We start from the raw sequence: 57,671 nt of genomic DNA on the forward strand, positions 1-57,671 counted from the left end.
AGTACCCCTCATTTACTCCTACTGCCCACTTTTGGCGGATTCAGGGGCACTAGTGCCCCTCATTTACTCATTTGACCCTCAGCCGGTGTAATCAAGGGCACTAATGCTCCTCATTTCCTCCTGCTGCCCACTTTCGGTGTATTCAGGGGCACTAATGCCCCTCCCTCTCTCCTGCCGCTCACTTTCGGCGAAATCAGAGGGATTTATCCCTTTAATTTTCTCATGTCGCCCACTTTTGGCGGATTCAGAGGGATTTTTCCCTTTAATTTCCCCATGTCGCCCACTTTCGGCGGATTCAGAGGGATTTTTCCCTTTAATTTCCACATGCCGCCTACTTTTGGCGGAACTAGAGGGATTTATCCCTTTAATTTTCTCATGCCGCTCACTTTCGGCGGAATCAGAGGGATTTTTCCCTTTAATTTCCCCATACCGCCTACTTTTGGCGGAACTAGAGGGATTTTTCCCTTTAATTTCCCCATGCCGCCTACTTTTGGCGGAATCAGAGGGATTTTTCCCTTTAATTTCCTCGTCCAGCCTACTTTTGGCGGATTCAAAGGGATTTATCCCTTTAATTTCCTCATGCCGCCTACTTTTGGCGGATTCAGAGGGATTTTTCCCTTTAATTTCCCCATGCCGCCTACTTTTGGCGGAATCAGAGGGATTTTTCCCTTTAATTTCCCCATGCCGCCTACTTTTGGCGGATTCAGGAGCACTTTTGCTCCCCATTGCCTCCTGCCGCCCACTTCAGGCGGATTCAGAGAGACCCCTGACACAGGACACATTCGTCCTTCAGACGAATCTGCTCCAATTCCAAAGAAACCTATCCTCTACAGACGGATACGGATACCATGATTCCCCAGAAATAGAAACTCCCCGCCGCTTCAAACTTCAAAGCACGCGGGGAGCATAAGTCTTCATTCGTGAGCCCAAGCCTGCGTTATCCGTCCGTCAGGGCAGACTGATGAGCAGGGCCTCACTTAATTTGTTATTCTCCTTGTTCATCTCGGCATACCGCCAGATATCATTCACAAAGAAGCTGATGGTGAAGCTGCCAATGGTCGGCACTGTCCAGCGGGGCGTTCCCTGGGCGCTGCTGTTTGCTGTTAATGTGATCTCTTCACCCGGCTGGATCACGCTGGTGTTCGTGTCCGTCCAGGATACTACCCCGCCATTTACCGAAAAGGCGCCGCCGGTAATCTGTCCGAGTCCGGTTGATGTGTTCAGCGGTGTAGGGCGGACGCCGATGTTCTTCACTTTGGCCCAGAAAATCAGCGAATCCCCCAGCTGCGGAGTGCTGTGCGCCGAAGGGCTGCCGTCGCTGTTCACGATATTCCAGCCGATATCCGTCACCGTCAGATCCGGCCCCGGAGCCGGCAATACAGCTTCATAGCTCTCGAACTCCAGTCCGCTGATCATGACTTTCCCCTCGGTGTCTGCAATTTCAATCCGGTGCAGCCCGTACTCCAGGCCCGTCAGTTCGTAGACGATTTTATGATCCCCCTCAAGTCCGGCCTGCGGAATCACTATCGTCTCCATATATTCGCCGTCGATATAGACGTCAGCACTGCCCATATCGCTTTTGATATCCGATCTCCAGCGGACGCCGGTGCCGTTAAAGCTAAACCCTGCCAAAGCATCCGGTCCATAGGTCACATGGGAGACTCCATTCGGCGCGGTCTCGAACCCGGTATAGTCGATGTAAGCATGATTATGCGCAACCGGGTACCACGCGGAGACCGGAACATACAGCCCCTCTTCCAGCCTGAAATAATCGATATTCGCCCCGTTGCCCGCCGAGGTGAAGCTGATTGTGTTATAGCCCGCCTGGAGCGTGATCCCATACTGCCGTGCGGTTATATTGGCAGTCCAGCTTCCTGTTGAGGGCAGCGTAACTGTGGACTGTTTCACTCCGTTAACGAGGATATTTTTCTTCGATTCCTGATTGGAAGCGTATGCAATAGTTAAGGTGTAGCTGCCCCCGTTCGTGGAATAGAAGCCCTGAATGGCCAGACCCCCGCCATGTGTCTGCTCGACCACCTTCCCTCCCGAGGCGCTGCTGTTATTGCTGGTCTTCAGCGGCAGGGCAAACGAGGTGGCCTCCGCCTCGAATTTAGCCGGATCTCCCGTCACATGCGGCGTAACCGGCATTACCGGTGTGGTTGCGGATACGGCTGCAGTCAAAGGTGATACATTGCCGGAGTCATCCACAGCCTGCACCTTGTAGCTGTAGGTAGTCTGGGGCGCTACGGTATAGTCACTCCAGAAGGTAAGGCGTCCAGGAACATTAATTACCGGAGCCGTCCCGTTGTCACGGTACACGTTGTAGCTGACGACCGCATCATTATCTGTGGAGGCATTCCAGGTCAGCCTGATGTGCTCATGGCTTACGGCCAGTGCTGCCGGACTGGCCGGAGCGGATGGCAGCATACTCTCCTGCTCATCCAGAATATACTGGACGGTCTCCCCGGCACCCAGCGAAACCGTAAGGGTAATATACGGTGTTGCTGTCAGCTGAACCCGGGAGTAGGCCGCAGCATAGGTATCTCCTGCACCGAAGCGTTCCCCGGTATACGTTCCGCTGGACGGCATCGCAACCCGTACCTGCATCGTTACCGGCGATTTCTCAAAGTTGACGAAGTTCAGCAGAATTTTATCGGACGAAGCGCCTATGGCCGTAACCCCCAGCGCCGAGGTATCCACTGCGCGGAAATATGCCTTTTGCCCGGTTAATGCAGCCGCATTGAGAACTTCGTAGCTGAGCGGGCTTCCATGGGTCGCATAAGCGGCGGCCAGTCTGCGGAACGTCTTCAGCCGGGTCTCCCCGGATTCGTTGATATTGGCCGGCACCGCAGCTGTATCCTCATAGCGGTGCGTATTCCAGTTAATCGCCGAATCGAACAGCCCAAACTCCGTCCCGTCATTGAAGAAGGCGGCGTGCTGCATAATATGATCTACATAGCCGATATCCCCCCGCAGCTCCCGGTCAAAAGCTGAGGCAAACCTATATGCATACGTGCCATATTTCGTATTGTCGGAATGATTGTCATTGCTGCCGGTCTCACTCATCGCCATTTCTTTGCCGAAGCCTTCATCCGCTTCGCTATAGACACGCAAATTCTCATACAGGCTTCCGCCCGGCAATGGCTGAACCCCGGTACCGCCATAGCTGTGGCCGTTGGTCACATCCGACAGCGCTTCAATCGCCTCCCGCTGGCTGGCATCCCGCTCCCAGCCGTCAGGTGTTCCGTTATACGGCCAGTACGCCCAGCCAGGGGCAACAATCTTCAGGTACGGCTGGCTATTGGTCTGCCTTTCCTCATCCATCAGCTCATGAAGCGCAAGCACCGCCTTCTGTGCCCAGCCGAATAATCCCGGCTCATTGCCCGTTTCCGCATACTGGTACAGATCACCGAATTTGCTGACGAACCCGGCATAGTAGCTCCGCAGCGCTGAGCTGATGGTTCCGGCGGCCAGCTCGGTATTGCTCTTCCAGTTGCCGCCGATGATATTGGCCATCGGCTCCAGATTAAGGTCGCGTAGCGTCTCCAGATAAGTCCGCCCCAGCGGGTCCCAGCCTGCGCTGGTATCGGACCAGAAGGAGGTGCGCATCCAGTTGCCGCTGTAAGCAATGCCCAGCCACTTGGTCATTGGCGCCAGATGGCGGATTGCATTCTCGTCATATCTGAAGGTGGATGCGGCAATTGTGCTTCCCAGATGAATATACCGCCCGTGTATAGGCTCGGCGGCCTGCTCCTCCAGCGCATCCAGCCTGAAGTAATCCCACTCAAACCACAGATACCTGTCCCCGTCATAACCGGGAGACTGCGAATCTGCGTATAAACCCCGGTCAACGGTGAGCTTAAGCTCATTCTGTCCTATCTTCAGCTGTTCTTTGGGAATGTAGAGCTTATAGGTCTGCTTCCATGTGCGCGTAAGCGGGGTCTCTCCATCATTCAGGCCGGTAATCTGAATAAGCCCGCTGAAGCTGCCGTTTGCGAATACGGCCAGCTGCGGAATAGCGGTGCTTGCATCTATAACTTTGAAGCTGAACTCCACGCCGTAGAGAGGGACTCCGGTTAAATTAAAGGTGAGATTCATGGTACCGTTGTGGTCTGCTTTCATGCCCTTGGAGAGGGTATTCCAGCTCATGGGATTTGCGGGGAGGGTGATATTTTCACTGTACACATCTTGAAATACCGTAAATTCTGCCGAGCTGTTATCCTGCTCCCCTACCTGCCAGAGCAGCGTAGACGGCTCATAGGTATCCTCTGTGACCGTCCTGCCATAGGAAGAATCAGCGGTAGTTAGCGGCAGCACCGCAGGTGACTTCATCATTTCTTGCACAGCAGTCAGTCCCGCTGGCGGTCCGGCGGACAGAATTCGCCCGCCAGGCGCCAGAACGGACATCAGCACCAGAACAGTAATGAGCAACTTGCCTGTTATCTTCTGTTTTCGCACATTAACACCCTCTTCTTGAGAATAAGATAAGGGCTCCCCAAATGCTGGTTCAGCGAATGAGAATACCCGGTATCCGGCAAGCGGCCGCTGGGACTGCCTGCTATGAATACCGGGCGTGCTATGGCCTCAGCTGCTTATTTGGCGGCCAGGAAAGCATCCAGTTGCGTTTGAATTTCTGTAATCACAGCATCCAGGCCTGCGGCCTTCAGCTTGCTGTTCATTTCCTTCAGGACCGGTTCAGGGTCCTTTTCCCCGGAGTACAGGGTGTTCTTATATTGCTTCGTAATATTGATCAGTGCGCCGATCTGCGACTGCACCTTGGTCGAATCGAAGACAAAGCCGATGACCGGCGAAACGGCAGAGTTCTTGTTCCAGTCGGTGTACAGCTGTACGCGGTTCGGATCTTCGTCTTTGTTCAGGTAGTTCAGCAGCACGTTGCCGATCATCCAGGAAGACACAGAGTTGTAGCCGCTGTCCGGGATGAACTCCACCGTGCTGTTCTCCAGCTTCTTGTAATGCTTGCCCTCAATGCCGAAGGTCAGCAGGTTGTAGAGCACCGGATCGGTATGGATCAGGTTCATGAACATCATGGCCCGTTCAGGGTTTTTGGAAGTTCTGGAGATGGCGAGCATGGATCCCTGCAGACTCTTGGTGCTGACGCCAACCGGCAGCAGCGTCTTGATAATCATCGGCTTCTCGGCGAGCCGGGTCCAGTCATTGGTGGAGGTCGGATTCATATTGCCGTAGACGAACCAGGCCTTGCCGCTTTTGACCGCATCCTTCAGCTCGGTCTTGTCTGTGGCACCGTTCTTGTTAATATAGCCCGCTTCATACCAGCTGCGGATCAGCTTCAGCCGTTCCACAATTTCCGGCGTATCATATTCGTTAAATACCTTCATCGTCTTGTAATCGAGCAGCGTCGGGATTTCATTGCTGCCGTCGAGGTCTTCACTTTCCGGATATGCGGTGAACCAGTTCAGACTGTCGGTATGGTTCATGAACAGCGGGGAAAGGGCGGGTTCTTTCTCCTTAATCGTCTTCAGCATCGGTTCAATATCCTCCAGCTTCTTGATGCTGTTCACATCGAAGCCGTATTTATCGACAATCGCTTTGTCAAAAGCAAACCCGACAGACTGGCCCAGCTCCTTCTCTGTGGGAATCGCATACAAATGTCCGTTAACAGTAGCCGCCTGCAAATAAGCAGAATTGATCTGTGCCTTCGTTTCCTTAGCGTATTCCTCAATCAGCTCTTCCAGCGGCAGATATGCCCCCTTGGCGGCATTGGTCATGAAGTTCCAGGTATAGACCATATCGAATACTTCGCCGGACTGGATCATCAGGTTGACCTTATCAGCCGGTTTATCCCAGCTCAGCTGGTTAATCTTGATCGTGGCATTTATTTTATCCTTCAGATACGCATTGATCTCCTGCTCTACAGAAGCCACATCCTTATCCGGCCCGCCGGGCAGATAGAGCGACAGCTCCACCGGTTCCAGCGCATCCGGCGCTTCCGTCCCGGCAGCTTCAGTTGCAGCAGCTTCCTTAGTGGCTGCCGGAGCCGTGGTGCTCTCCTCTGCCTTCTCCGTAGGAGCAGCGGTATTGTTGTTATTTCCGGAGCATCCGGCTAGGGTAAACCCAACCATAAGTACAAGCGACAGCAGTAGACCCGTGACTTTTTTACCTGCCATACTTTGTTTCCTCCCCTTGATTGAACAATATATGCTAATCGGTTGATTCCGAGGTTAGCCTTTAATCGAGCCAAGCGTCAAGCCTTTGATGAAATACCGCTGGAAGAACGGGTAGGCCAGCACGATCGGACCAATGCCAATCAGCGCCATCGCCATGCGGATCGTTTCCCCCGGTAATTTGGCCAGCTCGGTGGCCGAGCCCTGAATGAGCGCCCCGTTGCGGCTCAGGTAATCCGCCTGGGAGATCATTTTGTACATCAGATATTGCAGGGAATAGAGGTCTGTATCGGTGATGAAGATCATGCTGTTGAACCAGTCGTTCCAGTAATGCAGCGTATTGAACAGCCCAATCGTGGCGAATACCGGCAGGGACAGCGGAAAAACAATCTGGAAAAACGTCCGCAGCTCCCCGGCCCCGTCGATTGTAGAGGCTTCGATCAGCGCAGGCGGCACACTCATCTGGAAATACGTTTTCATGATCAGCACATTGAACGGTGACAGCAGCATCGGCACGATGAGCGCCCAGATGGAGTTCTTGAGGTCCAGCACTTGCGTATAGACCATATACCAGGGTACCAGCCCGCCGCCGAACAGCATGGTGAAGAAGATCAGGAAGGCGAAAAAGCCGCGGTATCTGAAATCGGTCCGTGAGATCGGATAAGCATACAGTGAAGAGATGAACACACTGACCAGCGTTCCGGTGATGGTGACGAAGAAGGATACGCCGTACGCTTTTAACACAACGCTGTAATCCTTGAAGATATACGCATAGGCTTCCAGGCTGAGCTTCTCCGGGATAAATTGATAGCCGTTCAGCACGATGTAATCATAGTCGGTAATGGAAATCATGAAGACGAGTACAATCGGCAGCAGGCAGGTAATGGACAGGATGATAAAAATAACATGGAGAATGATGTTGGTAAATCTGGATATTTCGTTATTAGCCACGGATTTCCACTCCTTTTTAGAATACCGCCTGATCCTTATCGACCTTGCGCACGATCCAGTTCGAGCCGAGGACCAGGAAGAAGCCGACCACCGATTGATACAATCCCGCTGCTGCGGACATGCCCAGGTTCCCCATATTGATCAGCGCGTTATAGACGTAGGTGTCGATGACCAGCGTTGTCGGGTACAGTGCTCCGGAATTCAGCGTGGTCTGGTAGAACAGCCCGAAGTCGGAGCGGAAGATCCCGCCGATGGCCAGAATCGTTGTGATGATAATGACCGGACGGATCAGCGGAATCGTGATATGCAGGATCTGCTTCCACTTGCTGGCACCGTCGATCAGGGCGGCTTCATAGTATTCGTTGTCAATGCCGATGATGGCCGCCAGATAGATGACACAGCCATAGCCCACCCCTTTCCAGAGGTTGATCAGCGGAAGAATGAACGGCCAATATTTCGGCTCGGAATACCAGTTCAGCTCATCCAGCCCAAACAGGGCGAAGATCCCTTTATTAATGAAACCGTATTCAACATTCAGAAAGGCGAACACCAGATAACTCACCACAACCATCGACAGGAAGTACGGGAAGAACATGATGCTCTGATAAAATTTGGCGGCCAGTTTATTCTTCAGCTCATTCAGGGCAATCGCGATGGACACGGCAATCACCAGGTTGAGAATAATAAACACAAAGTTGTAGAGCACCGTATTGCGGGTAATGATCCAGGCATCCGAGGTTGCGAACAGGAATCTGAAGTTATCCAGCCCCACCCACGGACTGCCGAGAATGCCGTCGACATAGTTAATATTCTTGAAGGCAATAATGATCCCGAACATCGGCAGATAATTATTGACCAGCAAAAAAAGCACACCCGGCAGCAGCATCAGCAGCAGAACTTTGTGCTTCAGCAGATGTCTCAGCATGGCTCCACGCTTCGTGCTCCTGTGTACCGGCAGGCTATCTCCTGCTTCGGCTACGCTTTTCTTCTCTTGAGTAATCATTCCTTCCGCCTCCTGATTCCTTCAGCAGTCTCTCTCTTCCATGACTTAAGTGTAGCCGGAGAACGGCTGATGCTAAATAAGGCCATCTATAATAAAAGTTCAAAATCCTACGGAGTTTAGGATTGTGGATTTGTAGTCATACCAAAAAGGGCGCTCCACAATGATAACTGCGGAGCGCCCTTTTGTATTTTAGAGGAAACCTGTAACTTCGTACAAATTCATTGTATTAAGTCAGTCTGTGCACAGACCACACAACGCCCGAGGAGGAACCGCCAAGATCCAGCGGAAGCGTTAATCCATCTGCTGCGTAGAACAGGCCGACTACGTCGCCTGCTGTCAGTTCAAACTCACCCGTTAATGTTACCGTACCGTTCCCTAATATCGTCCGGAGTGACAACAGCAGTGCGATGTTAACATTCAGCAGAGGGAAGAGGCCAGTTACCAGATCTGTTACCGTAGGGGACGTTCTCCGCACTACAAAAGCCGGATTCACTCCCGCACCCAACGCAACTGAAATCGCAGCCGTAGTACTGTAGTTAATAGTCGCCTCAAACGAATATCTGCCTGTGGCCGGGATCGTGTAGTTACCCGTTGTTTCGTTAAAAGTCGCGCTGTCGTAATAAGGCGTCGTCACCGTCCACCCTGTAAGCTGTGTGCTGGCTGCCGCCGAGAACGAAGGCAGGAATGCCGAGAAGCCTTCCGTTGAGATATTGGGGCCTGTCGCACCGGTGGTTCCGGTTATGCCCGTGGTTCCGGTGACTCCAGTCACGCCGGTCACACCGGTTGCACCTGTTACGCCTGTTGCTCCCGTAAGCCCAGTTACCCCAGTCGCTCCGGTTACGCCCACTCCCGTTGCTCCTGTAACCCCGGTCGCACCTGTCACTCCCACTCCCGTAGCTCCGGTAACCCCGGTTGCACCCGTCACGCCTGCGTCTCCTGTTGCTCCCGTTACCCCAGTCGCTCCAGTCACGCCAGCTCCCGTCGCACCCGTAACCCCGGTTGCACCTGTCACGCCTGCGTCTCCTGTTGCTCCCGTCACACCAGTGGCTCCAGTCACGCCAGCTCCCGTCGCTCCAGTAACCCCGGTTGCACCTGTCACTCCTGCGTCTCCTGTTGCTCCCGTAACTCCAGTCGCTCCGGTCACTCCCACTCCCGTCGCACCGGTAACCCCGGTTGCACCTGTAACGCCTGCGTCTCCTGTTGCTCCCGTCACACCAGTGGCTCCGGTTACTCCTGCTCCCGTCGCACCTGTAACCCCGGTTGCACCCGTCACGCCTACGTCTCCTGTTGCTCCCGTTACTCCAGTCGCTCCAGTCACGCCCGCTTCGCCCGTCGCTCCAGTTACGCCTGCTTCGCCCGTTGCCCCGGTCACGCCCGCTTCGCCCGTCGCTCCAGTCACTCCCGCTTCGCCCGTCGCTCCAGTAACTCCAGCTTCGCCTGTCGCTCCAGTCACGCCTGCTTCGCCCGTCGCCCCGGTCACTCCCGTTTCGCCCGTCGCTCCAGTCACTCCCGCTTCGCCCGTTGCTCCCGTCACCCCAGTCGCTCCAGTTACGCCCGCTTCGCCCGTCGCTCCAGTCACGCCTGCTTCGCCCGTCGCCCCGGTCACCCCAGCTTCGCCAGTCGCTCCAGTCACGCCAGCTTCGCCCGTCGCTCCAGTCACGCCTGCTTCGCCCGTAGCTCCAGTCACGCCTGCTTCGCCCGTTGCCCCAGTCACGCCTGCTTCGCCTGTCGCTCCAGTCACTCCAGCTTCGCCCGTCGCTCCAGTCACGCCTGCTTCGCCCGTCGCCCCAGTCACGCCCGCTTCACCCGTTGCCCCGGTCACGCCCGCTTCGCCCGTCGCCCCGGTCACCCCAGCTTCGCCAGTCGCTCCAGTCACGCCAGCTTCGCCCGTCGCTCCAGTCACGCCTGCTTCGCCCGTCGCTCCAGTCACGCCTGCTTCGCCCGTCGCTCCAGTCACGCCTGCTTCGCCCGTTGCTCCAGTCACCCCAGCTTCGCCCGTTGCCCCGGTCACGCCCGCTTCGCCCGTTGCCCCGGTCACGCCCGCTTCGCCTGTCGCTCCAGTCACTCCAGCTTCGCCCGTCGCTCCAGTCACGCCCGCTTCGCCCGTCGCACCAGTCACGCCCGCTTCGCCCGTCGCTCCAGTCACGCCCGCTTCGCCTGTCGCACCAGTCACGCCCGCTTCGCCCGTCGCTCCAGTTACCCCGGTTGCTCCCGTTACACCAGTGGCTCCGGTCACTCCTGCGTTACCTGTTGCTCCCGTTACACCAGTAGCTCCGGTTACTCCTGCTCCCGGCGCCCCAGTTACCCCGGTTGCACCTGTTACGCCTGTTGCGCCTGCGTCGCCTGTCGCCCCGGTCGCTCCGGTAATCCCCGTGGTTTCCCCAAGCAGCTCAGCAGATACCAGCCGGTGGGCTGTTACCAGCTGTCCGGTGCTGCTCTTGCCCCACAGTGAAATCTGGATAGGGTCATCCGTCATATCCGGGGTGACAAATAGAAATTCAAAAGCATCCAGATCCGCATAATAAGTGTTTGTTATCACTTCGTTTGCAGCCACATTCAGCGACTCGCTGACATACAGGTTTCTTATTCCCCCGAGCATGTAATAACCTTGTACTAATACCATCGAAGCTGAAGTGCTGCTGCGGTTATCGATTCTGACCGTAACCTGAGTGGTCGGTCTCACACCTCCAACCATATTATTTTCCAGCGGTCCCGTTGATAAGAAGCTCATTTCCCAGTCTCCTTTATTTGCCGATTTAATTGTCCCATACTCTACTTCCTACTCTGCTGAATCTATCTTTTCCCTTATAGAAGCTAGTACTGAAACTAGCAGTACAAAGATTGATTTATATAGTATTATTCCGGCACTCCCCATACGGTGTGGACGTTAACGCTCCAATCCGGTACACATCCAGCACAAAAGAATGAGCAGACAAAAAGGGACTTTCCCGAAGCCGCTACGGCCCGGATATGTCCCTAATCCACACTGGCTATTCTATTCCTGTCCCTTACTCAGCCGGCTCTCCAGGCTCTCTGCCTTTAGGGGATTATGCGGATCAAAGTCAGGATAGATATACTCCTCGCGCTGAAAAGAGTACCCCGTATCCGCAATGTCGAGCATCTGATTCAGCCGCTCCGTTTCGCTGCGCAGCCCCTCGTCAAGCGGCCTCTCTCCCGAGAGAATCTGCAGATACAGCTGCATCCTCGGACGGTCCCCGGAGTCACGCGGTTCCATAGATACCGAGCTTGGATCATATTGATCCATAATCTGCGGCGAGAGCGGATATATAGACTCAGCGGCAGCCGGAACAAATTCCTTGAAGTGCCCCAGCCCCGGTGCAAGACCCGGAACATCGAGAATACCGTCCACCACCGGCAGGGCCAGCGCCTGCTGGAACAGAATGGTCAGGAATTCCCCGGACTGCAGGAATTTCCACACTTTAACCGCCGCCTCCCGGCTTGGAGCTGAACTATTCACTACCAGCGGAGAGTGCGGGATCATCATGAGCGCTCCGCCGCCCTGCTTGGAGGAGTCCGCCACAGGAGGCATTGCAACTCCCCAATCGTCCTTCGGCATATATTCCTGCAGTTTTACATAATCTTTGCTGGTGGCGTACATCATGCCGATATTGCCGTCCGCGAACTGCCGCAGGGCGCTGTCACGCTTAAGCAGCGCCTCGCCCGGATACAGACTTCCCTCATGCTTCATGTCCAGCACCATTTGCAGCCACAATCTGTATACACTCAGCTCATAACGCCCGGTCTGGTAATTATAAAGATAGTAACCGCTGGAGGTATTGGAGATTTCAAGACCGGTCTGCAGGCTATCCTGGCTGTCTCCGGCGGGAAGCGCGAAGCCATATTTATTCACGCCCTCTCCTGCCTGGCTGATCCGGGCGGCAGCCTCTTTCACCGCTGCGAAGGTAAGCGGCGGGTGCTCCGGGTCAAGTCCTGCATCGCGGAACAGCTGCTTGTTATAGAGGAGACGCACGGTATCAACACTGGAGGGCATGAAGTAGATCCCCCCTCTGAACAAAGAGCTGTGTGCATAGTTCCTTGCCCATGCCGGGAATCTGCTTAAGTCAGCAGTGTTCAACTCTGCGGACAGATTAGCCAAATACCCCTTGTTCACATAGGTAGCCAGCCAGGTATTATCAACACTGAACACATCCGGACCCTGTCCCGAGGTCATCAGCATATTTAAGGTGTCATCGTAGACATCTGCAGCGATATCCATAACGTTAATCTCGATATGATCAGGATTGGTTTTGTTATATTGACTGATGGCATTCTTCACTTCCAGGTTCTCCGTCCAGTCATACAGGGCGATCTTTACCCGGATGGGCTGCACCGGCACCTCCGCAGAACCCGGACTGAAGTCCACCAGCAGCGGACGGTCATAAGCAATGGCATACGCTGCAGTCCCGCATAATAATAAGGCAAGGATATAGAACAGGAACCGTTTCATCTTGCACCTCCTGCGTTGACATCAAGACTTATTGCGTTTTACAATGTATACCAACTATTGATTGGTATTTTCCAACAATACCCGATAAATGGCAAGCCGCAAATATCGGATGCCGGGGAGGGCTCCAATGAGGAAGCTGTTTGATACGTTGTCGCGGACCCTCTTCTTGTATAATTTCAGCATCCGCAGCCGGCTGATTCTCTACTTCCTGTTCCTCGTCCTGCTTCCGACAACCATTATATCGGTGACGGTATATAACAAATCAGCCGATATTATCACCCGCAATGTTAATACATCCATTGAGAACAACTTCAATCTCGTTCAGGACAATCTGGCCCAGCGGTTCGAGGCCGCCAATAAATCCATGGTATCGCTCTATCTTAATTCGGAATTCGCTGACCTCATCTCCTCTAACCGGCCCACGGACAGCAGCGGAATCATTAATGAGCTGGCTGCCCTGAGCAAAATTCTCGAGAATTTCCCCGCGAACGGTACGTCTGGAAGCAGTTTTGTCCCTATGCTCTATATGCTGAACCGCCCGGAATATACCCAATATAACTTCTCCAGACGTGTATTCAATATCGATCTCATCTCCCTGAAGCCCTGGTATCTCGGCATTCCGGCCCAATCCGATTTCACTGTCGTCGGACTCAGCTCTCTGGATTCCAAGTACACCCTCAAATTCGCAAGGCGCCTGTTCGGCATCCGGCATGCACAGCTGCCCTATGTCGGACTGCTCACCATCGACATTCCTGTAGCTGAATTCGGCACACTGCTGGAGCATTACAAGCCTACGCCCGGCAGCAAGGTCTATATCGCAGACGGAACCGGTACGATCGCCATCAGTCCGGAGCCGGCCCTGATCGGGCAGAACATCAACACACAGGACTACTTCAGCAAGATGAACGCTCCGGCTGACGGTTCTGCGGGTCTGCATTCTTTTCACCAGATGATCGGCGGCGAGAATATGCTTGTCTCCTACCGGACCATTGACAACACCGGCTGGACCATTCTCTCCTTCTCGCCTGTCCGTGAGCTTAACGGAGAATTAGCCGCCTTCCGCCGGGTGATGTATATCGTGATCGGCATCTGTATGCTGGTCTCGCTCATGATGGCCCTGCTGCTGTCAGAGAATATCTCAGCGCCGATCCGCAAGTTCATCCAGTCGATGTCGCATGCCGAAAGCGGAAATTTCAACATTACCATCCGCTACAGGCGCAAGGATGAATTCGCCTACTTGTTCAACCGCTATAACAAGCTGCTCCAGCAGATTAAGGCGCTGATTGACAAGCTCTATGTGACCGAGCTGCGCAAGAAAGAAGCCGAGCTCCAGACCCTGCAGGCCCAGATCAACCCGCATTTTCTTTACAACACCCTGGATTCGATCAACTGGATCGCCATCAATCACGATATTCCCGAGATCAGCAACATGGTTACCTCCCTCTCGGATTTCTTCAGGTACAGCCTGAGCAAGGGTCGGAATATCATCCCGCTCCGCGATGAGCTGCGGCAGGTGGAGAGCTATCTGGAGATTCAGCGGTTCCGTTTTCGGGATAGGCTGGAATATGAACTGGAGGAGACGGACCCCAAGCTGCTGGAGGAATGCCTGGTGGTCAAGCTCAGCCTGCAGCCGCTGGTGGAGAATGCCCTGATTCATGGCATTCAGCAGCGCCGGGGTCAAGGCAGAATCCGCATCAGAGTCGAGACTTCACAGGGGATTCTCAGCGTTTCGGTGTTTGACGACGGCGTGGGGGCAGACCCGGAACGGCTGAACCTGCTGCTAACCCATCCGCAGCCGGGCAACCAGTCCTATGGTATCCGCAATGTGCATATGAGAATTCAGCAGTTTTTTGGAGCGTCTTACGGAATCCGCTATTACGCTAATACCGAGGATGGCTGCGGCCTGCTTGCGGTGATCCGGTTTCCGGTGGTGACTACATGGGATGAGGTGAGTGAAGATGTTAACGATGATCGTAGCGGATGATGAGCCGTTTATCCGCAGCAGCCTGATCCACGTGTTCAAATGGCAGGAGGAATTCGGAATTGAGATTATAGGGGAGGCGTCTGACGGGCTGGAGGCCTATGAATTATGCCTGAAGCTTGCGCCGGATATTCTGTTCACCGATATTATGATGCCGCTGATGGGCGGTCTGCAGGTGGCGGAGAAGCTGCGGGAAGCAGGCAGTCCTACCAAAATCATTATCATCAGCGGCGCCCAGGACTTCTCCTATGCCCGGGACGCGCTGAAGGTGAATGCCGAGGGATATATTCTGAAGCCGGTGAAATTACCCGAGGTCCGGGAGGTCTTCCATCAGGTTGTCGCTAAGCTTAAGGGGGAACGTGAGCATCAGATGGATGTAGAGCAGCTGAGGAAGCAGCTGCAGGACAGCATGCCGGTGATCCGCGACAAGTTCCTGCAGAATCTGATTGCCGGCCTATACCGGAACGAGGATGAAATTTGGCAGAAAATCGATTATTTCGCCCTTCCCTTCAAGCGGGGAACAGCTTTGACAGCCTGTGTACTGCAACTGGATGAATACCAGAGCGCAGTGGACAAATTCTCGGAGGAATACAAGCAGTTGCTCTATTTTTCCATTCAAAATATTATCAATGAGTGTCTGGTCAGCCACCCGTGCTCCATCAGCTTCGTCGCCAGCGAGAACGAGTTCATTATGCTTTTCTGCCCGGCAGACGATCTCTCGCCCTCTTCCATCTCAGAAGTATGCGGGCAGATTATCAGTAATATCCGCAAGTATCTGCGGCTGGATGCCTCGGCCGGCATTGGCAGAGCTTGTCCCCTGGCCAGCCAGCTGGAGGACTCGTACAAGGATGCGCTGGCCGCGCTAGTATACACATTCTATACCGGGCGCGGCTCTGTCCTCTACATTAAGGATATCCAGCCGGAAACGGAGACACTGGAGAGCACCTTCTTCTATAAATTCCAGGCCCGGCTCATGAATGAACTGAAGGCAGGCCATACGGGCACCGTCATGGAGCTGATGGAGCAGCTGTTCACCAGACTGGCCGGGCCCAAGCTGCAGATCGGATATGTGCAGAGTATTTGTGCCGAGATGATTTTCACGTCCGCCAGGGCCCTGTATGAGATTGATGAGGATACCCGGCTGGTACTGAGTGACCGGATTACAATTATGGATAAGCTGTACCTTCAGAAGAATATTACCGGCCTGAAGGCGTATATGCTGTCGCTTTTTCATGACTTAAGTGCGTATGTAGCAGGCAAGAACACCTCCAAGAACAGCCGGATCATCAGCAAAATCCATTCTATTATCCAGAAAGGCTACGCCTCTGAGCTCTCCATTTCCAGAATTGCCGAGGAGGTATTCCTGACGCCTAACTATATCAGTCTGATCTTCAAGAAGGAGACCGGTGAGACGATTACCGACTATATCACCCGGATCCGTATAGGCAAAGCGAAGGAGCTGCTGACAAGCACAGACCTCAAAGTAATGGAGATTTCCGAACTCGTGGGCTATGAGAATCCCCATTACTTCAGTACAGTTTTCAAAAAAACCGTTGGCCTGCACCCGCTTAAATACCGCTCTGAACAAAATCAGTGATGCTGATCTCTATCTGATGATATAGGATCTGACGCCTATTCTGGAGTAGATGGCCGTGCTGGCTCTGCGATTCCCGGATATCGGCAGGTTAGAGCGCGTAGTTAATGTAGCTATATAGGCAAAGTCAGGGTGAAGCCCCTCATCCGCCAGGTAAGCCGAAGTCCGGCTGCCCGGTACTCTTTCCCTGTTGAGTGAAGTGATCATCTCGGAGGCGCTCTTAATACCCAGCCCGTGCCCGTAGAAGCGGTCATTTGACAGCATAATCGCATTCTCCCCCTGCCACTCCGGCTTATCCGGATCATGATCGGGATTCTTGAAGTAGACTACATCCCCCGGCTGTAATTCCGACGGATTGAAGGTGGTGATCATCTTCAGATTGCTGTCATAGTTCCAGTCCCACAGGTACAGATCGGTGAAGTAGCGGTCGAAGGCATTCTCACCGATCATACTGATGGTCGCTCTATATAGAATCATTACCATCGCCATTGCGCATTCGAAGGCATACAGCTGTCCATTTACAAAAATATCATTGATTGCTGCAGAAGGGCTAACCCCTGCCTTCAATTCAAAACCGCCGCCCGCCGTACGATTCCAATATCTTGGATTGCAGCGGGAGTTCTTGAATGTCGAGAAGTCCGTCCCCCCGGCGTTCATCGCTCTGGCTGCAGCGATAATCTCCCCCCGCATTTTAATCTCGAATGCCGGATTCGCAGGAGCCGTGTATCCATACCCCATCCTGCTTCCCCCCTTCATCTTCTTGTCATGAAATATAGGTTATTGTACGTGTCGGGCCTCCTATTGGTGCGTGGGACTTTGCGCCCAGCACAAAATAACCCCACAGAGTGGGGTCTTATCTTCAATGATTATATTAATTCTTGCGCTTCTTGTGTAAGGTTACGCTAGGCTTCAAAGTAATTTCAAAAGCACGACCCCAAATATAACCGGGATCATGGTAATGAAGTGCCGCACTGGAATATTCCGCAAATGACCAGGCAGCTCCGCTAATCTGACGGATACTGCAGGCTGGTTCAGGACTCCCGATAAGGAATGCATTTGTCCCGGCAAGGGTGGCCGTATGTGTCTGCATCCGCTCTCTCAGCAGAGCTTGTAAATGAGAATAGTCTTCCGGACTATTAAACAAAAGCATATTTTGATCTGCAATCGCAGCGACATTCACATATAACGAATGGGCTCTTGAATATTCCCGGATTTCACCAATAGCCAGCCTTTTGTAATAGTAATCTTTCAAGAAGCGTTTGAATAAAAGCGACCCGTGAGCGTTAACAGCAGAGCTGAGCGCCGCCGCATCTGTCTCCGTAACCAACAATGCATACCGGGCCTGGCCCATGCCCAGCGCTATCCCGATTTTGTTACCCGGCGTATTCCAGCCGCTATATCCTAATATACTTCCGGTATGCCGGCTGCCCAGCAGGCTTTCAGTTACCGCAGCATCCGCTGCACCGCTGCCGACAAAATCAATCACTACAGACAGAACACCATTGGCGTGATTAGCCGCAAGGCGGTCAACCGCAGCCGGCGTCTGATCCGCAGCGGTAACCGCGATAATCTCCAAGGCAGCTGAACCGCCCACAGACTCAGACGCTGCACCCACAATGTCCACATGACGCAGAATATTCTGATGTACATCCATATATTCATACGGACTCGTAATGGTAGAGCCATGGGGTCCGAAGTATTGAACAGCACACTCCGTCTTCGCCCCGTTACGATAGAGCTGATTCGCCATACGTGCCAATAACGCCTGTCCCAGTCCGTCTGCATCCGGAAGAATGATTGCACGCTCCGGATTCTGACCATTCATGCCGCCGAGCCAGCCATTAATGCACTCTTCTACAAAGTGAATCTCGTTAATCTGCACTCCCTGAGTATTGGCATCATCCACACCTACCGCAAGAAAATCAATATATCCCTCCTGCGCCAGCTTCTCCAGAATGTAATGATTCGTTTTGAACTTATGCTGTCTCGTATTGTAATACTGCTCCTTATCAAAAGTGGCCGTGCTGCCATAGGCACCCGCTGGAGACAGGTTATATCCGCTGAGAATATCTTCAAACTGCGTAAAGCTTCTTCGCGGCTGAAGCATGAAATTGCGTGATTCTGTATAGGCTGCCAAGTCCAGACCTTCTGCAAAAGACGTTGTAGCCAGCCTCATAATCGTATCCAGCACATACACCGGCTTGTCCGGATAAGACTGCTTCACTAACCGGATTACATCCAGCAGGTTCGTGATCTCAGGATCATAGGCCGGATAAGCTCCCCCCGCGTCCGCCCGGAGACGGCGGCTTCCAATCAGGCCCCCGTAGGCGAGCATATCCGTAGAGATTATAAAGCCGTCTGCAGACGCTGCATGATGAAGAATAAATTTCCGGATGCGGGCGGTGTCTCCATATGCCGGTGAAGATGTCGTTAATAAGGTGGTCCCCGATGATGTCTTGTGTGAATCCAGACGATTTCTAAGATCAGCTACATGCGGGGTGATTACATGGATTCCTGCCGATTTCCCTTGAGTAATAACATCGTCCAGATTGACGGGTCTATCATCCAATGGTACGTATAGCACCTTCTTCATTTGTATCAAGCTCCCTCTGAGTAGCAGATAGGCCCGGGCAGAAGGGGAAGAGAAAAACAAAATGGACCTCTTCCCAAATCCATTTCGTTTTTCTTTGTTTAGTGCCTTCACTTATAAGGTAAATTAGGCAGCTAAAATACAACCTGAAAATAAAAAAATATTAAATTTCCCAATATTGGCATCCATCTATTCAACTATGATACAATAAAATGGAACATATGTTCCTATTTATTCATCGATAACCATCATACACGCCCATATATACATATTATTATTTTTATTTCCAGAAAGGGGTAATCCGCTTTGGATAGAGCACAAACGGTATATGAACGCTACCGGAATGAACTCTGCCGGATAGGTTGGAGAGTACAGTATAGGGCTAAAAAGGCCGGACGGCTGGAATCTCCGCTTTTTGACAATATACAGTCTGGAACGAACTTCACACAGGCTTCCGATAACAAAATAATGATTGAGCAGCTCACGGAAGGCCTGCCTGCTTTTGAAAAATCCATCTTATATAACCTCTATGTGGAAGGGTACAGCGAAGCGGAGGTCGCCAAGCAATTCAATATGAGCCAACAGGCGGTGAGCAAATGGAAAAAGAAGATCATCCACCAGCTATCTCAGACAACGAAATTACAAGACTGATCCAAGCGGCCAAAAATAAAGAAGCCGCAGCGATGCTGCAGCTCCTTGAATTATTCCAGCCTGATATACAGAAGTTGAGTCAGTATGCCCGGTTACCCGATGAAGAGGCCGCCTCAGAAATTATCGTGGAGTTTCTTGAATTTGTATCTGCACATGAAGAGACTACTCCTTGAACCCGGGCGCCTCCTGGAACCAGCCATTCACCTGCGCAGTCTCCTCGGTCAGAATATCGAGATAAATGGATGTACGGTAATCCGTTTCCTTCAGGCTCCTGCCTGTAATCTCGGCGATCCGGTTCAGCCGGTACATTAATGTATTGGTATGGATATGCAGAAAGGCGGCCGATTCCTTCAGATTCCCGTTCATCGTCAGGTAGACGGCTATGGTCTTGAGGAAATCGCTCTTATGCTCGCGGTCATGCTCCTTCAGCGGGTAGAGCAGAGCGCTGCGCCGTGTCCGGCTGCGCTTCTGCTCCAGAATGGCCGGAAGGTAGGCCCAGAAGCCAATCTCTTCATAGAGCAGCAGCTCACGGGCGTGATAAGGCAGCAGCTTCTTGATCTCCAGAATCTGCAGCGCTTCGCGGTAAGCGGCGGCCGCAGAAGTATATTCGCGGTAGCCCGGACTGCAGCCGGCCGTAAGCCTGCAGCCTTCGCTTGTGCCCATATCCCGGATCAGCTTCTGCACGAACGAGGACAGCCGCTCCGTCCCTTCCACAGGGAACACAAACGAGAACAGAATAATCAGCCGGTTCTGCTCGGCAGTCTGGAACAGCAGCCGCTGTCCGGCATAGGCATCCATAATCCGGCGGAAATTCTGCAGGAAATGCTCATCCACCGGCTTGTCGCTCTCCAGTACCCCGATATAATAGCTCTCCGGCAGCAGAATGGACCCGGCCTCCGCCTCCTGGCGGATGCGCAGCTCATTCTCGTAATGCGAGGTCAGCAGCTTCCAGAAGAAATCCTCGAACGTCTTCTCCTGCTTCGTCTTCCAGCCCCGCTGCTTCAGCAGATAACGCCCGGCAATGCCTGCGGCTTTTTCGACAATCCGTTCGGCATGGCCTTCGGCGAGATTCCCCCGGTCCACCACCCAAATGTAGCCGAGAATCTCCTGCTGGTGTTTGATGCACATGGCCAAGCGGGGGCCCAGACCCACCTCCATGACTGCAGGAATGCGGATGGGGTGGCTGGTATTCTCCAGATCATGCATGACCCCTTTTTTGCGGAGGCCTATAATCACCGTATTCGGAACTCTTTTGCCGATAATGGTCGAGATACGCGCCGGATCGCTCTCAAACTGATGGGAGCTGTACCCGATCACATGATGGTTGCTGTCCTCAATCGTCACCTGCGACTGAAGCGATTCGCTGATGGTATCCGCCAGGGATTCCATGCTGTCAAAAAAACGGTCAAATGTTTGCTCTGATTCTGTCAATGTGCCCACCCCAACCTGAAGAATAACAGAAGCTTTAATCAATTTCGCTGTAGAAGTGATTACATTATATTACACCGTTTGGCAGTTGCCTATAGGAACATCCAAGAAATGCGGAGGAAACCTAACATGGATATTCAGTCTGCATAAAAATAGCCCGGCGATTGCCCGCCGGACTGTAAGTTGCTACCCCTCTACTCTTGTGTAAGTCTGTAAGCTCTATATGCTAGATCAGAGTGAACTCTTGTTCTACTGCTTTCTCTACCGTGAAGTACTCTTCCCCAAGAGCTTCTGCCACGGCTTGGCAGGTGATCTTTCCGTTGGCTACGTTAACACCGCTCTTCAGACCGGCATTGTCTTCGATCGCCTGGAACACGCCTTTATTTGCAATTTGCAGCGCATATGGAACCGTAACGTTGGTTAAAGCAATGGTCGAGGTTTTGGCTACAGCACCCGGCATATTCGCTACCGAGTAGTGCAGTACGCCGTGTTTCTCGAATACTGGATTATCATGTGTGGTTACACGGTCAATCGTTTCTACGATACCACCCTGGTCAATAGCCACGTCTACAATGACGGAGCCCGGCTTCATGGCTTTGACCATTTCTTCAGTAACAAGCTTAGGAGCTTTAGCTCCTGGAATCAGCACTGCGCCTACCAGCAGGTCTGCTTCAGCTACGGCTTTGGCAATGTTATATGGATTGGAGATCAGGGTGCTGATCTGTGAACCGAAGATGTCATCCAGCTGGCGGAGTCTGTCCGCGCTTAGGTCAACAATGGTAACCTCTGCGCCAAGGCCAATCGCCATTTTAGCTGCATTAGTACCTACCACACCGCCGCCGATAATGCTAACCTTGCCGCGGCTTACGCCGGGAACACCGGAGAGCAGAATGCCTTGTCCGCCGTAGTTCTTCTGCAGGAACTGTGCGCCGAGCTGCACGGACATGCGTCCGGCTACTTCGCTCATCGGTGTGAGCAGCGGCAGTGTACGTCCATCCACTACGGTTTCGTAGCCGATGGCGAATACGCCCTTGTCTTTCAGGGCAGCTGCAAGGGCAGGCTCTGGAGCAAGGTGCAGGTAAGTGAAGAGAATGAGACCCGGACGGAAGTAACCATATTCGCTTTCGAGCGGCTCTTTCACCTTCATAACCATTTCAGCGGCAGCCCAGACAGCTGATGCTTCTGCAATCAGTTCTGCTCCGGCTGCAGTATATTCTTCATTCAGGAATCCGCTGCCCGCGCCGGCTCCGGCTTCAACCAGTACTTTATGTCCATCGGCTACCAGACTTACCACTCCAGCAGGGGTAATCGCTACACGGTTTTCATTATTCTTAATTTCTTTAGGTACACCAATAATCATTGTTATTCGCTCCCGTCTTATGTGGATCTCTTATGTAAAGAATCATAACATACGATTTCCTGCCGCATTTTGGGTAAAAAGAAAAACTATATCTGCCATGATTGTGTTTTTACACAATGGGATGATATAACCGTGAGATAGAACGTTTCCTTGCACAAGAGCAGAATCCGGCCGGTGAAATGTAAAGTTATGTTCCATATTCTCAGGTTTTTTGTTACTTCTGAGGCTTTTTGCGATCTGCTATTCTTGATTTGCAAGCCTATACAGTTATACAGGGAGGTTGTCGCTTTTGAAAAAAACACGCTGGATCGCCGGAATTACATCACTCGTTCTTATAATGGGCCTGGCTACAGGCTGCGGTAACAGCAGCAATTCATCTGCAGCCAATAATGAGAGCCCTGCCAAAGGCAATGGGGCAACATCTGCAAGCCCGGTAACCCTCAAAATGTGGGGCGGCGTTCCGCCGGAATCGGGACCGCAGGAGGTCATTGATAATTGGAACAAGGAGCATCCCGAAATTCAGGTGGAATATGTACGCTTTGTTAACGACGACGACGGGAATCTCAAGCTGGATACGGCCATGATCACCGGGCAGGATGTAGATTTATTCGTGAATTACACGATCTCCCATGCCTCCAAGCGGGTAGAATCGGGTCTGGCGCTGGATCTCAGTACCTTTACCGATTATAACATCGACGAGAAAATGGGCATTGACGCCGAGAGCTGGAAGATTGACGGCAAGTATTACGGCGTTCCTACTACCAAAAGTCCGTTCTTCATCGCTTTGAACAAAGAGGCCCTGGACGCGGCGAACCTGCCGGTTCCGAAGGAATGGACCTGGAATGAGCTGCGTGAATATGCGAAGAAGCTGAAAACCGGCGACCAGTACGGATTTATTCAAAATATGGAACCGTTCGTTGACCCTATCGACTCTGTGCTCTCCCAGGAGGGCTACGCTAAGGCTGACGGCACCTCCAATCTGGATCATCCGCTCGTCAAGCAATGGCTGGAAACGCTGAACGGAATGATGAAGGACGATAAGACCACACCGCCGCTTGGCGAGCAATTGACATCCAAAATGCCGGTCGAGCAGGTCTTCCTCAGCGGAGAGGTGCCGATGCTCAATATCGGTGCGTGGCTGCTGCGCAGCTCGAATAACTTCACGGATTTCCCGCGTGATTTCACCATTGCCTTCGCGCCGGTACCCCGGCTTGCCGAAGCTGCGGATGATTATGTGTCCCGTGGGGGATTAGGCGATTATATCTCCATTAATGCCAAGTCCAAGAAGCAGGAAGCGGCCTGGGAATTCCTGAAGTGGTATTCCGATGGCGGCATGTCACCGATGGCAGCAGGCGGAAGACTGCCGGCCTCGAAGGATGCCAATCAGGATGATGCGGTGAAAAGTCTCATCGGCGACAAAAGCGATTCCTACGATCTGGATTCCCTGATGTACGTCATGTTCGACAATCAGACGCCGACCTATGTACGCAGCCTGCCTCAGGAAGTGATGGATCTTCGCTCACAGGAATATGAGAAATACTTCCTCGACTCGCAGTCGCTGGATCAGACGGTGCAGGCCATGGTAACCCGGCATAACGAGTATTTGAAGCAGAACAAGTAGAAGTTAGAAAAAGAAATAGAAGTTAAAATTGAGAAAGCACATGTATAACTAGGGAGGATTGCCACAGGAACAATGGCGCCTCCTTTTCTTTTTGTCAAGCACCCACAATAGAACAAAACTACGCATTTTCAGCCTTCAACCAGCGCCCGCTGGAACAAAACCATGCAATTTAAGGTATTGGCTGTGCTGCTTTTTTATTATGCTATAATCTAAACCATAGAGACCCTTATCCTCCCGGACCGGGCAGGTGCAATCGTGTTTGGAGGTGCAGCCGTGTGTCAAAGCTCATGCGAATTCTGATTCCCCAGAAATTGAAATACCGCCTGTTTACCGCCTTTGTATGTCTGATTCTGCTGCCTTTTGGCGCATTGAATATGTATAACTACCAACGCATTGAGACGCTGGTCCAGAAGAAAATCAGCCAGCAAAGCCACTACCAGCTGGAGCAGATGTACCGCACGCTGGAGGATCAGATCAGCATTGCCTTCAAGACGCTGCTGTTCCTGAAGCAGGATGACACCGTCAAGTCTGTGCTGCTCCATCCTGGACAGCGTAATGAGCTGGAGAATAAACGGCTGATGGAGAATATTTTCAAGAACCTGAACAACAGCTTCTTCCTGTACAATCCTTCGGTCTATTTCATGATTCTGGACCTAACTGAAAGCGCATACACCTCTTATCCGCCCAAGGATTCGCTGATCTACTCGGATTTAAAGGCCAATCCCGGGTTCGACCGGGGCCAGATGAATACCAGCTCTTATCACTGGGTGCCCAATGACACCAACTACGTGCTGCGCGATGTCTCCACCAGTGCCTATCTTCTATCCTTGTACGCTTATCTGGAGGATGCCCGGAACAAGCCTTACGGAATGGCCCGGATCAGCATCGATTATACGTACTGGCTGCGTTCCATTCATAAGCAGTCTGATCTGGAGCAGCAGTATTTCCTGATTACCCGCTCGGGGGAGGATATCTCCCAGTCCGTTCCGGGCAGTCTTTTATCGGAGAAGGTGAAGGCAGGGTTCGCCGGGCAGCCCGGACAGCAGTATTTTATCGACAAGGATTCGAATTCGCTGATTAATTACATTTATGTGGAATCGCTGGACTGGTATATCGTCAACCGGATTCCGCTGTCTGTGCTGTTCGTGGAGATCGAAGGGCTGAAGCAGCAGTACTTTATTACGTTCTTTGTCCTGACGAGCATCTTCCTGATGATGACCTTCGTGATTGCTACGACCATCACACGCCCGTTGTCCCATTTGCAGAACAAGATGAAGGCGGCCGTGCAGAAGAGCCTCAAGATCCGCCTGCCGGAGCATAAATTCAGCGGGGAGATCCTGGATCTGACCCGGACCTTCAATACCATGCTTGACGATACTCACCTGCTGATCCAGAAGCTGAAGGCCGAGGAGCGCCAGAAGGAAGCTGTACATTTCCAGATGCTGCTGGCCCAGACGAATCCCCACTTCCTGCTGAACACGCTGAATACGATTAAATGGATTGCCATCCGTGAGCACAATGAGGATATTACGAATATGACCCTGTCGCTCGGCAAGCTGCTGGAGGCCAGTCTGAATACCGATAAGGACCTGATCCATCTGAAGGATGAGATAGAGCTTGTAGAGGCTTATGTCCATATCCAGCAGGTCCGCTACGCCCACAAATTCGAATTAACCTGCCGCTACGATGAGGATGTTCTGTATGCGCTGGTTCCCAAGCTCAGCCTCCAGCCGCTGGTCGAGAACGCCATTATTCACGGGATCAGCAGACTGCCCGGCAACGGCCTGATTGAGCTGATCGTGCACCGCGAAGAGAACCGGCTGATTGTAGAGATCAAGGACAACGGCGTAGGCATGGAGCAGGCAGGTTTGAACAAGGTCCCGCGCAAGCGTCCGGGTATCGGGCTGAGCAATATTCAGGAGCGCCTGCGGCTGCTCTATCGCGAAGAGGGGACTTTGGAGGTTCTCTCCACCGGGGAAGGTGTCACCGTCCGCTTCACTATACCGCTTCTATTGTCTGCACCTTACGGCAATGGACATCCGGCTTAAGCGCATTTATACGGGAGGGAATCACATATGTGGAAAGTACTGCTGGTCGAGGATGAGGTTTTTGTACGGGAGAGCGTCCGCGAGATTATTGCCTGGGAAGAGCTCGGGTTCACTGTTAGCGGAGAAGCGGGCAATGGTGCAGAAGCGCTGGAGATGATCCGGCAGGATGCTCCCGATCTGGTGATTTCGGATATTGTCATGCCGGAGATGGATGGTGTCGAGCTGCTGCGCAGAACCCGTGAAGAGGGCTACGATTCCCGCTTCGTCATGCTTACCTGTATGAGCGATTTCGAGAATGTACGTCAGGCGATGGAATACGGGGCCTCCAATTATATCCTGAAGCTGTCCATGAGTGTGAATTCACTGCGCGATACTCTGCGCAAGATCAATAATGAACTGGTGAAGAGCCAGGAGAACCGCAAGGTAAGCGCGGGCCCGCCCGGTTCTGCTGTTCCCCTGCCGCTGCCTCATGAGGAGATCACCAGCCATCCCGAGATCCAGAAGATCCTCCAGTATCTGCACGCCCATTATGATGAGGATATTACCGTCAAGTCGATGTCCCAGTATGTCATGATGGCCGAGAATTATGTCAGCACCCTGTTCAAAAAGAAAACCGGCCAGACCCTGATCCATTATCTGCATCAGATAAGGGTGGACCAGGCCATCCAGCTCCTGATCCACTCCGATCTGCCGGTATATGAGATTGGCAACCGGGTCGGCTTCGTCAACGATAACTATTTCATCAAAATTTTCAAACGCCTCACTGCACAGACGCCGAGCCAGTACCGGCATACTCAGCGGCATAATACAGAATCCGTAAGCATATAGCTTGACTTCAATAAATGCCTAGCTCTCCTATACAGCGGCCTTCCTTCCGGGAATGCCGCTGTTTGCTGTGGACAGGAATAGAACAAAACTAAGATAGCCCCGCCCGCGGCCGCTCAGCAAATGTATATTTCTGTAGCATGAAGTCGTTGGTTTTGTTCCTTAACCCTTCTTAGGCCGCTTGTTATGCTTGTAGTGTGATCAAAGTAATCAAAAGACCTAAAGGAGTGGGGCTATGTGAAGGCATCCTGGATGAAGCGGCAGCAGTACCTGGGCTATCTGTTTATCGGGCCAAATATGATTGGCGTGATTTTATTTTTCATCATACCTGCCGTCTATTCTTTCTATCTCATGTTTACAGACTATAAGTTTATGAGTCCCCATACCAAATTCATCGGGCTGGACAACATTCAGCGGATGCTGGGGGATGAGGTATTCTATATCGCTATTAAGAACACGCTGCTGTTCCTGGTCTCCGTCCCGGTATCGATCGGGCTGGCGTTCATTGTTGCCGTTGTGTTGAACCGGTCCGTGTATTTGAAAAAGCTGCTCCGCGCCCTGTACTTCATGCCTTATATTACAAGCGGCGTCGCTGTAGCCTTTGTCTGGATGCTGCTGTTTCATCCGAACAACGGGCCGATTAACGGCATTCTCCGCTCGGTCGGCATCGCGAATCCGCCCGGCTGGCTGTCCACGATGGAAACGTCCATGTATGCGATTGACATCATCTGGATCTGGTTCATGCTCGGCTATAACATGATCATCTACCTCGCCGCCCTGCAGGAAGTGTCCGGCGAGCTGCTGGAAGCCGCCAAAATCGACGGTGCCCGCACCTGGCAGACAGTCCGCAGTATCCTGTGGCCGCTGGTCAGCCCGACCACCTTCCTGCTGCTGATTACCGGACTGATCATGTCGATCAAGCAGTTCGGCATCATTCAGGCGATCACGCAGGGCGGACCGGGAAACAGTACCACCGTGTTATCTTTGTTCATCTATCAGAATGCCTTCCGCTATTACGAAATGGGTTATGCTTCAGCGGTCTCCTGGGCCCTGTTCCTGATCATTCTGATTTTCACCGTGATTCAATGGCTGGGCCAGAAACGCTGGGTTCACTACTAAGGAGCTGAGAACATGAATAAAGCCGTAGTTACCAAAAGCATTGCCACACTCATCATGCTGTTCTTCAGCATCGTCATGATTGTACCCTTCATCTGGATGATCAGCACTTCATTCAAGACACCTGCCGAGGTCTTTCAATATCCGGTCCAGTGGATTCCCAGCCATTTCAACTGGAGCCATCATGTTAAGGTCTGGACCGGTCAGGGCAGCTTTGTGCCTTACTATCTGAATTCCCTTAAGGTGGCTATTCTGAGCACTATAGGTGCCGTTTCCTTGTCCGCCTTGGCTGCTTATGGGTTTGCCAGAATTGAGTTCAAAGGGCGGAACACCATGTTCATGGTTTATCTGTCCATGATGATGGTTCCCCCGCAGGTGCTGTTCGTACCCAAATTCATCATGTTCGACTGGGCCGGCATCTACAACACCCATTGGGCGCTGATCCTGCCCGGAATGTTCACCATCTTCGGCGTATTCATGATGCGGCAGTTCTTCCTCTCCGTGCCTCATGAAATTTCGGAGGCCGCCTTCATCGACGGCGCAGGCCACTTCCGTATCTTCTCGCGCATTATCCTGCCGATGGCTAAGCCGTCGCTGGCCACGCTGGCCATCATCGACTTCTCCTGGCACTGGAATGATTATGAGAATGCGCTCGTCTTCCTGATTGACCATGATCTGTTCACCGTCCCGCTCGGGCTGCAGAATTTCATCCTGGAGAACAATGTCGACTACAACGGCATGATGGCCGCTGCAACAGCCGGAATCATTCCTATGATCCTCGTCTTCCTGCTCGGCCAGAAATACATTATTGAAGGTGTGGCCAGCTCAGCGGTCAAGGGCTGACCCCGCTTATAAATAAAGGAGCTATGCCACAGATTGTACGGTGGCATAGCTCCTTTTAAGTTGTTCTTCAGTTATGACAATCCGGCTTTGGTCAAGCCATATGCCGCATCAGATGAACCCGGTACGGTGGTGAAGCCCACGTTCACCCGGTTCCAGGCGTTAATCGCCATAACCGAGAAGGACAGATCGGAGATTTCCTGCTCCGACAGCTGTCCACGGACACGGTTATACAGCTCATCAGGCACGCCATGCTCCGGCAGCTTGGTCAGTACCTCCGTCCAGGCGAGTGCAGCCCGTTCACGCGGAGAGAACAGTGTTGATTCCCGCCAGATAGAGATGTGATAGAGACGCAGTTCACTCTCGCCGTTAATCTTGGCCTGCTTCACATGCATGTCCAGGCAGAAGCCGCAGCCGTTCATCTGTGAAGCCCGGATGGACACCAGATCTTCAATTTTCTCCTCAATAGAGCTGTTCTTCAAGGCCATGCTGAAATCGAGAAACTTCTTGAAAAGCTCCGGGGACTGCTGCATATAATTCACACGTTGTGCCATAACTATACTCCTCCTATTGGGCTGGTTGTTGTAGTTAAGGTCCGGTCCAGACATTGTCTTCCGCCTGGCGTTTTCCGGCCTTGTTCCGCCCTTCGGACATATAACGAGACAGCTATTCGTTCTGTGACAATGCAGCAGCAGATTTTTTGTCCGGCCCAGTTTTCGAACATACCTGCCATGAATATTAGGCACCTTCAAGCATCCCCGCTCTCTCCTGTCACACATCTCCCCTTTATTTTGTCTACATTATAGCGATTATAGCGGAGTTAGAATGACTATATATAAGGATTGGAAGTGGCGTTATGCAGGAGCTGTATGCCCAGTATAAGAACCTATTGTTTAAGCTTGCCTACCAGTTAACCGGATCAGCCGCCGATGCCGAGGATGCGGTTCAGGATGTGTTCCTGAAGGTGTATGATGTACCGCCGGAGCGGCTGGCCGAACCGAAAGCCTATCTGTGTAAAATGGTCACGAACCTCTGCCGGGATCTGCACAAATCTGCGCGCAGACAGCGGGAGGAATATTTCGGCGAATGGCTGCCCGAGCCTCTTGCCGGTACAGACGGGGATTCCATGGACTCCGTAGTTCAGGATGATCTCTTATCCTATGCTATGCTTGTCCTGCTGGAGCGGCTGACCCCTGCCGAGCGGGCCGTGTTTGTGCTGCGTGAGGCGCTGGGCTTTGAATATCAGGAGATTGCCGGACTGGTCGACAAAAGCGAACCGAACTGCCGCAAGCTCTTCAGCCGGGCCAGTGCCAAGATGGGCCTCATCCCCGGGGAGCCTGTCCAGCCGGAGGCGGCTACAGAGGAATGGGTGCACGGGTTCCTGGCCGCCCTGAAGCAGGGCAACATGAACCAGATTCTGACGATGCTTGATCCGGCAGCCGAGTTGATCGCCGACGGAGGGGGCAAAGTACGCGCTGCTGCCGAACCGGTAGTCACCCGTGAGCTTGTAGCCCGCTTCCTGATGGGGCCTTTCCGCGGGGCAGCTATAATTAACGGTGAAGTGGCTATTGAAACCAGCCGGATTAACGGACAGCCCGGCCTGATCCTCCGCTCGGATGAAGGTATTCATACCATAGGACTTCTGCATATCCGGGACAATCTGATCCTTAATTTATACATTGTCCGCAATCCGGATAAGCTGCAGTATGCCGGGAAATAGAGCAGGCATCGGATTTCCGGAAGCCCCCGCCACCTGTAGACTCCAACTAGTAACGAACCCCGTTCAGGTCACGCATTGTCCGGTGCCTTCACGGTCACCCAGCCGTCAATCAGATAGGAACCGAAGAACCGTGATACCCCCGTGAACCCGGCCTCCCGCAGCAGCCGTTCCATCTCTTCGGCCGGAAGCGGATGCGAGGTCACGCCGAACGATTGCTCGAAGGCCTGCCACTGTTCTTGTTCAATGCCGTTACCCAGCATATGCAGCCTCCAGCCTGCCATCTGAATCCGCCATGCGGGGGAAGCCGGCTCCCCGTTGATTGCGGAAAGACACAGCGGCGCTCCCGGCTTAAGCCGCCCGGCAATGGAACGGAGCAGCGCCAGCTTGTTCTCCCGCCCTTTCACAAAATGCAGCACCAGCATGCAGGCCGCAGCATCGTACTGTCTGCTACAATTCCAGGAACCTATCTCCGTATGATACAGTCGCACTCTGTCCATCAGACCCGCTGCGCCAAGCCGCTGTTCAGCGGCCAGAAGCATTCCCTGCGAAGTATCCAGCCCGCTGAAGATCCAATCAGGATGCTTCCAGCCCAAACTCAGAATTTCCTGCCCTCCGCCAGCTCCAACAATCAGCAGCTCGGGATTCTCCCGCTTATCAAGCAAAGCTGTTATCAGCGTATCCATCAGATCATACTGCAGCTGATAGCCGGGGATTTTGCGGCTTATATTCTGAACATATTGATCCGCATCCGCCTGCTCCCAGGGACTGGCTGAGCTGACTGAGCTACCTGTACTGCTTATGCTGTCTTTCATTACATCCCCTCCGGAATCGGCTCTCTGACCGGAACAGGCCGGTCAACCCCGATAATGAATATTGGTTCATTATCAAGGCTGCACCCCGAAACCGCCATCCCACATAGCTGGGATTTGTCAGGTCCGCTCATACCAGTACCCCGGAATACCCGAGTTAGATTGTTAAGTTCAGTCTATGTAACGGGTGAATCAGGCTGGAGCTTTGGAGCTTATGTTACTTTTAAAGCGAACTCGCCTTGCTCCAAGGGCACTAATGCCCCTTGTTTCCTCCTTTGGCCGGCATCCGGTGGAATCACAGGGGTTTTATCCCTTCGGTTTTTGCATACATCGGGCTCGTTTACCCTCTCGTTGGCACATTGTACTCGGTTTTTCGCATACATTCGGCTCGTCTACCCTATCGTTGGCACATTGTACTCGGTTTTTCGCATACATCGGGCCCGTTTACCCTCTCGTCGGCACAATGTGCTCGGTTTTTCGCATACATTCGCTCCGTCTAGCCTATCGTTGGCACATTGTATTCGGTTTTTCGTGTACATTCAGTTCACCCCGTACCGCCCACTTTCAGCGGAATTAGAGGGTTTCAGCGGGTACCATAATTTCCTACATAAAGAAAAAAAAGACACCGGTTAAGTGTCTTAAAGTCTTTGACATCTATCTATGCAATTCGCCCAGCCTGCAAGCCATCTGTCAGGACCCGGCCAACACCGCCAGCACCGTTTCCAGCACCACATTCACGCCCATCTCACATTCTTCATAAGAAGTGAGCTCTTCCTCGCAATGGCTTTTCCCCTTCACACTGGGTACAAAAATCATCGCCGACGGCAGGAATCCGGCCACGAATTGGGCATCATGCCCCGCTCCGCTGGCCATCTTCTTGCTGCTGTAGCCCAGCTTCTGCGCCGATTGCTCCACCAGGGCACAGACCTCCCGATCGAACCATACGGTATCGCGTCCCCACAGCTTCGTCTTCGACACACTACACTCCAGTAGCTCCTCAGGCAGACCGTTAATAATCGCTTCTACTTCACGGACAATATCCATATCCTTATGTCGGGCTTCCACGGTGAAGATCACCTTGTTCGGAATAACAGTATGAATATTAGGCAGCACGTTCATTCTGCCCATGGTATAGACCAGCTCGGAGTCCAGTACAGCCAGCTTCCGCCGCAGCTCCGTAATAATATCTGTAGCGGCAAAAAGCGCATCCCTACGCATATCCATCGGCGTGGTGCCCGCATGGTCCGATTCGCCTGTCACTTCAATTTCATAACAGGCCATCCCGACAACACAGTCGACCAGGCCGATCTTGAGATTCTCTCTCTCCAGCACAGGCCCCTGCTCGATATGCAGCTCCAGATAAGCCGTTGCTTCCCTGATCCGGTTCTCCGCATCGCCCGCATAGCCGCTGGCCTGCAGCGCTTCACCGAAGGTTGTACCCTCCGGGTCCTTCTTCTTCAGCATCTCCGCCTTGTCGAACTTGCCGGCCAAGACACCTGAAGCCATCATCGACGGCTCGAAGCGGGCTCCCTCTTCATTGGTGAAGTTCATCACTGTTATTGGCAAGCGAGGCTTAATGCCGTGGTCGACCAGGGTTCTTACCACTTCCAAACCCGCGATTACACCGAGCACCCCATCGAATCTGCCGCCTTTCTTGACAGTATCCAGATGCGATCCGATCACTACGGGCGGGCCTTCTTCGCTGCCGGCAAGTGTGGCATACATATTTCCCATGTCATCTACCTTCACAGCCATTCCCAACTCAACACAACAGGAAGTGAAATAGCCCCGCACCTGCACATCCTGCTCCGACAGCGATAACCGGGTGACCCCGTTATTGTCCGTCCGCCCGAAATCGGCGAATGACTCGATCGTATTCTTCAATCTCTCACCGTTCACGAATATCTGCTGCAGCTGCATGGCCTTGTTCCTCCGTTTCAAACGATCTTGGAATTATTGCTTTCTATATATGTTATACCATTCTGTATTATTTTCATTTTACAGACTGTAATAATTTTTTTTGGTTTTGTTCACGTTATGTTATAACGCGATTGGGGAAGTCTGATAGAATATGAGCTGGTAGGAAGCATAATTTGAGAGGAGCTAAGCATATGAATACCCTTTTGCGCAGCAGCACAGCCGAAGCTGTGATCAGTTCACTCGGAGCCGAGCTGATCAGCTTCAGAAGAACGGATACGGAGACCGAATATATGTGGAGCGGGGATGCCGCCTATTGGACAGGCCGTTCACCGGTACTGTTCCCTATTATCGGCGCGGCCACTGGGGGCGAGATCAAAGCGGACGGGCAGGCGTACAAAATTGCCAATCACGGCTTCGCCAGACGCAGTGAGTTCACACTGCAGGAGGCGAGCGATACCCAGGCGGTCTTCCGGCTCTCGCATAGTGAGAGCACTTTGGCAGTCTACCCGTACAAATTCAACCTGTTCCTCACCTATATCCTGAGCGGAAGCACCCTCGAGATCAGCTACCGTGTGGAAAATACAGATGAACAGGAAATCTTCTTCCAGCTCGGCACCCATCCTGCATTCAATTGCCCGATTGACGGAGAGGGCAGCTTCGCAGATTATTATCTTGAATTCGGACAGCAGGAGCGTCTGGAACGCTTGTTCTTGAACAAAACAGGCCAGCTGATTAACGGTAAAAGCGACCCTATGCTAGGAGACGGAAACATTCTGCCGCTGAACCATGAGATGTTCGAGCATGACGCACTCGTCTTCAAGAATGTAAGCTCGCAGTCTGTAGCGCTGAAGAGCAAGCTGTCTGCCAAAAGCGTAAGCGTAGCTTACCACAACTTCCCCGATCTCGGGATCTGGCAGCCGAAGAACGCACCGTTCCTGTGCATCGAGCCTTGGCATGGTGTAGCAGACAGTGAAGGCTTCACCGGAGAAATCCGGGACAAAGCGGGAGTCATCTCCCTGCCGCTGGGCGGCCAGTCTACAAGCTCGCTTACGATTACGTTCAATTAACCGATTGTTGCTCCACCGTTCCTTGAAGAATATGAAGGCCGCAGCCGCCCGCCCTAACGGGACTGCGGCTTTTTTGAAATATAAGAATTTATATGTTTCACGCTATAAATTATCCTTCTATTTCTCGCTGAAACGGTACCGTCCTTTAAAAGGACGGCAAAGCCGTTTCCACTTGTGTCAAATTATAATCCATATCCTGTGCTTACGGCGGCAGGCCGTCCAATAAGTAAACTAAAGTAGTATATACAACCTTTTACTGCCAATAGTAAGCTTAAGGTAGTTAATTCACTACACATAGAATGGGAGAAATGGATAAGGGAGTGGAGTATATGCAAGGATTGTCAGTGGCTATCTGCACGAGGAACCGGGTACAGGACCTGACACGGTGCATTCATTCTATAACTAAACAAGACATAGGCAGGACATACCCCATTGAGGTCATACTTATAGATGACGGCGAAATACCAGCCCGTGTACTTACTGAATTTGAAGCTTTACTTACCGGATGCGGTTATCCTTTGACTTATTTCAGCAAGACGGACCGGGGATTATGGCTGTCCCGGATCAAGGCAGTGGAACTGTCCACCATGGACAAAATCCTCTTCCTGGATGATGACGTCGAAATCCCCGCTCACTACCTGTCTACCTTGATTCAAACCTACGATGATTATCCTAACTGCGCAGGAGTCGGCGGTATCGCCATCGGGATGCGGAACAGCTTCCTTGGAACCATCCGCTGCCTGCTGTCCTTCCAGCAATCCCTGTCGAGCGGCAAGCTCTCCTTAAGCGGTCAAGCCGGGTCCATGTACAACTGGCATAAAGCCCGGAAGATTTTCAAGACTGAATTCCAGCACGGCTGCAACATGTCATTCAAAAAAGCGGCAATCCAGGACCTGAAGCCCGTCCCTTGGCTAACCAGCTACAGCGTCGGCGAAGATATTCTCATGTCCCGCATTGCCCGGAGCTCCGGCCCTTTGTATATCAACCCTGAGCTCAAGCTGCTGCATCATGAATCCCCGGCCTCCCGGGACAATCTCGAGGATGTCGCCTATACCCGGGTGCTGAATCATGTGCATCTGCTCAAGGATAAACGATCGGGCCCCATCGGCTATCTCGCCCTGATGTGGACCACGCTCTACCTCATTCTCCGCGAGCAGCCCAAGAAGAATGTCGCCGCTATCAAAGGCTATAAGAAAGGGCTGAAGGAGATCTTCAACAGCCAGACCGCCGGGTAATCCGTCAAAACTCAGGAAGGGAGTGGAGTTATGAGTGTAAGCATTGTAGTTCCCATGTACAATTTAGAGCGTTATGTGGCTCCATTGCTGGATTCACTCCTGGACCAGAGCGAGAAGCGCTTCGAAGTGATTATGGTCGACGACGGTTCTACGGACCGTACGTACGAGGTGGCCGAAGCGATTCTGGCGCGGCATCCCATCCTGAGAGCCAAGCTGATCCGCACGGCCAATGCCGGAGTGAGCGCCGCCAGAAACACCGGGCTTGCAGCAGCGAGCGGCGATTATGTGCTGTTCCTGGACGGGGATGATTATATCGCCAGCGGGCTGGTGCAGAGCATTGAAGCCCATACCTGGAGCGCTGCTCCGGATATTCTCTGCTGGGGTTACAGTCTGGTCCGCGAAGATAAGTCCACCATTGTAAACTTCACTTCAGCGGCAAGCGACACTACGGGGAGCGAAGCGCTGAAGAATATTTTTGTGCATAAAAGCCTCAGAATCTGGACCGGCAGCATCGCCTTCAAACGGACCTTTCTGCTGGAGAACGGCATCCGCTACACCGAGCGCTGCGTGAACGGGGAAGATCAGGAATTCATCTACAAAGCGTTATCGCGGGCCTCGCGGGCCATATCCATTCCGGATGTGCTGTCCTTCTATCTGCAGAGAACCTCCTCCATCTCCAATACGTATAACGTGAACAAATTCGACATGGTCGATGCATTCAAGCGGGTGGCTGATTATTTCAGAGCCCATCCCTTTGACGGGACACCTGAGATATCCGAATTGCTGCTGAACCGGGAGCTGACCGAGAACTACTTTTACAATCTGAAGACCTGTCTGAACGGCACTGCGGGAATGGATGTCAGGCGCCTGCTTCAGGATATGGATGCCCGTTATCCCGGACTTCCCCAGGAGATGCGGCCGATCATACGAGAGTACCAGGGGGACGACCGCCAGCTCGCGCTGCAGATCAGAGCCTTCTTAATCTCCCCGTCCTTGTACGGAGCGCTGATTGTTATCGACAGAAACTGGGTCCAATTCAAACATAAGCTCAAAACCGTGATGGGCAGAAAGGAAATCAAGATATGAAGAAGACGATGATGATCAATGCATATACAGAGTTCAATTTGGGCGATGATCTGTTCATAAAAGTGTTATGTGAGCGATACCCGGATACCCGGTTTATGCTGATTGCCCCGCAGCAATATAAGCTCGTCTTCAAAGATCTCCACAACCTCAAGGTGTATGCCTCGGACTCCGTACTGCTGCGGGGGATCAACTATATTTTCCGCAAACTAAAGCTTCATCCGAACTTCGTGCAGAAGCTGCTGACGGATCAGGGCGACGGAACCGTGCATATCGGCGGGTCTATTTTTATGCAAGGTGAGCAGTGGGAAGAATATGTGGCTGGTGCTGAAGCCCTGCGCAATAAAAGCAAGCCCTACTACCTGATGGGCGCGAACTTCGGTCCGTATAAGGATGAGGCCTATTACCAGCAATATAGGGAAATCTTCCAGAATTATGCCGATGTCTCTTTCCGGGAGCAATATTCCTATGACCTGTTTAAGGATCTGGACAATGTGCGGCTTGCGCCGGATATTATTTTTCAGCTGAAATACAGCGGCGGTAGAGCTCCGGCCGTGGAGGGTAAGACCCTTGCCATTTCCGTGATCAAGCCCTCGTCCAAAGCTTTAGACGGTTTTGACAACCTCTATTATGAAAAAATGAAAGATGTTGCAATCTATTTCATTCAGCAGGGGTATGACGTGCATTTTATGTCCTTCTGCCAGCATGAAGGGGACCAGGAAGCGATCAGTCTGATCCTGAATCTGATTCCTGCGGAGCTTCAGGCCCACACCCACGCCCATCTCTACAAAACAGATATGGATGAGATTCTCGCCGTGCTGTCCGGTGCAAGCTGCATTGTCGCCTCCAGATTCCATGCGATGATCCTCGGCTGGGTGTTCGGCAAACCGGTGTTTCCCGTGGCTTACAGCAACAAAATGATCAACGTCATGCAGGATGCTTATTTCGGGGGAGCGTATACGGACTTCGCCCATTTGGCTGAGCTGACACCTGAGCAGGTCTATGAGAGCATGGCTGCGGGTACGCTCGATGTAACGCTGCAGGCGAACCAGGCGGAGAAGCATTTCGAGCAATTGGATGCTTATCTGGCACCCGAACCGCTGCTGGAAGGGAGAAGAAGCTATGAAAGCTAAACGGAGCATGCTGAACCTGGGCTTCGGGCTTACCAGCCAGGTGATTACCATTATCCTCGGTTTCTTCATCCCCCGCCTGATCATGGTTAACTACGGCTCGGAAGCGAACGGGCTGATTGCCTCGATTGTGCAGATTATCAGTTATTTCGCGCTGCTTGAGGCAGGAGTTGGCGCGGCATCGCTGCAGGCACTCTATAAACCGGTGGCCGGCAACGACAGGGGTCACATCAACTCCATTCTGGCCGCTACCTCCAGCTACTACAAAAAAACCGGGATCTACTATTTCATCTCGGTCGTGCTGCTGGCGGTCATCTATCCGCTGGTTATTCATTCGGAGATCAGCAGTATCAGCATCGTAGCCATTATCCTGTTCTCCGGCCTCGGCGGAGCGATTAATTATTATTTCCAGGGCAAATTCAGGGTCCTCCTGATTGCCGAGGGTAAAAGCTATATTGAGACCTCTATAGTCACGGTAGCGAACATTCTGAACAACGTGGTGCGGATCATCCTGCTGCTGCAGGGCGTGAACATCATCGCCGTCCAGGCCTCGTTCTTCGTGTTGACCCTGCTGCAGATTGTCGCGTTCTACATTTATGCGAAGCGGCATTACAAATGGATGGATCTCAGTATGACGCCGGATTTCGCCGCAATTGGACAAAAGAATTCCGTCATGGTGCATGAGATCTCCTATCTCGTCTTCCGTAACACGGATGTGCTGATCCTGACGATCTTCACCAACCTGAAGATTGTCAGTATCTACGTGATGTACAACATGATCTTCACCATCGTCGACAACATCGTCCAGACCGTCAACGGCAGCGTCAAATCAGCGCTGGGGCAGAGCTATCATGAGGGCAAAGAGGCTTTTGTCAAATTCTATGATGCGTATGAGGTCTATTTCATGGGCCTGATCTTCTCCATTCTGACCGTGGTCTACATTCTGATTCTACCGTTCATGCGGCTGTACACCGCCGGGGTCAACGATGTGAATTATATTAACTTCTGGCTGCCGATTCTGTTCGTGGTGATCAAGCTGCTGACCAATGCCCGCACGTCGTCGAACAACCTGATTACCATTGCCGGACATTTCCGCAACACACAATTCCGTTCGATTCTGGAGTCGGCGATCAACCTCGGAGCTTCAATTGTCTTCGTAATCTTCTTCGGAATCTACGGTGTACTAATGGGAACTATTGTTGCTCTGCTCTACCGTTCGATCGATATCGTGGTCTACGCCAGCCGGGTGCTGCTGGAGCGCAGCCCGTGGATCACCTTCCGCAGATGGCTAACGAACGTTGCCGTCTTCGCGGCAATTGTGTTCATTACGACCAAGCTGAATCTGAGCATCACCTCCTACACCGGCGTAATCCTCTGGGGCGCGCTGCTGGGTGTGATTATTCTGCCGATCTATTTCCTGGTGGGTTCTCTGATGGAACGCGAGGTCTTCCTCTACACCTGGAGCTACGCCAAGAAATTCAGAACGAAGCTCAAGCTTAAACGGAAGGTTGCGGCCGGGCAGACGTTGTAATGCTGGAAATCGGGTAGCACAGATTCCCATTCCAGCCGCACACAACCTGCCGGAACACCTCCACCAGTTTTTTAAGTGGATAAACGTAGCTTAATTTACCGTTTTTCGCACTTTGTACGTGAATAGTTGGAAAAAAGGCATTTACTTGCTGCCCTCCAGCCCGCTTCCCGCGAAATGTGCATTTTTAAGTGGAGTTTTTCCAACTAATTTTAGAATGGTCTTCACATTGAGGATAATAAGTGGAGAAAATCCAACTATTTAAATTAAGCTGTGATTTTCACCAAACTTAGCCCTTGCTTCCGAAGTTATTTTGTTCGTAGGATATTCAATGGAGTATAGCTCACAAAATTTAGCCCATGCTTCCGAAGCGAGTTTTATTACGAAGTGAGCCTGGAAGCATTGCTCCATAAAACTTTTAGGAGGACTGATTATGGATCACCGCGGGGACTTACATGAAGCAGGAATGCATCTGCTGCATCAGCTGAGTGACGATATTCATCATCCGCCCGCCGGGGGTCTGACCCGTGAAGAGCTGATCCGCCAGGGCAGGAATATCAGCAGCAGCGAGAGTGATGCCGGAATCAAAGAACATCTGGAGACGCTAATTGGTGTCCTGGATGCCTTTCTGGCAGGCCGGGCTTCAGATGACGCGCTCCAGTATTATGTCAGCACTCAATTCAATATTCAGATCGATGAGATAATTGGGTTCATGCAGGGGCTTGCCGCCCTCAGCAGCAACGGGCCTGATGCGCAGGAGTCTACACTTAATCTGGACGCCGGTCCCTCAAGCCATCCGAAGGTCAGTGTAATTATTACTACTTATAATAGAAAAGATTTCCTGCAGCAGGCAGTGAACAGCATTCTGCGGCAGGATTATCCGCATACTGAAATTATCGTCATTGACGATTGCTCAAGCGACGGTACGCAGGAGATGATGAACGCCATCTTCGGAGCAGAGCCACGCGTCATCTTCATGCAGAATGAGACCAACAGCGGCCCCGGCAACAACCGCCGCAGAGCGCTGGCCGCACATGGCGACGGGGAATTCATCCTGTTCCTGGACGATGATGACTATCTCATTGACCGCAGCTATTTCACCAAAGCGGTGAAGGTACACCGGCTGAATTCGGAGCTGTCTTTTGTCGCCGCAAATGTATTCCTGGAGTATTCCCAGTCGCAGAAGCTCACCATCTCCAGTCTGGGGCTGAGTCCCGTCACGGACAAACACGACTATTTCATGAACTTCGAGCGGAAGAACTATCCCAAGCCGGCATCAACCTTAACCGCCATATTCAAGCGCGAGGCACTGATGAGTATGGATATTCTGAATATGAGTATGGTCAACGATGCTTCTATATACCTGCGTGCGCTGCTGATCGGTGATGCCGGGTTCATTGATACGCTGGCGGGCGTGTACCGGATTCACGGCAACAATATCACCTTCAATCTCAGCCAGTCGTTCCTGATCGAGAATCTGGAGGAGAAGCGCAACATCCGCAATATGGCCATCGAGCGCTTCGGCTACAGCAAGGCGGAAATGAATGAGTGGTTCAACCATAACGTCTATGATACGATCTCTTACTACCTGATGAACTCCGCCAAAAGCCACAGCGACTTCAAGTTCATGTATAGCTGGGCAAGCGACCACTCTCCTCAGGCCTACAATCGATTGAAGCGCCAGTTCCGCACCAAGCTGATGAAAAAACAGCTGCTCCGCGTTTCCTTCGTACGGGCGCTGATGAACCGTTAACGGGACAGACCGGCTAGATGTACGGTGTAACTCTCCACACAAAAAGCAGCTTCCCCCTATAAGGAAGCTGCTTTTTCTTTTTGCCCGCCTTAGATTTCCTGCAGCAGCTTATCCAGCAGCCGGAAGGCTTCTTCCAGCGCAGGCTTGGACACTCCGCTGTAAAGATCCCCGATGTTCAGCTCATACGAGCATGAAGCTTCTCCTGTTTCTTTCAACCGCGGTGTCAGCCCGATTCCCGATTCCTTGTACACCTGAATCAATACCGGAGCAAGCTGCTCCCTGGATAACGCGAAATGTACATGGAACATGTTCGAGACCGGCACCTCCGGCAGCGTAGACACCTTATGGCAGCTGTTGAATAAGGCAGCCAGCTCCTTGGCCTGCTCATAATACCCGGCCATCCGGCCGATCCGCTGCCCGTAATAATACTTAGCCGTCAGGATATACGGATAGAGACTGATTAGGTCACCGCCATGGCGCCGTTTCCAGATCTTCGACTCCTCCGTGAATTCCCGGCTTCCAGCCAGGATCGCTCCGGCAATTCCTCCGATGCCTTTGTAGAAGGAAATATATACGCTGTCGAACAACCCGCAGACCTCGGCAGCTGTCTTGCCGTAGTATGGCAGCACTTCGAACAGCCGCGCCCCATCCAGATGAAGAATGATCCCCTGCTCCCGGCAATAGGCCGAAATAGCTTCCAGCTCGGCATACTCCGGCAGCTGCCCGCCGATTTCCCGCTGGGGAAGCTCAATCAGCAGACAAGCAATACCCGCCCCCATATTCTTAACATCATCCAGTGTGATCAGGCGGTCTTTATCTGCCAGCAGCAGCGGCTCCAGATGATGCAGCTCCTTCAGCCCGTCCTGCTCATGAATCTCCAGGTGGCATAGCGGGTGATAGGCCACTCTTTTGCTGCCTTTGCGGTCACTCCAGATCCGCAGGGCGATCTGCTGGGCCATCGTGCCGCTGGGGAAGAATACACTGCTTTCCTTGCCGAGCACCCCGGCCATCTCCGCCTGGAAATCCTCTATTACTGCGCCTGACCCATACAAGTCGGCAGCGAGCTGATCCTCCACTCCGGCCAGCGCTTCCTTCAGCACGGATATCCCTCTTTTGCCATGGCCTGCCAGCTGCACTTCTGTCCCGTTAAAAGCTTCCAGTAAAGCATTCTGCTCATTCATTCCGCTAATCTGCTCCCTTTAAATATGCTCGATCTGTACGAATACTTGAAATTATATCATTTTCCGCTAAAATACCCGATTTATTTGAAAGTTCACATGATATTCCCCTGATCCAAGGTGAAATAAGTTGACCGCTGTGCTACAATATTGGAATTGCAAAGGCAATCGCTTAGGGAGGTTTATAAAAACACCATGCTTATTATTGGTATCGCCGGCGGGACCGGTTCCGGCAAAACGACGGTAGCGCGATCCGTTATTGACCGTCTTGGATCTGACAAAGTGACGTTCATATCTCAGGATAACTACTATAAAGACCATTCTTACCTCAGCATGGCTGAACGCGGTGCGATCAATTACGATCACCCGCTGGCCTTTGATACGGAACTGCTGATTGAACATTTAGATTGTCTGAAAGCCGGACAAGCCGCATTTGCCCCAGTGTATGATTTTACCGTTCATGCCCGCTCTACCGAGAAGACCGTTCGGCTTGCACCGAACAATATCGTCATTCTTGAAGGGCTTCATGTCCTCTCCGACGAGAAGCTGCGCGAGCAGCTGAACATTAAGGTATTCGTGGATACCGACCCCGATGTGCGTATCCTTCGCCGGGTACTGCGCGATATCGAGGAACGCGGCCGGACGATCCGTTCGATCCACACACAATACCTGACCACAGTTAAGCCGATGCATGAAGCTTTTATTGAGCCGTCCAAGAAATACGCTGACCTGATTATTCCGGAAGGCGGACAGAATGAAGTAGGTATTCAGCTGCTGTCCGTACTGACCGAGAAGTATCTGTCCGGCGATCATCAGTGGACGTAAGCAGAGCAGCAATCTGCCTATACCTTAGTTAAATGAGAGCCGCCCGGCCAAGCCGGGCGGCTCTTAGCTGTGGCCGGGCGGCCGGACGCAGTTACTTTCCCGGAATCACCATCGATTCTTCCATGCGAAGAATATATCACATCACTTCCAGCAGACTTATGAAACATAGTGCTAACAGGCTCAGATTCAATCTTAAAACCCTCCGTATATGTAACCTTACCTTACGCAACATGCATGATCGCAATGAAATTTCCTGCATTTTTAGCAACACATCCCTTTACGTTGTTATATTTATTGACTGGTAGCGCTTTATTAACGAAATAACTGTTGATTATTTCCGTTCCATCCACTATGATTAGTGCAACAGAGCGAACTAAAAGTTAAAGCGGTTAAACTTATTATTTGTTTATTCTATTTGAATTAGCATTAAACGACTTTTATTTATCCTTAAAGTTAAAGCGCTTATACTTTTAAGAAAGAAAGGCTGGTGTGTTCGTGATTAAGAGTGAGAGCCGGCGGCAGACGTTCTACATGTATCTGTTCATTTCCCCATGGCTGATTGGCTTCCTTATCTTCGCCCTCTATCCTATCTTGTCGTCGCTGTACTACAGCTTCACCGATTATGACATTATTCATCCGCCCAAGTTCATCGGGCTCGCCAACTACACGGAGATGTTCCATAACGAGCTGTTCTGGCGGTCCGTAAAAGTCACGCTAAGATATACCTTCATCAGCGTGCCGGTGCAATTACTGCTCGGTCTCGGGTTCGCCCTGCTGCTGCATCAGACCATTCCCTGGCGCGGCTTCTTCCGGACAGCGATGTATTTCCCGAGCATGGTCTCCGGCGTTGCGATGTCGCTCCTCTGGTACTGGATTTTCAACCCGCAGATCGGCCTCTTCAACTACATGCTCTCCTGGTTCGGCATCCACGGCCCGGCCTGGCTGATGAATCCCGATACGGCGCTGTACGCCCTGATCATCATGTCCTTCTGGACAGCAGGCTCCGGCATGATCCTCTTCCTCGCCGGTTTGCAGGGGGTCCCGGTCAGCCTGATCGAAGTCGCTAACCTTGACGGGGCAGGACGCTTCCGCATTTTCATGAATATTACACTGCCGATGATCTCACCCGTCCTGCTGTTCCAGCTGATTATGGGTCTGATCGACTCCTTCCAGGTGTTCACGCAAGCCTTCGTCATGACCCAAGGGGGACCTAACTACTCCACCTGGTTCTACGTCTACAATCTGTATACCAGTGCCTTCAAGGAATACCGTGCTGGCTACTCTTCAGCCCTTGCCTGGATACTGCTGATTGTCGTCATGCTGTTCACGGCCGTCATTATGAAGCTGTCTAATCGCTATGTCCACTATGAAGGAGGCAGCCGCCGATGAGTACCGTTAAGGCCGCGAGCCCGCTTAGCCCGCCTTCCCGGCTGCGCCGGAGAGTTGATCCCGTTAAAGTCGCCAGCTTCATCACACTGATAATCACTACATTCCTCATGCTGCTGCCGCTGTTCTTCATGGTCTCCACCTCGCTGAAGTCGAAACGGGAAATGCTGAAGTTTCCGCCGACTTTTCTGCCGGAGAGCTGGGCCTGGAGCAATTATACCGATATTTTTGAGACTCTCCAGTTCGGCACACTGTACAAGAACAGCCTGATAATCGCCGGCCTCTCCGTCTTCGGCACCCTGCTCTCTTCGGCGCTGGTCGCTTACGGGTTCGCCAGATACCGGGGGCGCGGCAACAACTTCTGGTTCATCCTGCTGCTGAGCACGATGATGCTGCCTTATCCGGCCATTATGATTCCGCAGTTCGTGCTGTTCTCCAAAATGCAGTGGATCGACACCTTCCTGCCGCTGATCGTGCCCGCCTTCTTCGGCTCGGCGTATAACATCTTCCTGCTGCGGCAGTTCTTCTCTACACTGCCCGAGGAATTGTTCGACGCCGGACGGATCGACGGCTGCGGCGAGCTGCGGATGTGGCGGACCATCGCGCTTCCGCTGTCTGCACCGGCGCTGGCGACCGTTGCAATCTTTGCTTTTATCTATAGCTGGAATGATCTGCTGACCCCTGTGCTCTACTTAAGCTCGTCGGACAAATTCACGCTTCCGGTCGGCATGGCCTCGCTCACCTCATCACGTTTCCGCATTCCGCCATGGCATCTGCTGATGGTTGCCTCGGTCCTGGCTATGGTTCCGATCGTCACTCTGTTCGCTATCGCCCAGAAGCAGTTTGTGGAGGGCATTGTGCTGACAGGCATTAAGTAATCCGGGTCCACAATACTTGAAATCATGGAGGGATTGGACAATGAACAAATTCATGAAGAGCAAGAGGCCGGCCGTCCTGCTTACAACAGTTCTGACAGCAATGGTAGCTGTATCGGGCTGCGGCGGCGGCAAATCAGCAGGGAATGTCGCAGCAGGGGACAGCGGAGCCGGGAACTCCGGCGGGTCCGGTGAACAGGTGACAATATCCCATTATACGATTGACTCGGAGGACCGCACGTTCATTGAGAAGCTGATTCCCGACTTCGAGCAAGAGCATCCGAATATCAAGGTTAAGGTGGAGAAAGCACCTTACGAGCAGTTCGACAGCAAGCTGCAGACGCTGATTGCCGGCGGCAATTCCCCGGATGTTACGAGCCACTACGGATACGGCGGTTTCGCCGAGTATTATAACAAAGACATGCTGCTCGACCTGACCGACCTCATTAAGGAAGACGGCTTCAAGGCCGAGGACTATAACATCCCCGAGAATCTGATGAAGATCTACACGGTGAACGGCCATACCTACGGCATACCGGTCAATATGTACGTCACCCTGATGCTCTACAACAAGGATATGTTCGATGCGGCAGGTGTCTCCTATCCGCCAAGCGATTATGAAGATAAGAGCTGGACTTTTGAGCGGATGGTTGAGGATGCCAAGAAGATGACCCTCGTCTCCGACGATATCGCCAAAACGCAATACGGCGTAGACTTCACCTGGGCGGAACGGGATATGCGGCCGCTGTACTTCGGGGCAGAGCCTTACTCCGCGGATACCTGGACCAACGGCGGCGTTCCTTCCGAGACACATTTCGACTCCCCTGAGGTCATTGCCGCTTACCAGAAGCTGTTCGACCTTGTCTTCAAGGATAAGGTGTCCCCCACTTCCGAGTGGAGTAAAAGCGTAGCCGGACAGAACGGCGACCCGTTCGTTGCAGGCAAGATCGGGATGTCGATCGGCGGTTCCTGGAACCTCGCAGGGGCTAACGACTTCCCGTTCAAAATCGGCGTAGCCGCAGTGCCATGGGGCGGCAATGAGCAGGTGCGCAGCACACTGTTCGTCGATCCGCTGCTGATTCTGAAGGATTCGAAGCATCCGAAGGAAGCTTTTGAATGGATCAAATACCTGATGACCACCGAGGTCCAGGAGAAGTCCATTGAGCTGAGCGGCGGCAATCCGCCGGTCAACACCGCAGCGGCTGAAGTTTATTACAAGCATTTTGACGGAATTGATCCGGAGGATGTGAAGAAGGTCTACGAGGGCGCGGTCAAATACGGCTATGAATCCTATAACCATCTGATCACCAACTACTCGCAGATCAACGATATGTTCATTAATGAGCTGCAGCCTGTCGAGACCGGACACAAGACGCTGGAAGAGGTGATGCCGGTGATTCAGAAGAAAGTAACGGAGATTATCAAAAGATAAGGCGGCTTCAGCCGCTGCGGCAATTATACGTTTAGCGGAACACCGGCGCTCCCTGTATACTGGAGACAGATACTAGCACCGGAAAATCCGCCGCAAGGAGCGTTTGAGATGAAAGTAAGTATTTTTGATGTAGCCAAAAAATCAGGGCTGTCCGTGGTCACCGTATCGCGGGTATTAAACGGCGCCGGGTCTGTGCGGGAGAACAACCGCCAGAAGGTGCTCGATGCGATCAAAGAGCTGGATTACCGCCCTAATGCGGCTGCGCGCAGCCTGGCCAGCGGCAAGACCGGCATCATCGGCCTGATTGTAACGACACTTCAGGATTCCTTCTTCGATGCGGTGGTCAAAGAGCTGAATGAGACGCTGGCCCTGCATGGTTATTTCCTGGCAATCTCCATCTCTACGGGCATCGGCTCGGACGAGAACCACTATCTGATTCAGGAAGACCGCGTAGACGGGCTCATCCTGCTCTCGCCGATGAAAGAAGACAATTATATCATGGAGCTGAAACGGCGGGGTATCCCCTATGTGCTGATTGACAATCAGCTGCCGGAGAACGATACCTACTCGATTACCATCGATAACTTCAAAGGCGGATATGCCGCGGCCAGCCACCTGCTGGAGCTGGGACATACCTCCATCGCCCATATCTGCGGGCAGGAAATGTTCCGCAGCACGCGGGAACGGCGCGCCGGCTTCCAGCAGGCACTGCAGGACCGGGGGATTACCCCGTTCGAAATCGTCTCCGGCGAATTCGAGATCGAGATGGGTTACAGCACGGCGAGACGCTGGCTGCAAGCGGGCACACTCCCCGCGGCTGTATTCGCCGGAGATGACAATATCGCTCTCGGCGTCATCAACGCCCTGATGGAAGCGGGAGTGCGGGTGCCTGAGGAAGTCGCAGTGGTCGGCTATGACGACCACTATATTGCTTCCCAGCTCCGCCCGCACCTGACCACCCTGCGACAGCCGGCGGACAAGATCGGAGTGGCGGCAGCCGATATGCTGCTGCGCAGACTGAGCGGCGAGATGAAGCGCGGCTCGAACATCCGGATCGACCCGGAGCTGATCATACGGGAATCTACGCTGAAATCCTGATGATGTGATGCTATCAAAACTAAGCATATGCTTCCGAGGCGAGTTTTGCGAAGTGGGCATCAAAGAAGGTTAGGCTATCAAAACTAAGCATATGCTTCCGAGGCGAGTTTTGCGAAGTGGGCATCAAAGAAGGTTAGGCTATCAAAACTTTAGGAGTGACGACCATTGGCTTACTACTTGGGGATCGATGGGGGAGGCAGCAAAACCTACGCCCTCCTAAGCGATGAACACGGCCATATTCTCGGCAAAGGCAGGAGCGGCAACGGTAATCACCAGACCGGAGCGCAGCAGGCGGCGGCAAGTATCCGCGAAGCAGCCTTGGCCGCTCTGGCTGAAGCCGGACTCCGGCTGGAGGATATCAGGCATACGTACCTGGGCCTTGCCGGGGCCGACCGCAAGACCGATTATGAGATCCTTCATCCGATGATCCGCGGCATCGGATTTACTGCATATACGATCAGCGGCGATCCGATGATCGGCCTGCGGGCGGGTACGGACCGCCCCTACGGGGTAGCCCTGATCTGCGGCACCGGCACTAACGCGGCCGGCCGCAACCCGCAGGGCCAGCACTTCCAGTGCGGCGGCTTCGATTATATGTACGGCGATTTCGGCGGCGGCGGCGCACTGAATATCGAGGTCTTCCGCACGGTCATCCGCGCCTGGGACGGCCGGGAGGCCGCAACCCTGCTCACGAAGCCGCTACTGAAGCTGCTCGGCTATGAACGGGTGAATGATATGTACAATGATTTCCTCGATCACGGCAAGCAGGTGCCGCTGGATGCCGCCCGCTTGCTCTTCCCGGCGGCTGCCGAAGGTGATGCTGCGGCGCTCGCCATCCTGCACCGTCAGGGCGTGGAACTGGGCAAGGCGGCAGCCGCCGTAATCCATAGATTAGGCATGGAGAACGATGGTTTTGATGTAGTGCTGGCCGGAAGCCTGCTGACCCGGGGCGACCGCGGCTGGATCCGGGATCCGATCGAACAGGCTGTGCGTGAAGCGGCTCCGGGTGCGTCTATAGTGACTTTAACTACGGAGCCAGTCGTCGGCGCCCTCTGGTCGGCGCTGGAGAGTGACGGCATCACGATAAGCCATGAAATGTATGAGCAAATGCGTCCCTTTCAGGAATTTGAACATATCCCCACCACAACAAGACAGGAGTGATTCATCTTGGCAGTTAACCAAGGTCTTAAGATCGCCGTGATCGGCGGGGGTTCTTCCTATACCCCGGAACTCGTAGAAGGCTTCATTCTGCATTACAAGGAGCTTCCGGTGCGGGAGCTATGGCTTGTGGATATTGAAGCCGGCCTGCATAAACTGAACATCGTGGGCGCTCTGGCGAAGCGGATGGTCGAGAAATCCGGCCTCCCTATAGAGGTCCACCTCACCACCGACCGCCGCGAGGCCATTGCAGGTGCCGACTTCGTCAGCACCCAGATCCGCGTCGGGATGCTGGATGCCCGCGCCCGCGATGAGTCCATTCCGCTGAAATACGGCGTGATCGGCCAGGAAACGACCGGCCCCGGCGGAATGTTGAAAGCGCTGCGCACGATCCCCGTCATCCTCGGCATCTGCCGTGATATCGAGGAGCTGGCTCCGGACGCCTGGCTGCTCAACTTCACCAATCCGGCAGGTATGGTGACCGAAGCAGTACTGCGGTATTCGAAGGTAAAGAGCATCGGCCTCTGCAATGCCCCGATTGGTCTGATTAAGCAGGTATCCGCCAAATATAATGCGGCCCCAGACCGGATCTATGCCGAGTTCGTCGGCCTCAATCACCTGCACTGGATCACCCGCATTGATGTCGAAGGTGAAGACAAGCTGGATGACATGCTGGCCGATACCGCCGGCTACAGCGCGAAGAATGTTCCGGCGCGCGAGTGGAACCCCGAGTTCCTGCAATCGCTGCATGCCCTCCCCTCTTATTATTTGAAATATTTCTATATGACGGATGCGATGCTTGAAGAGCAGCAGGCCTCGGCCTCAAAAGGCGAGAACCGTGCAGAAGTCGTCAAGCGCGTGGAGGAAGAGCTGTTTGAAATCTACGGAAACCTGGAGCTTAGCGAGAAGCCGAAGCAGCTGGAGCAGCGCGGCGGGGCTTTCTATTCGGAGGCTGCCGTCAACCTGATGCGCTCGCTGCATAACGGCACCAATGACATTCAGACGCTGAATGTTGCGAACCGCGGCATCCTGGACTTCCTGCCGGATGATGCCAGCATCGAGGTCAACTGCGTTGTCACCAAGACTGGCCCACTGCCGCTGCCGCTGACCAAGATTCCGCCGATGGCCAAAGGGCTAATCCATGCGGTCAAGACCTACGAGCAGCTCGCCATCGACGCTGCCGTTACCGGAGACCGGAGCCTGGCTATTCAAGCTTTGGCACACCATCCGCTTGTCCCTTCTGTAGAAGTAGCTATCGCTATGCTGGATGAGATGCTGGAAGCGAATAAGGAGTATTTGCCGGCATTCTTCGGGCAAGAGGTCCCCGCTGCTTCTGTCTTATAAAGTATTAAGTCATGTATTAAGTCATATAAAAAGCCCGTGCTGACCGCAAATGAACCATTGCGGCTGGAACGGGCTTTTGCATTATTTTACAATGATATAGCGGTACGTTTCGCCTTCAATTTTGACATCCGCATACAGCGGCTTGCTGCCCGACTCTACTTCGTCAGGAACTTCAGCCAGATAGACCAGAGTACCATTCTTGAGCGGTTCAATTTCGGAAATACTGGTATAGGTGAAGTCTTCTCCGCCGTTTTCTTCCATGGTGGAAAAGGTGCTATATTCGTATTTGTTATCATATTTAACCTTTACATCTGCTACAGCATCCGCATCCATGGCCTCTCCGGCCAGGTTCTTCGCCTGTAAAGTGATTGCCAAATAGGTTGTACCCGGTTCCTTAGCTTCATAATACGTATAGAAACTTCCTGGCTTGGATGGTATAACCTTCTTGGCAAAAGAGGTCTTCGTAATAGTATACTCGCCGATCCCATCAATCACCAGCGGTGTGCCCTTCACCATTGTCTTTTGATCATCCCCGGCATCCGCCACTGCAGTACCGGCTTCTTCGCCTGCGGGTTCCACGACTTCCGCTTCTCCTGCTGCAGTTACAGGTAACACAGAGGCTTCTTCCTTCAATTTGTCATTCTCTGCCTTCAGCTGCTTGTTCTCTTCCTGCAGTTTGCTGATCTCTGTCTTCAGTTTCTCCGTGTTCTCTCCTGCGGAGCCTGATTTCCCCGAAGAGCATCCAGCCACCGATAACGCCAGCATAGCCGCAGATAACCAGATACTTATTGTTCTCACTTTCATATGACACCCCAATATTTGTATTTTAACTCTAATATTATATAGCAGATCCTGGGCCAAAGGATAGAAAAAAATGTAATATTGTGTCACAAATATAATCAAGAACCTGGTACAGCTGGCTCAATAAAAAAGGCATTCCAAGCCATTACGGGGCCAGGAATACCTTCATTTATAGGAGCGGCAGTTAAGGCTGGCCCCTCCAATGTTGAACTGAAGTGTTTATTGCAAATACGCCCTAATCTTCCCGATCATCTCCTGAACCTCTTCATCCGTCAAATAGGTCTGGCCCGGATTCATCTGGAAGGTGGAGCCAAAGTCCGCCTGCCCGTCATACTTCGGAACGATGTGCATATGTAGATGATGCAGCTTGTCGCCGTAAGCGCCATAGTTTATTTTATCCGGCCCGAAGGCCTGGTCCACCGCTGCGGCTACCTGCGCAACATCATTCATGAATGCGGACAATTCGTCTGCGGTAAGCTGGAACAGCTCTTTTACATGATCGCGGTAGACCACATTGCATCTGCCCTTATACGTCTGCTCTTTGAACAGAAAGACTGTCGAAACCCCCAGCTCGCAGATTTCAATCATCAGGTTGTCCCGCCGTTCATCCTCCATACAGTACATACACTCCTGATTCTTCTCCATATCTTCAGATCCTTTCGCCTCTGGATTACACTGCGTTATCTTAGTACACGCTCTATACTGCTCCACAAATCTGCTGCCGACTATTAAAACGGTTACACTCTATCAAATTCGAAGCTCCTGGTTATGCCCGGTGCTGCTTGCGGTACTGCAGCGGAGAGCGCCCCGTAATTCCCTTGAACATCCGCCCGAAATGAGCAATGCTGTCGAAGCCCGTCGCTTCTGCAACCCGGGTGATCGGCCAGTCCGTTTCCGTCAGCAGCGTCTTCGTCTCGCGGATGCGGACATAATTCAGGTACTCGATAATTGTAAAGCCTGTCGTCTGCTTGAACGTCCGGCACAAATACGTGGAGCTGATGAAGAACTGCTCGGCAATCCCGCCAAGGGTAAGCTTCTCGCCGTAGTGCGCATCCAGATATTCAATGATGCCATACACCCGGCGCTGCCCCTCGCTTTGTTCGGGAGAGACCAGAGCGGGCTTCGCCTTGCGTATCCGCTCCAGCTGGATCAGCAGCTGCAGCAGCAGCGTCCTGGTATATTCACCGCCCCACAGCTTAGCCTCCTTCTGTTCCCCCAGCATGGCGTGGAGCAAATCAGCAATCACTCCCTGTTCATGCGCAGTAGGCCTCAGCAGGAAGCTCTCCCCCTCAAAAATACTCATCCAGTTCGGCCCGGGAGCGGCCGGTTCCAGATACGAATCATCGAAGCTGACCAGGACCCGCTCATGCGGCTGGTGGTTTCCGCCCGTTGTGCGGTGCAGATGATTTTTGTTAATAAATACAAGATCTCCGGCCTCCAGCGCGTAAATGCGGTTGCGGATATAGTAATGCCGTTCCCCGGACAGCAGATAGTAAATCTCGTAGAAATCATGGAAGTGGTCGATGTCCATATTGAAATATCCGCTCCGCTTGAGCTGCTCGATCTGAAAGATGGGCTCCACTCTGCACCAGGCCTCCCGCCAGGATAAGATATGCATACTTTCCGGTTAAATAGACTAAATACCGTTCACTTTCTGCATTTCCTATACTATAAAATAGAATCAAATCCAAGTAAATGGAGTGATCCCCTTGTCCAAAAAGAAATATGTAATCGTCGGCACCGGTGGCCGGGCCGAATTTTTCTACGGCGCTCTTGTTACCGTTTACAACGAAACGTCCGAGCTGGTCGCTATCTGTGATGTCAATCAGACGCGGATGAATTTCGCTAATCATATGCTGACTGACAAATACGGCTATCATGATGTGCCTACCTACAAAGCCGAAGATTTCGACCGGATGATTGCCGAAACCAAGCCTGACTATGTACTGGTAACCACCATTGACCGCACGCATCACAAGTATATTATCCGCGCAATGGAGCTTGGCTGTGACGTCATTTCCGAGAAGCCGATGACGATTGACGAAGAGAAATGCCAGGAGATCTTCGATGCCATCGAGCGTACCGGCAAGAATCTGCGTGTCACCTTCAACTACCGCTATGCACCGCATAACACGAAGATCCGCGAGGTCATTATGGACGGCGTGCTGGGCGAGATCCTGTCCGTCAATTTCGAATGGCTGCTGAACACCCAGCATGGGGCGGACTATTTCCGCAGATGGCACCGCGACAAACGCAACAGCGGCGGCCTCCTGGTGCACAAATCGACGCATCACTTCGACCTGATGAACTTCTGGCTGGCTTCACAGCCGGATACCGTGTTCGCGATGGGCGATCTGCGCTTCTACGGCAAGGAGAATGCCGAGAAACGCGGCATCACCGAGTTCTACCAGCGTGCCTACGGCAGCAAGGCTGCCGAGAACGACCCGTTCGCGCTCCATCTGGACCGCAATGAGCACCTGAAGAGCATGTATCTGGATGCCGAGCATGAAGACGGCTACCAGCGCGACCAGAGCGTCTTCGGAGACAATATCAGCATCGAAGATACGATGAATGTTATGGTCAAATATAAGAATAAGACGGTCATGAACTATTCGCTCAACGCGTATATGCCGTGGGAAGGCTTCATCATCGTCTTCAACGGCACACAGGGACGGATGGAGGTCCGCATTACCGAGCAGTCCTACGTTAATTCCGGCGGCAAAAAAGAAAACGAAGGCGCGCTGGAAGGCGTGAATATCATGATCTATCCGCACTTCAAAGAGCCTTACCGCGTGGAGTTCGAGAGCAGCGCAGGCGGACACGGCGGCGGCGATCCGGTGCTGCTGCGTGATATTTTTGACAAGAAGCAGGAAGACCGCTTCAACCGCGCAGCCTCGCATAAGGACGGAGCAATGTCGATTATGACCGGCATTGCCGCCAACCGCTCGATCAAGACCGGCCAGCCGGTGAAGGTTGACGATATCTGGAAGGCGTAGCCGTCCAGCCGTCTTCCCTTCCCGCTGGGCTTATAGAAGAAGGCGTGCCTCCCGGCCCAAACCGGAGTGCACGCCTTTTTTTTATGAGACATCACTCCGCTCCCGGCCCGACAGTTCAGCCTCATTCCAGACACAGGGCACCACAAGCTCTACCCTGGTCCCCCATCCGGGTTTGCTGCGGATACTCAGGCTATAGGCCGAGCCGTACGTCAGCTTCAATCTTTTGTTCGTATTGTAGAGTCCGAGATGCTCCGTCCGCTCCTCATCCGCATCCAGCCGGTGCCGGACCTCACGCACCCGCTCTGCGGTCATGCCTATACCGTTGTCGGTCACACTGAGCGACAGCTGCTCTCCTCTGCGCACGAACTTTACCTTAATGAGACCCGGACCCGCTTTTTCCTTAATTCCGTGATAAATACTGTTCTCAAGCAAAGGCTGCAGTACAAGCTTGAAGGTATACAGACGGGCAAGCTCTTCGTCGTATTCATAGATACACTCGAATTTGTCATGGTAGCGCTTCTTCTGAATATTGACGTAGCTGATAGTGTTGCCAAGCTCGTTCTCCCAGGTCACCGTTCCTGTAGGATTGCTGAAGGAGTAGGAGAGAATATCCGAGAGATCTTCGATCATTTCGCTCGCCTTATTAGGCTTGCCGGTCAGCGCAACTGACTCCCAATAGACGGAATGCAGCGTGTTATACAGGAAATGGGGATTAATCTGGGACTGCAGCGCCAGCAGCTCCATTACCTGCAGACGATACTTTTTCTCCAGCAGCTGGGTGCGGATATAGCGGTGTTCGATGAAATGCGTCATCATATTCTGGACAATTAGGGAGTACTCGTCCTTGACCTTGGCGGGCGGCCTCAGCAGCAAATGGCTGTCATCTGCAGCCTTGATCATCATCCTGATCATCTTAAGCTGCTTGTAGTTGCGCCGGATCAGCACGAAGGTCAGCAGAAAGCCGCAGACTACAGAGACAGCCACAAACACCAGTGTGTAATACAGAATGCGTGACGGCGTTTTGTACAGCTCTGAATGGCGAATAACCGATACGTACTTCCACTTGTAGCGCTCTGATTCCACCTTCGTTACATTTACCTTCCCTGCCGGTGTGTCCATATCGAAGAAGAACTCCGGCTGCTCTGCAATCTTCAGTAGCTCCGCATGCTGCGGAAGCTCCCCGCGCCCATTGGAGAAGATCACCTGGCTATTCTCATCAAGCACGAACATTTGCTGTGTGGGATAACGGGTAATGTCATTCAACAGACTCTCAATATATTTGGGCCGGATATTAAGAATAATCGCAATCTTGCGCGGTACCAGCACATTATAGAAGGTTACCACTGCAGTCGGCTTCGTCTCGAAGGAATAGAATTTCAGCTCGCGCCTTGCCGTCCATTTCGCGGGGGGGCCCTCATAGCGGCTGAACTGCCCGTACCAGTCGGTATCATAGAAATGATCCAGCGTCACCAGCCCGTCTACAGAGGACAGAAACCGGTTGTACGGATTATCGACATACAGATAGAAGGACTGGATATAGGGCTTGGAGCTTGTAAAAGCATTCAGGAAACTGGAGATAATCCGGTTCGTGTTTGAGCTCTCGTAGGTATACGAGGGGTTCTTAAGTACAGCGGACAATTCGTTAAAAATATCGGCGTTATCGTACAGGGCAAGATACAGCGTGTCCAGTTCATTCAGGATCATCTCCAGCTGGGTCTTCGACTGCTGCAGCAGAAAGCTGCTGTTCTGATTGATATCTGCCTTGATATCGCGCTGGGCGGAGAACATCGAGAGCGAGCCCAGAATAATGACCGGAATCAGCAAAGGAATCAGAAAGATGGCCAGCTGCTTGACGAAATACTTTTCTCTCATGGGGCGGCCGGACCGTTCCGGTATTCACTGGGTGTTTTGCCATAATAGCTCTTGAAGGTGCGGGTGAAGTTCTTGGCATTGCTGTAGCCGACCATTTCACTGACCGTATAGGTTTTGAAGCTCATGTCCTGCAGCAGTCCGGCGGCTACCTCCATTTTATGCTGAATCACATAGTCCGAGAAATTCTGGCCCGTCTTCTGCTTGAAAAAGAAGCTGAGGTAGTTGGCATTCATATGGACCAGCCGGGCCGCCTGTTCGAGTGAGGCATTCTGATAATGGCTTGTGACATAGTCTTTGATCTGGCGGATAATGAAGCTCTCATCGCTCCCCTGCAGATCCTCTGCCGCTGAACGCTCCTTCTCCACATTGCCTGCCTCCAGCTCCTCCCGGAGCTTGACGAATACATCCAGCAGCACATGGTATTTCGCCGGCTTAAGCACATAATTGCTGACCCTGTAATGCAGGGCCTGCTGGGCATACTCGAAATCGCGGTATCCGCTCAGGAAGACTACCTTGATATCCCGTTTGCTTCTATATAGATCCTCGGCCAGCTCAATCCCGGTCATTACAGGCATCTTGATATCAGTCAGCACAATGTCCACCCGCTCCTCGCCTTCAATGAAACGCAGCGCCTCGCGTCCGTTGCCGGCCTGGCCGATGATATGGAATCCGATCTCATTCCACGGAAAATAACTGGAAAGCGCCTCGCGTGTCTCCGTTTCATCATCCACAATCAATAGGTTATACATCCCGCCGCCTGCCTCCCCTGGTTGCAATGCAGTTTCAATGTAACTGCTTACATTCAGTATATCAGAACGCCAGGAGCATATTGCAGGCCATTCGCATGATGAATTAAACTGCTGAAGAAATGATTCCTTTCACAACATCAGGACACCTTCCCCTCTAATTCACGTGGAAAATGATACCCTAATCTAAGATTGGCTCCCTTATAAAAGCCCATCAGGCATCTTATAATTAAAAGCGCTTACACTAAAGCATTCAAAGGAGAATGACCATGAAAAGAAACAAATGGGGGGCCATGGGCCTGGCATCTCTGCTGCTCGCTTCACTCCTCGGCGGCTGCTCTTCCGGCAAATCCGCTTCGAACACCAGTACAAACGCCGGCAATGCCGCAAATGCAGAAGAGAAGGTGACGCTGCGCTTCAGCTGGTGGGGCGGCGAAGACCGCCATGCCGCAACGCTGGCCGCAATCGAGGCCTACAAGCAGGTTGCGCCAAATGTAACCATTGAGGCAGAATACCAGGGCTTTGACGGCTACGAGCAGAAGATCAAGACCCAGCTTGCCGGCAAAACCTCGGCCGATATCATGCAGCTTGATCTGCCATGGCTGCAGGAGCTGACTAAGAAAGGCGATTTCTTCGTCGACTTGAACACGCAGCCGGAATTCGATGCTTCCGGTTTCGACCAGGGCTTCCTGGACAATTACGGCATGTATGACGGCAAGCTGGCCGCTGTACCTACAGGCGTTAACGCCTACTGCCTGATCATCAACAAGTCACTGGCCGATAAGCTGAATGTGGATTCCGCCGCCCAGTGGACCTGGGATTCCCTCCTTGAGGCCGGTAAGCAGCTGCATGCACAGGACAGCTCGAAATATCTCCTGCTGACCGACCATGCCGCACTGCGTCAGGATATGGTCACAATGCTAAAGCAGCGCACCGGCAAGCAGTGGGTCCAGGAGGATTACACGCTGGGCTTCACCAAAGAGGATGCGGCGGCAAGCTTCGACTGGCTCTATCAGGCAATGCAGGCTGGTGTCTATCAGCCGCTGGGTGAAAGCGATCTGTTCTTCGGCAAAATCGATCAGAATCCGAAGTGGAT

Annotated in this window: 45 protein-coding genes (1 of these 45 running past the window's edge); 25 read left to right on the forward strand and 20 right to left on the reverse strand. The window is 52.6% G+C overall.

Annotated features, from left to right (window positions below; translation table 11 throughout):
* Positions 1–78 precede the first annotated feature (78 nt).
* From GC101_RS04590 to GC101_RS04620, 7 genes are all read right to left on the reverse strand, one after another.
* Positions 79–726 carry a hypothetical protein gene (locus GC101_RS04590; RefSeq protein ID WP_171716303.1) on the reverse strand — a complete coding sequence of 216 codons (648 nt, stop codon included), beginning with the start codon at positions 724–726 and terminating at the stop codon, positions 79–81.
* Positions 727–948: 222 nt separating this feature from the next.
* Positions 949–4,458, reverse strand: a complete 3,510-nt coding sequence (locus GC101_RS36700) for a carbohydrate-binding domain-containing protein (RefSeq protein ID WP_171716304.1) — start codon at positions 4,456–4,458, stop codon at positions 949–951.
* A gap of 134 nt (positions 4,459–4,592) precedes the next feature.
* A complete protein-coding gene (locus GC101_RS04600; protein WP_171716305.1) occupies positions 4,593–6,146 on the reverse strand; it encodes an ABC transporter substrate-binding protein in 1,554 nt (517 codons plus the stop codon).
* Between the two features lie 54 nt (positions 6,147–6,200).
* The gene (locus GC101_RS04605) at positions 6,201–7,094 is read right to left on the reverse strand and encodes a carbohydrate ABC transporter permease (protein WP_042132846.1); all 894 of its coding nucleotides are present in this window, start codon (positions 7,092–7,094) and stop codon (positions 6,201–6,203) included.
* A 16-nt stretch (positions 7,095–7,110) separates the two neighbouring features.
* Positions 7,111–8,097 (reverse strand): ABC transporter permease, encoded by a 987-nt coding sequence (locus GC101_RS04610; RefSeq protein WP_171716306.1) that lies wholly within the window; start codon positions 8,095–8,097, stop codon positions 7,111–7,113.
* Positions 8,098–8,323: 226 nt separating this feature from the next.
* Positions 8,324–10,828, reverse strand: a complete 2,505-nt coding sequence (locus GC101_RS04615; RefSeq protein WP_171716307.1) for a beta strand repeat-containing protein — start codon at positions 10,826–10,828, stop codon at positions 8,324–8,326.
* A 264-nt stretch (positions 10,829–11,092) separates the two neighbouring features.
* On the reverse strand, positions 11,093–12,565 hold the full coding sequence (locus tag GC101_RS04620) for an ABC transporter substrate-binding protein (protein WP_171716308.1): 1,473 nt from the start codon (positions 12,563–12,565) through the stop codon (positions 11,093–11,095).
* Positions 12,566–12,692: 127 nt separating this feature from the next.
* On the opposite strand from GC101_RS04620, the gene GC101_RS04625 reads away from it, so the two are divergent.
* Together GC101_RS04625 and GC101_RS04630 are read left to right on the forward strand one after the other, a co-directional pair.
* The gene (locus GC101_RS04625) at positions 12,693–14,549 is read left to right on the forward strand and encodes a cache domain-containing sensor histidine kinase (protein WP_171716309.1); all 1,857 of its coding nucleotides are present in this window, start codon (positions 12,693–12,695) and stop codon (positions 14,547–14,549) included.
* On the forward strand, positions 14,524–16,143 hold the full coding sequence (locus GC101_RS04630; protein WP_171716310.1) for a response regulator: 1,620 nt from the start codon (positions 14,524–14,526) through the stop codon (positions 16,141–16,143). Before GC101_RS04625 ends, GC101_RS04630 begins: the two co-directional genes overlap by 26 nt.
* Positions 16,144–16,152: 9 nt before the next feature.
* Here GC101_RS04630 and GC101_RS04635 read toward each other — a convergent pair whose 3' ends face one another.
* Both GC101_RS04635 and GC101_RS04640 read right to left on the reverse strand, forming a co-directional pair.
* Positions 16,153–16,878, reverse strand: a complete 726-nt coding sequence (locus tag GC101_RS04635) for a protein-glutamine gamma-glutamyltransferase (protein ID WP_171716311.1) — start codon at positions 16,876–16,878, stop codon at positions 16,153–16,155.
* A 133-nt stretch (positions 16,879–17,011) separates the two neighbouring features.
* Positions 17,012–18,733: a DUF4127 family protein gene (locus GC101_RS04640; RefSeq protein ID WP_171716312.1), complete on the reverse strand. Its 1,722-nt coding sequence runs from the start codon at positions 18,731–18,733 to the stop codon at positions 17,012–17,014.
* Positions 18,734–19,036: 303 nt separating this feature from the next.
* On the opposite strand from GC101_RS04640, the gene GC101_RS04645 reads away from it, so the two are divergent.
* The gene (locus GC101_RS04645) at positions 19,037–19,381 is read left to right on the forward strand and encodes a sigma-70 family RNA polymerase sigma factor (RefSeq protein ID WP_171716313.1); all 345 of its coding nucleotides are present in this window, start codon (positions 19,037–19,039) and stop codon (positions 19,379–19,381) included.
* Complete coding sequence (locus GC101_RS04650; RefSeq protein WP_171716314.1) at positions 19,327–19,554, forward strand: helix-turn-helix domain-containing protein; 228 nt, start codon at positions 19,327–19,329, stop codon at positions 19,552–19,554. Before GC101_RS04645 ends, GC101_RS04650 begins: the two co-directional genes overlap by 55 nt.
* On the opposite strand, the gene GC101_RS04655 is transcribed toward GC101_RS04650, so the two are convergent.
* The gene (locus tag GC101_RS04655) at positions 19,544–20,812 is read right to left on the reverse strand and encodes a PucR family transcriptional regulator (RefSeq protein ID WP_171716315.1); all 1,269 of its coding nucleotides are present in this window, start codon (positions 20,810–20,812) and stop codon (positions 19,544–19,546) included. The genes GC101_RS04650 and GC101_RS04655 overlap by 11 nt on opposite strands.
* Before the next feature lie 223 nt (positions 20,813–21,035).
* Entirely contained in the window at positions 21,036–22,169 is a 1,134-nt protein-coding gene (gene ald / locus GC101_RS04660) for an alanine dehydrogenase (protein ID WP_171716316.1), read from the reverse strand.
* 289 nt (positions 22,170–22,458) lie between these two features.
* Between ald and GC101_RS04665 the strand changes: the two genes are divergently transcribed.
* The 5 genes from GC101_RS04665 to GC101_RS04685 all read left to right on the forward strand — a co-directional run bounded on the left by GC101_RS04665 (position 22,459) and on the right by GC101_RS04685 (position 28,622).
* The gene (locus GC101_RS04665) at positions 22,459–23,790 is read left to right on the forward strand and encodes an ABC transporter substrate-binding protein (protein WP_246354173.1); all 1,332 of its coding nucleotides are present in this window, start codon (positions 22,459–22,461) and stop codon (positions 23,788–23,790) included.
* 275 nt (positions 23,791–24,065) lie between these two features.
* Positions 24,066–25,838, forward strand: a complete 1,773-nt coding sequence (locus tag GC101_RS04670; protein ID WP_171716317.1) for a histidine kinase — start codon at positions 24,066–24,068, stop codon at positions 25,836–25,838.
* 27 nt (positions 25,839–25,865) lie between these two features.
* Positions 25,866–26,666 (forward strand): response regulator, encoded by an 801-nt coding sequence (locus tag GC101_RS04675; RefSeq protein ID WP_171716318.1) that lies wholly within the window; start codon positions 25,866–25,868, stop codon positions 26,664–26,666.
* A gap of 234 nt (positions 26,667–26,900) precedes the next feature.
* The gene (locus tag GC101_RS04680) at positions 26,901–27,782 is read left to right on the forward strand and encodes a carbohydrate ABC transporter permease (protein ID WP_042210084.1); all 882 of its coding nucleotides are present in this window, start codon (positions 26,901–26,903) and stop codon (positions 27,780–27,782) included.
* Between the two features lie 12 nt (positions 27,783–27,794).
* A complete protein-coding gene (locus GC101_RS04685; RefSeq protein ID WP_042132834.1) occupies positions 27,795–28,622 on the forward strand; it encodes a carbohydrate ABC transporter permease in 828 nt (275 codons plus the stop codon).
* A gap of 71 nt (positions 28,623–28,693) precedes the next feature.
* On the opposite strand, the gene GC101_RS04690 is transcribed toward GC101_RS04685, so the two are convergent.
* Positions 28,694–29,173, reverse strand: coding sequence for a carboxymuconolactone decarboxylase family protein (locus tag GC101_RS04690; RefSeq protein ID WP_171716319.1), 480 nt, complete (start codon positions 29,171–29,173; stop codon positions 28,694–28,696).
* Positions 29,174–29,475: 302 nt separating this feature from the next.
* On the opposite strand from GC101_RS04690, the gene sigJ reads away from it, so the two are divergent.
* Entirely contained in the window at positions 29,476–30,339 is an 864-nt protein-coding gene (gene sigJ / locus GC101_RS04695; protein ID WP_171716320.1) for an RNA polymerase sigma factor SigJ, read from the forward strand.
* Between the two features lie 68 nt (positions 30,340–30,407).
* Here sigJ and GC101_RS04700 read toward each other — a convergent pair whose 3' ends face one another.
* Positions 30,408–31,151: a class I SAM-dependent methyltransferase gene (locus GC101_RS04700; RefSeq protein WP_171716321.1), complete on the reverse strand. Its 744-nt coding sequence runs from the start codon at positions 31,149–31,151 to the stop codon at positions 30,408–30,410.
* 687 nt (positions 31,152–31,838) lie between these two features.
* Complete coding sequence (locus GC101_RS04705) at positions 31,839–33,068, reverse strand: Zn-dependent hydrolase (RefSeq protein ID WP_171716322.1); 1,230 nt, start codon at positions 33,066–33,068, stop codon at positions 31,839–31,841.
* A 191-nt stretch (positions 33,069–33,259) separates the two neighbouring features.
* On the opposite strand from GC101_RS04705, the gene GC101_RS04710 reads away from it, so the two are divergent.
* From GC101_RS04710 to GC101_RS04735, 6 genes are all read left to right on the forward strand, one after another.
* The gene (locus GC101_RS04710) at positions 33,260–34,135 is read left to right on the forward strand and encodes an aldose 1-epimerase family protein (RefSeq protein ID WP_171716323.1); all 876 of its coding nucleotides are present in this window, start codon (positions 33,260–33,262) and stop codon (positions 34,133–34,135) included.
* 329 nt (positions 34,136–34,464) lie between these two features.
* Positions 34,465–35,370 (forward strand): glycosyltransferase family A protein, encoded by a 906-nt coding sequence (locus GC101_RS04715; protein ID WP_039296997.1) that lies wholly within the window; start codon positions 34,465–34,467, stop codon positions 35,368–35,370.
* A 30-nt stretch (positions 35,371–35,400) separates the two neighbouring features.
* Positions 35,401–36,456 (forward strand): glycosyltransferase family 2 protein, encoded by a 1,056-nt coding sequence (locus GC101_RS04720; RefSeq protein WP_171716324.1) that lies wholly within the window; start codon positions 35,401–35,403, stop codon positions 36,454–36,456.
* On the forward strand, positions 36,453–37,586 hold the full coding sequence (locus tag GC101_RS04725) for a polysaccharide pyruvyl transferase family protein (protein ID WP_171716325.1): 1,134 nt from the start codon (positions 36,453–36,455) through the stop codon (positions 37,584–37,586). The genes GC101_RS04720 and GC101_RS04725 overlap by 4 nt, the downstream gene beginning before the upstream one ends.
* Positions 37,576–39,114: a lipopolysaccharide biosynthesis protein gene (locus tag GC101_RS04730; RefSeq protein ID WP_171716326.1), complete on the forward strand. Its 1,539-nt coding sequence runs from the start codon at positions 37,576–37,578 to the stop codon at positions 39,112–39,114. The genes GC101_RS04725 and GC101_RS04730 overlap by 11 nt, the downstream gene beginning before the upstream one ends.
* A gap of 430 nt (positions 39,115–39,544) precedes the next feature.
* Positions 39,545–40,864, forward strand: coding sequence for a glycosyltransferase family 2 protein (locus tag GC101_RS04735; protein ID WP_171716327.1), 1,320 nt, complete (start codon positions 39,545–39,547; stop codon positions 40,862–40,864).
* An 89-nt stretch (positions 40,865–40,953) separates the two neighbouring features.
* Here GC101_RS04735 and GC101_RS04740 read toward each other — a convergent pair whose 3' ends face one another.
* The gene (locus GC101_RS04740) at positions 40,954–42,045 is read right to left on the reverse strand and encodes a threonine aldolase family protein (protein WP_171716328.1); all 1,092 of its coding nucleotides are present in this window, start codon (positions 42,043–42,045) and stop codon (positions 40,954–40,956) included.
* Between the two features lie 192 nt (positions 42,046–42,237).
* Between GC101_RS04740 and udk the strand changes: the two genes are divergently transcribed.
* The 7 genes from udk (at position 42,238) to GC101_RS04775 (ending at position 50,160) form a co-directional block, all read left to right on the forward strand.
* A complete protein-coding gene (gene udk / locus GC101_RS04745) occupies positions 42,238–42,867 on the forward strand; it encodes a uridine kinase (RefSeq protein WP_039296931.1) in 630 nt (209 codons plus the stop codon).
* A gap of 531 nt (positions 42,868–43,398) precedes the next feature.
* Complete coding sequence (locus GC101_RS04750; protein WP_171716373.1) at positions 43,399–44,256, forward strand: carbohydrate ABC transporter permease; 858 nt, start codon at positions 43,399–43,401, stop codon at positions 44,254–44,256.
* Positions 44,253–45,131, forward strand: coding sequence for a carbohydrate ABC transporter permease (locus tag GC101_RS04755; RefSeq protein WP_171716329.1), 879 nt, complete (start codon positions 44,253–44,255; stop codon positions 45,129–45,131). The genes GC101_RS04750 and GC101_RS04755 overlap by 4 nt, the downstream gene beginning before the upstream one ends.
* Positions 45,132–45,171: 40 nt before the next feature.
* Positions 45,172–46,560, forward strand: a complete 1,389-nt coding sequence (locus GC101_RS04760) for an ABC transporter substrate-binding protein (RefSeq protein WP_171716330.1) — start codon at positions 45,172–45,174, stop codon at positions 46,558–46,560.
* A 108-nt stretch (positions 46,561–46,668) separates the two neighbouring features.
* Positions 46,669–47,658 carry a LacI family DNA-binding transcriptional regulator gene (locus GC101_RS04765; protein ID WP_171716331.1) on the forward strand — a complete coding sequence of 330 codons (990 nt, stop codon included), beginning with the start codon at positions 46,669–46,671 and terminating at the stop codon, positions 47,656–47,658.
* Between the two features lie 165 nt (positions 47,659–47,823).
* Positions 47,824–48,819, forward strand: coding sequence for an N-acetylglucosamine kinase (locus GC101_RS04770; RefSeq protein ID WP_171716332.1), 996 nt, complete (start codon positions 47,824–47,826; stop codon positions 48,817–48,819).
* Between the two features lie 6 nt (positions 48,820–48,825).
* On the forward strand, positions 48,826–50,160 hold the full coding sequence (locus GC101_RS04775; protein ID WP_171716333.1) for a 6-phospho-beta-glucosidase: 1,335 nt from the start codon (positions 48,826–48,828) through the stop codon (positions 50,158–50,160).
* Positions 50,161–50,241: 81 nt separating this feature from the next.
* Here the strand turns inward: GC101_RS04775 and GC101_RS04780 are convergent, their stop codons facing one another.
* From GC101_RS04780 to GC101_RS04790, 3 genes are all read right to left on the reverse strand, one after another.
* Positions 50,242–50,958, reverse strand: a complete 717-nt coding sequence (locus GC101_RS04780) for an FtsB family cell division protein (protein ID WP_343049591.1) — start codon at positions 50,956–50,958, stop codon at positions 50,242–50,244.
* Between the two features lie 222 nt (positions 50,959–51,180).
* Positions 51,181–51,606, reverse strand: coding sequence for an HIT family protein (locus GC101_RS04785; protein WP_171716335.1), 426 nt, complete (start codon positions 51,604–51,606; stop codon positions 51,181–51,183).
* Positions 51,607–51,727: 121 nt separating this feature from the next.
* Positions 51,728–52,543, reverse strand: a complete 816-nt coding sequence (locus GC101_RS04790) for a helix-turn-helix domain-containing protein (protein WP_343049592.1) — start codon at positions 52,541–52,543, stop codon at positions 51,728–51,730.
* 127 nt (positions 52,544–52,670) lie between these two features.
* Between GC101_RS04790 and GC101_RS04795 the strand changes: the two genes are divergently transcribed.
* Entirely contained in the window at positions 52,671–53,957 is a 1,287-nt protein-coding gene (locus tag GC101_RS04795; RefSeq protein WP_171716337.1) for a Gfo/Idh/MocA family oxidoreductase, read from the forward strand.
* An 81-nt stretch (positions 53,958–54,038) separates the two neighbouring features.
* On the opposite strand, the gene GC101_RS04800 is transcribed toward GC101_RS04795, so the two are convergent.
* Together GC101_RS04800 and GC101_RS04805 are read right to left on the reverse strand one after the other, a co-directional pair.
* Positions 54,039–55,829, reverse strand: coding sequence for a cache domain-containing sensor histidine kinase (locus tag GC101_RS04800; protein ID WP_171716338.1), 1,791 nt, complete (start codon positions 55,827–55,829; stop codon positions 54,039–54,041).
* Complete coding sequence (locus GC101_RS04805; RefSeq protein WP_171716339.1) at positions 55,826–56,578, reverse strand: response regulator transcription factor; 753 nt, start codon at positions 56,576–56,578, stop codon at positions 55,826–55,828. The genes GC101_RS04800 and GC101_RS04805 overlap by 4 nt, the downstream gene beginning before the upstream one ends.
* Before the next feature lie 266 nt (positions 56,579–56,844).
* On the opposite strand from GC101_RS04805, the gene GC101_RS04810 reads away from it, so the two are divergent.
* On the forward strand, positions 56,845–57,671 hold the 5' portion of the coding sequence (locus GC101_RS04810) for an ABC transporter substrate-binding protein (RefSeq protein ID WP_171716340.1). Its footprint extends 514 nt past the window's final position; only the first 827 of its 1,341 coding nucleotides appear in the window; the start codon lies at positions 56,845–56,847; the stop codon falls past the right edge of the window.

This window comes from Paenibacillus phytohabitans, from assembly GCF_013141775.1.
Taxonomy (GTDB): Bacteria; Bacillota; Bacilli; order Paenibacillales; family Paenibacillaceae; genus Paenibacillus_AQ; species Paenibacillus_AQ phytohabitans.

Excerpts from the sequence above, each read along its gene's own strand:
- GC101_RS04635 (WP_171716311.1), bottom strand. The coding sequence starts at position 16,878 with ATGGGGTATGGATACACGGCTCCTGCGAATCCGGCATTCGAGATTAAA.
- GC101_RS04705 (WP_171716322.1), bottom strand. The coding sequence starts at position 33,068 with ATGCAGCTGCAGCAGATATTCGTGAACGGTGAGAGATTGAAGAATACG.
- GC101_RS04735 (WP_171716327.1), top strand. The coding sequence starts at position 39,545 with ATGGATCACCGCGGGGACTTACATGAAGCAGGAATGCATCTGCTGCAT.
- GC101_RS04690 (WP_171716319.1), bottom strand. The coding sequence starts at position 29,173 with ATGGCACAACGTGTGAATTATATGCAGCAGTCCCCGGAGCTTTTCAAG.
- GC101_RS04710 (WP_171716323.1), top strand. The coding sequence starts at position 33,260 with ATGAATACCCTTTTGCGCAGCAGCACAGCCGAAGCTGTGATCAGTTCA.
- GC101_RS04730 (WP_171716326.1), top strand. The coding sequence starts at position 37,576 with ATGAAAGCTAAACGGAGCATGCTGAACCTGGGCTTCGGGCTTACCAGC.
- sigJ (WP_171716320.1), top strand. The coding sequence starts at position 29,476 with ATGCAGGAGCTGTATGCCCAGTATAAGAACCTATTGTTTAAGCTTGCC.
- GC101_RS04740 (WP_171716328.1), bottom strand. The coding sequence starts at position 42,045 with ATGAATGAGCAGAATGCTTTACTGGAAGCTTTTAACGGGACAGAAGTG.
- GC101_RS04800 (WP_171716338.1), bottom strand. The coding sequence starts at position 55,829 with ATGAGAGAAAAGTATTTCGTCAAGCAGCTGGCCATCTTTCTGATTCCT.
- GC101_RS04700 (WP_171716321.1), bottom strand. The coding sequence starts at position 31,151 with ATGAAAGACAGCATAAGCAGTACAGGTAGCTCAGTCAGCTCAGCCAGT.
- GC101_RS04630 (WP_171716310.1), top strand. The coding sequence starts at position 14,524 with ATGTTAACGATGATCGTAGCGGATGATGAGCCGTTTATCCGCAGCAGC.
- GC101_RS04675 (WP_171716318.1), top strand. The coding sequence starts at position 25,866 with ATGTGGAAAGTACTGCTGGTCGAGGATGAGGTTTTTGTACGGGAGAGC.
- GC101_RS04650 (WP_171716314.1), top strand. The coding sequence starts at position 19,327 with ATGGAAAAAGAAGATCATCCACCAGCTATCTCAGACAACGAAATTACA.
- GC101_RS04785 (WP_171716335.1), bottom strand. The coding sequence starts at position 51,606 with ATGGAGAAGAATCAGGAGTGTATGTACTGTATGGAGGATGAACGGCGG.
- GC101_RS04805 (WP_171716339.1), bottom strand. The coding sequence starts at position 56,578 with ATGTATAACCTATTGATTGTGGATGATGAAACGGAGACACGCGAGGCG.
- GC101_RS04610 (WP_171716306.1), bottom strand. The coding sequence starts at position 8,097 with ATGATTACTCAAGAGAAGAAAAGCGTAGCCGAAGCAGGAGATAGCCTG.
- GC101_RS04615 (WP_171716307.1), bottom strand. The coding sequence starts at position 10,828 with ATGAGCTTCTTATCAACGGGACCGCTGGAAAATAATATGGTTGGAGGT.
- GC101_RS04750 (WP_171716373.1), top strand. The coding sequence starts at position 43,399 with ATGTATCTGTTCATTTCCCCATGGCTGATTGGCTTCCTTATCTTCGCC.
- GC101_RS04755 (WP_171716329.1), top strand. The coding sequence starts at position 44,253 with ATGAGTACCGTTAAGGCCGCGAGCCCGCTTAGCCCGCCTTCCCGGCTG.
- GC101_RS04760 (WP_171716330.1), top strand. The coding sequence starts at position 45,172 with ATGAACAAATTCATGAAGAGCAAGAGGCCGGCCGTCCTGCTTACAACA.
- ald (WP_171716316.1), bottom strand. The coding sequence starts at position 22,169 with ATGATTATTGGTGTACCTAAAGAAATTAAGAATAATGAAAACCGTGTA.
- GC101_RS04600 (WP_171716305.1), bottom strand. The coding sequence starts at position 6,146 with ATGGCAGGTAAAAAAGTCACGGGTCTACTGCTGTCGCTTGTACTTATG.
- GC101_RS04620 (WP_171716308.1), bottom strand. The coding sequence starts at position 12,565 with ATGAAACGGTTCCTGTTCTATATCCTTGCCTTATTATTATGCGGGACT.
- GC101_RS04720 (WP_171716324.1), top strand. The coding sequence starts at position 35,401 with ATGAGTGTAAGCATTGTAGTTCCCATGTACAATTTAGAGCGTTATGTG.
- GC101_RS04765 (WP_171716331.1), top strand. The coding sequence starts at position 46,669 with ATGAAAGTAAGTATTTTTGATGTAGCCAAAAAATCAGGGCTGTCCGTG.
- GC101_RS04590 (WP_171716303.1), bottom strand. The coding sequence starts at position 726 with ATGGGGAGCAAAAGTGCTCCTGAATCCGCCAAAAGTAGGCGGCATGGG.
- GC101_RS04715 (WP_039296997.1), top strand. The coding sequence starts at position 34,465 with ATGCAAGGATTGTCAGTGGCTATCTGCACGAGGAACCGGGTACAGGAC.
- GC101_RS04625 (WP_171716309.1), top strand. The coding sequence starts at position 12,693 with ATGAGGAAGCTGTTTGATACGTTGTCGCGGACCCTCTTCTTGTATAAT.
- udk (WP_039296931.1), top strand. The coding sequence starts at position 42,238 with ATGCTTATTATTGGTATCGCCGGCGGGACCGGTTCCGGCAAAACGACG.
- GC101_RS04640 (WP_171716312.1), bottom strand. The coding sequence starts at position 18,733 with ATGAAGAAGGTGCTATACGTACCATTGGATGATAGACCCGTCAATCTG.
- GC101_RS04725 (WP_171716325.1), top strand. The coding sequence starts at position 36,453 with ATGAAGAAGACGATGATGATCAATGCATATACAGAGTTCAATTTGGGC.
- GC101_RS04685 (WP_042132834.1), top strand. The coding sequence starts at position 27,795 with ATGAATAAAGCCGTAGTTACCAAAAGCATTGCCACACTCATCATGCTG.